This window comes from Saccharothrix sp. (genome assembly GCF_031180885.1).
Taxonomy (GTDB): domain Bacteria; phylum Actinomycetota; class Actinomycetes; order Mycobacteriales; family Pseudonocardiaceae; genus Actinosynnema.
In genome coordinates, this window is sequence record NZ_JAPSLK010000002.1 from 288,358 (window position 1) to 346,028 (window position 57,671).

The following is a 57,671-nucleotide window of genomic DNA, read 5'->3' on the forward strand; positions in this document are numbered from 1 at the left end:
AGAACGCGCCGCGCCCCACCGGGTTCGCCGGGCTGGAGGCGGAGGACGTGGCGCGGCCGGTGACCTCGACCGGGTTCGACGTGACGGTGGAGTTCACCGAGGAGGACGACGGCGCGCTGACCGGGTCCGTCGAGTACAACACCGACCTGTTCGACGCCTCGACCGTCGAGCGGCTGGCCGAGCACCTGGTGACCCTGCTCGACGACATCACCGAGAACCGTCCACTGTGGACGCTTCCGTTGCCGCGCGCGGAAGTCCGGGAGTTGGCGCGGTCCGGTGACGGCGGTCCCGCGAGCCCGTTCGTGTCGTTCAGGGGGCTGGTCGAGGCCCAGGTGGCGCGGACGCCTGACGCCCTGGCGCTGGTCGGCGAGGCGGAGTTGACCTACGCCGAGCTGAACGCGGCGGCCAACCGGTTGGCGCACCGCCTGATCGCGGCGGGCGCCGGACCGGAGCGGGTGGTGGCCGTGCGGATGCCGCGGTCGGCGGAGCTGGTCGTGGCCGAACTGGCGGTGCTCAAGGCCGGTGCGGCGTTCCTGCCCGTCGACCCGGCGTACCCGGCGGAGCGGATCGCGTTCATGCTGGACGACGCCCGGCCGTTGCTGGTGCTGGACGGACCGGTGGACGTGTCCGGGTACCCCGACCACGACCCCGGGGTCCCCGTGCGGCCGGAACACCCGGCGTACGTGATCTACACGTCCGGGTCGACCGGGCGGCCCAAGGGCGTCGTGGTCACCCACGCGGGCATCTCGACGTTCTCCGCGGCCGAGATCGCACACCTCGACGTGCGGCCGGGTGACCGGGTCCTGGAGTTCTCGTCGCCGAGCTTCGACGCCTCCGTGCTGGAGCTGTGCATGGCGCTGCCCGCCGGGGCCGCGCTGGTGGTCCCGCCGCCCGGTCCGCTGCTGGGCGAGCAGTTGGCGGACGTCATCGACGCGTTCGGGGTGACCCACGCGTTGATCCCGCCGGTCGCGCTGGCGACCGTGCCGGACCGGGCGTTGCCGTCCTTCCGGACGCTGGTGGTCGGTGGTGACGCGTGTTCGGCGGACCTGGTGCGGCGCTGGGCGCCGGGACGGCGGATGGTCAACGCCTACGGGCCGACCGAGTCGACCGTGGTCACCAGTTGGAGCGGGGCGTTGGAACCGGGTGGGGTGCCGCCGATCGGTCGGCCGCTGCCGGGGACGCGCGTTTACGTGCTGGACGCCGAAGGGCAGCAGGTGCCGATCGGGGTGCCGGGTGAGCTGTTCGTGGCCGGTGTCGGGTTGGCGCGCGGTTATCTGGACCGGCCGGGGTTGACGGCGTCGCGGTTCGTGGCCGATCCGTTCGGGCCGCCCGGGTCGCGGATGTACCGGACCGGGGACGTGGTGCGGTGGAACCGGCGGGGCGAGCTGGAGTTCGTGGGGCGGGCCGACGAGCAGGTCAAGATCCGCGGGTTCCGGGTGGAGCTGGGCGAGGTCGAGACGGCGTTGCTGCGGCATCCGGGGGTGCGCGAGGCCGTGGTGGTCGCGCGGGCGGACGGGGCCGGGCACAAGCGCCTGGTGGCCTATGTGGTGGGCTCTGTCCAGGACCTGAGGGACTTCTTGAGCGAGTCGCTGCCGGAGTACCTGGTGCCGTCGCTGTTCGTGGCGGTGGACGCGCTGCCGATGAGCCCCAACGGGAAGGTGGACCGGGCGCGGCTGCCCGAGCCGGACTTCTCGGCGGTGGCGACGGCGGAGTACGTGCCGCCGGCCGGTCCGGTCGAAGAGGCGTTGGCGGCGGTGTGGGCGGACGTGTTGGGCGTGCCAAGGGTCGGCACGGCGGACAACTTCTTCGGGCTGGGCGGCGATTCGATCCTGAGCATGCAGGTCGTGGCGCGGGCCCGGCAGGCGGGGCTGCGGTTCAGCACGCGGGACCTGTTCGCCAACCAGACCATCGCCGCGCTCGCGCCCGTGGTGACCGTCGAGGCAGTGGCCGGGGAGCAGGCGGCGGTGGTGGGTGATGTGCCGCTGACGCCGGTGCAGCACTGGTTCCTGCGCTCGGGGCGGCGCAACCCGCACCACTTCAACCAGTCCCACCTCGTGCGGCTGGACCCGGACGTGGATGTCGATCGGCTGCGGTCCGCGCTGGCCAAGTTGATGGCGCACCACGACGCGCTGCGGATGCGGTTCACGTGTGCGGATGGTGTGTGGCGGCAGGAGAACGGGCCTGTTTCGGACGTGGACGTGCTCACCGTGGTGTCCTATGCGGACGACCGCGAGGCGTTCGCGGACGCGGTGCACGCGAGCTTCGTGCTGGAGTCCGGGCCGTTGTTCAAGGCGGTGTTGTTCACCGGGGACGAGCCGGAGTTGCTGCTGGTGGCGCACCACCTGGTGGTCGACGGGGTGTCGTGGCGGATCTTGCTCGACGACCTGGAGACGGCCTACCGCGGCGGTGACCTGGGCGCGAAGACGACGTCGTTCCAGGAGTGGTCGCGGCGGCTGTGGGCGCACGTGGCCGAGGGCGGGTTCGACGCCGAGGTCGACCACTGGAGCACTCCCCTGCCGGCGGCGGAGGAGGCGCGCGGGCCGGTGGACGTGGTGACCGTCGAGCTGTCGGCGGAGGACACGGACGCCTTGCTGCGCGGCGCGCCGGTGGCCTACCGGACGCGGGTCAACGACGTGCTGCTGGCCGCGTTGGCCTGGGCGTTGGCGCGGTGGACCGGTGAGTCGAAGGTCGCCGTCGACCTGGAGGGGCACGGCCGGGAGGACCTGTTCGACGGGGTGGACCTGTCCCGCACGGTGGGGTGGTTCACGACCGTCTACCCGGTGGTGCTGGACGTGCCCGAGGGAGATTGGCGCAGCCGGGTCAAGGCGGTGCGGCGGCAGTTGCGGGCGGTGCCGGGCAACGGGATCGGGTGCGGTGCGCTGCGGCAGCACGGCCGGGTGCCGGCGAGCGGGACCCCCGCGGTGGCGTTCAACTACCTCGGGCAGTTCGACACCGGGTCGGCGGAGTCCGGCGGCCTGTACCGGGCGGTGCTGCCGTCGATCGGCCGCGACCACGACCCGTCCGACCCTTCGCACCACTTGGTCGACGTGGTCGGTGAGGCGGGTGACGGGCGGCTCGGGTTCTCCTGGTACTTCCACCCGGAGGTGCACCCCGCCGAGGAGGTCCGCGCGGTCGCGGCGGACTTCGCGGACGCCCTGCGGGCCATCGCCGAGGACTGCCGGCGATGACGACCTCGTTGGCGCGCAACCGGAACTACACCCTGCTGTGGAGCGGGCAGGCGTTGGCCGAGGTCGGGTTCTCGGCGTCGCTCATCGCCTTCCCGCTGCTGGTGCTGGCGGTCACCGGGTCGCCCGCCGCGTCCGGGCTGGTGCTGGCGGTGGACGCGGCGGCGCAGTTGCTGGCCGGGCTGCCCGCGGGTGTGCTGGTGGACCGGTGGGACCGGCGGCGGATCATGCTGGCCTGCGAGGCGGCCCAAGCCGTGGCGCTCGGGACGCTGGTGGTGGCGCTGGTCTACGGCGTGGCCTCGGTGTGGCACATGGCGTTGGTGGCCGCCGTGATGGGCGTGTGCCGGGCGCTGTTCGAGCCGGCGGAGGACTCGTGCCTGCCCCGGTTGGTGCCTGACGAGCAGTTGGCGACGGCGGTGGCGATGAACTCCGCCCGGACGTCGCTGGGGCAGATGGCGGGGACGGCGTTGGGCGGGGTGCTGTTCGCGGTGAGCCGGTGGTTGCCGTTCCTGGTGGACCTCCTGACCCACTGCGTGGCGTTCGTGACCCTGCTGTTCCTGCGGGTGCCGCCGCGCGCGCCCTTTGTCGGCGACCCGCGCTTCCTCCGGGAGATCCGGGACGGGCTGCGGTGGGTGTGGGCGCGGCGGGAGATCCGGGTCACGGCGGTGTGTGCGGTGGTGCTCAACCTGTTCTTCAGCGCCTTCTACCTGGTGGTGATCGTGCTGGCGCAGCACCGGGGGGTCTCGCCGGCGGTGATCGGGGTGATGGCGGCGATGCTGGGGGTCGGCGGTGTCGTCGGGTCGCTGCTCGCGCCGAAGCTCCACCGGGTGCTGGGGCCGTACGTGTCGATCGCCGGGGTGTTCTGGGCGGTGACCGCGTTGACGCCGGTTTCCCTGCTGGTTGCCGACGGGTACGCGCTCGGTGGGTTGTTCGCGTTGATGATGGTCCTGGCGCCGACGGCGAACACGACGATCTCGACCCACCAGCTCCTGCTGACGCCCGACGAGCTGCGCGGCCGGCTCAGCGGGGTGCTGGCGGTGGCCGTGGGGCTCGCGGGCGTGCTCGGCCCGGTGCTCGGCGGTGTGTTGACGGAATTCCTGGCGCCCACCGACGCGGTCGTCGTGTGTGCCGTCGGGATCGCTTTGGTGACCGCGTTCGTGACGGTGAGTCCCACGTTGCGGCGCTACGCAGATCAGGAGGTTGTCCCGTGAGGTCTGACATCGCCTACCAGGTGCTGGTCAACGACGAAGGCCAGTACTCGCTGTGGCCCGCGCACCAGCCGGTGCCGGCGGGGTGGGTGGCTGACGGCAAGACCGGCAGTCTCGACGAGTGCTCGGCGCACGTGGATTCGGTGTGGACCGACATGCGGCCGCGCTCCCTCCGGGAGGCCATGAACTCCTGATCGCGCACACGGACCCGGCGCGGGCTACAACGACACGTCCGCGCCGGTCCGCGCCGCTTCCACCAGCGCTTCACCCACCCGGGCGGTGCGCTCGGAGTCGGCCAGGGACACGAGCGGCGGCCGGCCCGTTCGAACGGCCTCCGCGAAGGCGGCGGCCTGGTGCTCGTAGGCGTCCGCAGGTGCCACGACCTCTTCGCGCCTGCCCTGGTCCGTCACGACCGTGATCAGGCATTCCTCGTCCGGCCCGGTCCAGGCGTTGCGCACCGAGATCGACCCGTGCGTGCCCTGCAATTCGTAGCGAGCACACGGGCCGTAATCGAAGCCGTAGTCGATCTGCGCCATGCGGCCGTCGCCGAAGTCCAAGGTCGCCACGCCGCTGGTGTCGACCTGAGCGCCGTCCTTCGAGTACAACCGGGCCGACACCCGCTCCGGCGCCTGTCCGAACGCCCACAGCGGCACGTCGAAGGCGTAGCAGCCCACGTCCCAGGTCGCCCCGCCGCCCAGTTCCGGCAGGTACCGGATGTTCCCCACCGGGTCCATCAACCCGGCGAACGACGCCCGCACCACGCGCAACTCGCCGATCACCCCGGACGCCAGCAACTCCACCACCCGCCGCTGCTGCGGGTGGAACCGGTACATGTAGGCCTCCATCACGGTCAGCCCGCCCGCCGCATCGGCAACACGCGAGACGTCGGCCGAAGAAAGCGCCAAGGGCTTCTCGCAGAGCACGTGCTTGCCCGCCGCCAAAGCCCGGAGAGTCCACGGCACGTGCTCCGAGTTGGGCAGCGCCACGTAGACCGCGTCGACGCCGTCGTCGGCCAGCAACGCCTCGAACCCGTCGTGCGCCCGCGCCCCGAACTCCGCCGCGAACCGCTCCGACGCCGCCAACCGCCCGGGCCGGGCCGCGACCGCCACCACGGCGTTGTCCGGCGTGCGGTGGACCGCCGGCGCGACCCGGGTGCTGATGAAGGCTGTCGAGCCGAGCACGCCCCACCGCAGCATGAAGTCCTCCCAGAGCCCGTGTTTGATTGCGCCGCCTCCGGCGTCGCGGCGAGGTCGCCTGGAAGTCGGCACGTCGGGCCTGGTTTCCGCCGATCGAAGAGCGTGATCGACGGAAACCAGGCCCGACCCACCGACGCGACCTCGTACCGCGCAGTACCTTAACCGATTCACCCGCCGCGGCCCGCCACCCCCGAACGGCACCCCTCGCCGAGCGGTTCGCGGGCGATCAGCGAAACTTGACCCCATGACCGCCGACGCGCCCGACGACGACAGGACCAGCTTCGCCGACCTCGGGCTGCGCCCCGAGCTGCTGCGGGCGCTCTCCGGACTCGGCTACGAGGAACCCACCCCCATCCAGCGGGAGGCCATCGCGCCCCTGGTGGAGGGTCGTGACCTGCTGGGGCAGGCCGCGACCGGCACCGGCAAGACCGCCGCGTTCGCGTTGCCCGTGCTGGAGCGCATGGGTGACGGCGGGCGCACCGACACCGAACCGTTCGCGCTGGTGCTGGTGCCGACCCGCGAGCTGGCGGTGCAGGTGTCCGAGGCGGTGCACCGGTACGGGCGGGAGCTGGGCGCCCGGGTGCTGCCGATCTACGGCGGTCAGCCGATCGGGCGGCAGTTGCGGGTGCTCGAACAGGGCGTGGACGTCGTGGTGGCCACGCCGGGGCGGGCGGTGGACCACCTCAACCGGGGCACGCTCAAGCTCGACAAGCTCCAGATCGTCGTGCTGGACGAGGCCGACGAGATGCTGGACATGGGTTTCGCCGAGGACCTGGACGCGATCCTCGCCGAAGCGCCCGAGGACCGGCAGACCGTGCTGTTCTCGGCGACCATGCCGCCGCGCATCGACCGGCTGGCCCGCCGGCACCTGACGGACCCGGTGCGGATCACCATCGGCAGGGAGCAGACCGAGCCGGGTGAGGCGCCGCGCGTGCGGCAGAGCGCCTACGTCGTGCCGCGCGCCCACAAGCCGGCCGCGCTCGGCCGGGTGCTCGACGTCGAGGCCCCCACGGCGGCGATCGTCTTCTGCCGGACCAGGGACGAGGTCGACCAGCTCACCGAGACGCTCAACGGCCGCGGCTACCGGGCCGAGTCGCTGCACGGCGGCATCAGCCAGGAGCAGCGGGACCGGGTGATGGCGCGGCTGCGCAACGGGACCGCGGACCTGCTGGTCGCCACGGACGTGGCGGCCCGCGGCCTGGACGTGGAGCAGCTCACGCACGTCGTGAACTACAACGTGCCGTCCGCGCCGGAGTCCTACGTGCACCGCATCGGCCGGGTCGGGCGCGCGGGCCGGGAGGGTGTGGCGATCACCCTGGCCGAGCCGCGTGAGCACGGCATGCTCAAGACCATCGAGCGGGTCACCAAGCAGCGCATCCAGATGGAGAAGGTGCCCACCGTCGCCGACCTGCGGGCGCGCCGGCTGGAGCTGACCCGGGCAGCGCTGCACGAGAGCCTGCTGGAGGACGACCTGGAGGGGTTCCGGGTCGTGGTGGAGACGCTGGCCGACGAGTTCGACGTGGTGGAGATCGCGTTGGCGGCGGTCAAGCTGGCCCACGAGGCCACCGGCGCGGCGGCCGACGAGGAGGAGATCCCCGAGTTCGTGCCGCGCGACCGGGACCGGCGGGGCGCGCCGCTGGGCGGTGAGCGGCGGGAACGCCGGCCGCGCCGGCCCACGGCGGGCATGACCCGCCTGTTCGTGGGCGCGGGGCGCAGCGCGGGCATCCGGCCGCAGGACATCGTGGGCGCGATCGCGGGCGAGGCGCGGCTGAACGGCCGGGAGATCGGCGCGATCGAGATCGCCGACCGGTTCTCCCTGGTCGAGGTCCCGGACAACGCGGCGCAGCAGGTGATCACGGCCCTGCGCGGGGCGACCATCAAGGGCCGCAAGGTGACCGTCCGCCGCGAACGCGACGACAACCGCTGAGGGTCTTGCCAGGACGCGTTGCGCGACCCGCGCCACCCCGACCTCGCCGCCTTCGAAGGGGGTGCCAGCGTTCGACTTCGCCCCTGACTGGATGGTCGACGCCCACGCCGAGCCGACCGCCCAGAAACGAACTCCTCACGGTGCCGGTCGAGGCGGGCGAACGCCGGTTCCGGTGACCGGGAAGTCCACCGCCCCCTCCAGGTCGACCCCCTGCCACAAAGCCCGGCGGGCCGACAGGTCCACCTCGGGACCCCAGTGGTGCACGCCGGTCCAGCCCGGGTCGCCGGTGCGGCAGAAGTCGACCCACGACGCCAGCATCCGGGCGGACAGGTCGTGCTCGGCGGGTCCGGGCGGGCCGCCGATGAGGAAGTCCGCGCCGGTCAGGTTGCCGAAGGAGAACGGGACGTCGGCGGTGTGCCAGCCGGGCGGGCGGCTGAAGCGGGCCAGGTGGGCGCGGCCGTGGGCCTCGGCGAGGCGGGTGGTGGGTTCGGCGAACACGCTGTCCCCCAGCAGTTCCACGAACGCGTCGGCGACGGTCGGGAACAGGGCGCGGTAGCCGTCGAGGACGTGCGCGGGCAGGTCGAGGTCGCGGCCGAAGCGCGCGTACTCCTCGTCGGTGCGCACCGGGGCGAGCGTGCCGACGCGTTCGAACAGCCGGTATTCGGACGTGGTGTGGCAGAACAGGGCGTCCACGTGCGGCGGCGGCACCGGGAGGCGGTCGGCGACCGGCCCGAACAGGACCGGGTCGTAGCCCGGCGGCCCGGACTTCTGCGCGGCGATCAGCGCGTCGGCGGAGGCCACCGCCGACTCGGGCGTGGTCGGGTCGATCCACTCGGCGACGCGGCGGGCGAAACCCTCGGTGTAACACCGGCCCGGGACGCTGTGCGCGATCACCCGGCGGACACGCGCCACGCCGGCCAGGAACAGGGCCGAGCCGGCGCCCGCGGACTGGCCGCCGACGGTGATGTTGTCCGGGTCGCCGCCGAACGCCGCGATCTCGTCGCGGACCCAGTCGAACGCGGCCCGCTGGTCGAGCAGGCCGCGGTTGGCGGGCCGGCCCTCGACGTGGCCGAAGCCCTCGAAGCCCACGCGGTAGTTGCAGGTCACGACCACGAGCCCGGCGCGGGCGAGCGCGGTTCCGTCGTAGTCGGGCTGCGCGGAGGAGCCGAACGTGTAGGCGCCGCCGTGCAGGTAGAGCAGGACCGGGTGGCCGTCGCCGTGCGCGGGCGTCCACACGTTGAGGGTCAGCACGTCCTCGTCACCGGGCCGCCAGACCGGCGCGCCGGGCAGTTCAACGGACTGCGGCGGGATCGGGCCGAACTCCAGGCAGTCGCCCGAGTGGTCGGCGCGGACCGGCGCGGCGAACCGGCGCGGGCCGAAGGGCGGTTCGGCGTACCGGATGCCGAGGAACGCGTCGACGGCGGTATCGACCGCCCTGCCTCGAAAACGTCCACGTGTCCTCATCGGCGTCTACTCTGCCATGGTGAGCGATCCGCTGATCGGACGAGGGGATGCCGCCGAGGCGCTGGGGCTGGTGGTGGCGGCGGCCGGGCCGTACCTCGACGCGCTCCCGCACCTCCCGGTGCGCGACGCCGCGCAGGCGCACCTGCTCAAGGACCTGGACGGGCCGCTGCCCGAGGACGGCGAGGGCGCGCCGGCGGCGGTGGCGGAGCTGCTGCGGATCGGGACGCGGGCGGCCACCCACTCGTCCGGGCCGCGGTTCTTCCACTTCGTGGTGGGCGGGTCGACGCCCGCCGCGCAGGCCGGCGACTGGGTGACCTCGCTGCTGGACCAGGCGTCCGGGCTGTGGCTGGCCTCGCCGCTGGCCGCGCGGGCCGAGACGGTGGTGCTGCGGTGGCTGCGCGAACTCGTGGGGCTGCCGGAGTCCTTCGGCGGGGTGCTGACGCCCAGCGCCACGTTCGCGAACCTGACCGGGCTGGCGTGCGCGCGGCACTGGTGGGCGGCCCGGCACGGGTCGGACGTGACCGCGGACGGGCTGGCCGGGCTGCCCCGGATGCCGGTGTTCTCCAGCGGGTACGTGCACGCCAGCGACCGGAAGGCGTTGCAGCTGCTGGGGTTGGGCCGGGACAGCGTCCGGACGCTGGTGCGCGACGACGCCGGGCGGATCGACCTCGACGCACTGGACCGTGAGCTGGCCGCGTCGGGTCCGGCGGTGGTGATCGCGAACGCAGGCGAGGTCAACGCCGGCGACTTCGACCCGGTCGACGCGATGGCCGACCTCGCCGAGAAACACGGGGCGTGGCTGCACGTGGACGGGGCGTTCGGCCTGTTCGCGGCGCTGTCGCCGGAGACCGCGCACCTCGTGAAGGGTGTGGAGCGCGCGGACTCGGTGGCGGCGGACGGGCACAAGTGGCTCAACGTGCCGTACGAGAGCGGGTTCGTGTTCGTGAAGGACCCGTCGGTGCTGGGGCGGGCGTTCGGCGGGTGGAACGCGCCGTACCTGCCGGCCCCGGACGACGAGCTGGTCAACTACAACATGCTCGGCCCGGAGTCGTCCCGGCGGGCGCGGGCGCTGCCGATCTGGGCGGCGCTGCGGGCCTACGGGCGGTCGGGGCACCGGGCGATGGTGGAGCGGCACCGGGACCTGGCCGTGCGGCTGGGGCGGATCGTCTCCGAGTCGGACGACCTGGAGCTGATGGCCCCGGTGAACCTGTTCGTCGTGTGCTTCCGGTTCCGGCCGCCCGGGGTCGCGGAGGACCGGCTGGACGAGCTGAACCGGCGGCTGGGGGCCGAGTTGATCGAGGACGGCCGGGTGTACGCGGGGACCACGGTGTACCGGGGCGTGGTGGCGCTGCGCCCGGCCATCGTGAACTGGCGGACCACGCACGAGGACGTCGACCTGCTGGTGGCGGTGGTCCGGGAGATCGGCGCCCGGCTGCTCGATCAGTAGCATCGCGGTCGTGCGCAACGCGATCACCGATGTGCCCGGCGTCCTGGTCGGACACGCCACCCGCGTCGGCGGCGGCGCGCTGACCGGGACCACGGCGGTGCTGTTCCCGGCCGGGACGGTGTCCACTGTGGACGTCCGGGGAGGCGCGCCGGCGACCCGGGACACCGCCGCCCTTGACCCCCGGTACGGCGGCCGGGCCGTGCGGTGCGTGCTGCTGACCGGCGGCAGCGCCTACGGCTTGGCGGCGGCGGACGGCGCGGCCCGCGAGGTCGGTGACTTCGTGCCGGCGGCGGCGCTGTACGACTTGGGGCGGGGTGGGGTTTTCGACACCTACCCGACGCCGGAGACGGGCGCGGAGGCCGTGCGCGCGGCCGGTGTCGAGGTGCCGCAGGGCAACGTGGGTGCCGGCACGGGTGCCATGAACGCCGCTTTGAAGGGCGGGCTGGGCACGGCGAGCGTGTCGCTGGGCGGCGGTGTCGTGGTCGGCGCGGTGGCTGCTCTGAACGCGGCCGGGTCGGGTGTGGACTTGGGAACGGGCTTGCCCTTGGGCCATGATCTGGGCTTGCCCGACGAGTTCCCGCCTGCGGGTGGGGACGACCTCTCCCGTCCGATGCCGAGTGTGGTGCAGCCGTTCAACACGGTGATCGGCGTGGTGGCGACCAACGCACGGCTGCCGGTGTACCCGCTGGCCGCCGCCGGGCAGGACGGCTTGGCCCTGGCCGTGGACCCCGCGCACGGCATGGTCGACGGCGACACCGTTTTCGCCGCGTCCACCGGCACCCACGAGGCACCGGTCGAGGAGGTCCTGGAGGCCGCTCGACACGTGTTCGCCAGGGCTCTGGTGCACGGCCTGCTGGCCGCCGAATCCGTGACCACGCCGTGGGGCCACATCACGGCTTACCGCGAGCAGTACCCGCGAACCGGCGCGGGCTACCGAAGGGGGACCGTCTGATGCACGCGATGCACTACGAGATCACACTGCCCGCCGACTACGACATGTCGATCATCCACCGCCGGGTCGCCACCAAGGGTTCGGCGCTGGACGCGTGGCCGGGTCTGGCGTGCAAGGCCTACCTGGTGCGGGAGCGGGGTGTCGACGACTCTCCGGTGAACCAGTACTCGCCGTTCTACCTGTGGCGGACCGTCGAGGGCATGAACGCGTTCCTGTGGGGACCGGGTTTCGCCGGCCTGAGCCGCGACTTCGGACGGCCCGTGGTCCAGCAGTGGACCGGGCTGGGGTTCGAGGTGGGCGACCTGGGCGTGACTCCGACGATGGCCACCAAGGAAACCTGGTCGGTCGGTCGAGACGCTGACGTGGCCGAAGTGGTCGAGCAGGCTCTGGGCGAGTTGAAGCCGGTGGAAGGGGTCCATTCCACGGCGTTGGTCGTGGACACGCGCGCATGGGAGTTCGTGCGGTTCACGTTGTGGGCCGAGGAGCCGACCCCGGACGTCGCGGGGATCCGGTACCGCGTGCACCACCTGTCCAGGCCGGAGCTGGCCGACCTGCCCACCGGCCGGCTCTGGTAGGGCTCAGGGGTGTTGGGCGAGCCAGCCGTGGTCGCCCTGGCGGGAGCGCTGCGCGAACGGGACCGCGATGTAGTTCTCCAGGCCCAGCACCCCGCCCGTCGTCCGGTCCAGTTCCCGGGCGAAGCCGACGATGCCGCGATCGGTCCGGTCCATCAGCCAGGCCAGCAGGACCACCACGACGTCGGCCAGCACCCCGACCTGGAAGGGCATGTCGTCCCGGTTGCCGGCGGTCACGGCGTGCGCGAAGTCGGTCATGCCGCGTTCGGTCAGGTCGCGGGGGCCGATTTCGATCGCGCGCTTCATCGAGTCCACGACCAGCGGCACCACGGCCGCCCACGTGGGCTGTTCGGCGGTCTCGCAGATCAGGCCGCCGCACAGGGCGGTGGTCCACAGCGCCTCGGGGTCGTTCGCGCGGACCGCGCCCACGGCCAGGTTCGGCAGCAGAGCCGCGCCCTCTGCCCACAGGCCCTTGGCGACCAGGAGTTCCACCGCGTGGCGGTAGTGCTCCAGGGCCTTGGCGTGGTCGCCCATCCGGGTCAGCACGCGACCCAGTTCGTCGTGGCAGGTGGCGATGTCGGCCGGTCTCGCTCGGCGTTCGGCCAGGGCGAGGGCGACGGTGGCGTAGTGCTGGGCGGTGTCGAGTTCGCCGAGGTCCTGGTGGCAGGCGCCCAGTTCGCGCAGCGCGGTCAGTTCGGCGGCCTCGTCGTGCTCGGCCCGGAACAGCTCGACCGCGCGCACACCGGCCTCGATCGCCGCGTCCAGGTTGCCGATGCGGCGGTGGCGGACGCACTCCTCCAGCTTGAACTCGGCCTGCTTGCGCCGGTCGTCCAGCTCCACGGCCACGTCGTGGCCCTCCACGGCGTAGCGCAGCGCCGTCTCGTGGTCCTCACCGCTCAGCTCACCCAGCACGCCGATCGCCTCCACCAGCCGCGTCCGACTGCCCCGTGCCCGGAACACGTCGTGCGCCTCCAGCGCGGCCCGCCGCGCATCCTCCGGTCTGTCCTCGCGCACCAGCAGGCGCGCCATGCGCAGCAGGACGTCCGCCCGGTCCCGGCAGGCGTCACCACGCTCCACACACTTCTCGAAGTCCGCGAGTGCCGCGTCGTATTCCCCGCGGGCCTCGTGGGCGCGGCCGGTCAGCTCGTGGCGGCGGGCGCGGCGGGGCGCGGACTCGGGTTCGGGCAGGTCCAACTCGTCCAGCGCGGCGTCGACCAGGTCGGCCAGGGCCGGGTCGCCGGTCAGGGCGAGTTCGTCCAGCAGGACGTCCACATAGGACGGCGTGTCGGTGGCCCCGCGCTGTTCGGCGGTGCGGCGCAGCGCGGTGATCTCGCGGTGCAGCACCGAGGTGAGCGGTTCGGGGCACGTGCGGGCGAAGCGGCCGAGCAGTTCGGCCTCGGCCAGCGCGGCCTCGCCGTCCGTGGTGGACCGGTCGCGCCACTCGTCCAAGCGGCCGTTGACGGTGCCCAGGTACAGGTAGCAGCGCTCGATGCCGCCGGGGGTGCCGGTGTTGACGATGGCGTTGGCGGCGGGTGCTTCCTCGGCGGTCAGGCGGTGCACGACGGTGGCGGCGAAGCTCGTGGCCAGGCCCGGCGGGACGGTCCACAGGGTGCCGATGTAGCCGCGCGCGCCGGCGCGCAGGAAGGCGCGGCCGACCTCGGGCCACGGGCGGCGCGAGTTGTTGACCACGATCGGGCGGTGGGCCAGGTGTGGGACGTCGGTGAGCGGTTCGTCGCCGAGCACGATGCCGTCATCGTCGCCGTGGGTGTTGAAGAAGACGAGTTCGACGGGCAGTTCGCCGGCGAGCGCGGCCAGGGCGGCGGGGGAGGCGTCCTCGGCGGACAGGACGAGCGGGTGGGTGAAGTGGCCGATCTCGTCGGTGTGGCCGGGTGGCGCGGCGGTGTCGAACACCAGGCTGAACGCGCCGGGTTCGCGGGCGGTGCCCTCGCCGTACAGTTCGGTCAGGACCACCAGGGTGGGGTCGGCGGCGACGTGCCCGACGGGCTTGCGGGTCCAGTTCACGTCGTCGGTGCGGACGAAGGAGTAAGGAAGACCGGTGGTGAACGCCGTCAGCCTTCGATCCCCGACCGCGTCGATCACCTCCGCCGGGACCTGCGCGGTGACGACGGCTTCGAGCGCGGCGAACGGGTCGTGCTCGCCGGTCGAGAGGTAGCGCCACAGGGCTTCGACGAACCCGATGCCCTTGACCGCGTCCCCTATCGCACGGGCGGCGGCGGTGACCCGGTCCTGCTCCTCGGCGATCACGCGGTGGACCTCGGTCAGGTCCGGGACGGGGGTGGTGATCAGGGTGGCTTCCCGGTGGTGCGCGTACTGGGCGGCGACCAGGGCGTGGGCGGTGCCGGTGTCCTCGACCAGGACGGCTTCGTCGGTGTCCGGTTCTTCCGGTTGTGGGAGGTTTTCGACCCCGTCGACAATCCGGAGCGGACGGCCGGCGCGCAGCGCCGCGTACAGCGCTTGGACTTCCGTGCCAGGTGGGGCTTCGAGCGGTTCCGCGTCACCTACCCCCAACACCCGCCACGCGTCCTCGGCAAGGTCGGGGCTCGGGACCAGCCGGACGACGTCAAGCCCGTCGACCAGATCGCCCCCTTCGCCACACAACACCACCGCACGACGAACCCCGGTCTTGTGGAGCAGTTCCCTCAGCCGTTCCTGCTCGTCGTCCTCAACCACCACCAACGGCGCGAACCCCGACAAACAGGACAACACAACCGCCGCTTCACTCACCTGGTCCGGCCGGCACACCACGGCGGTATCGGCAACCCCGTAGACAGGCGCGCTGGTGACGGTGACGTTCAACTCCGACTCCCCCGCCGGCAAGGCGACGCACACCCCGTCGTCCAGGGTCGTGCACGGCGAAGAGCCGCTGACGTGCAGGGAGACGTGGTCGGACAACGCGAACCGGACCCCGTCCGTCGTCTCGGTCCCGGGGGCGTCGACCTTGAGCCGCCACTCGGCCGGAGCGGGCAGGTCGAAGCGCTGCTTGAGCACCGTGCGGACGTGGCCGTCCCGGTGCTCGTCGACCAGGAGGTCGCGGGCGCCTGCCTCGGCGGTGAGGTGCTCGCTGACCGGCAAGGGCGGTTTGCGGTGCACGTCGAGGAGGACGGCACGCAGCAGCCCCGCCTCGAAGCGGAACCGGATTCCGTGCGGGGCACCGAGGTCCACTGGCTCACAACCCTTGCAGCGACGACTCCACCGGATAGTGGTGGCGCGCAGAAACTACGCCACCAGAGCGCTCCACCTGTACAACATCCCGCAGGTCAATGAGGTTGTTACACACCATGCCACGTGGATCACAACGCCTCCCGCCGCAGACGCCGCTTTCACCGCCCCCAGCCGGCATGATGACCATCACCACCCACCAGCCCGCGGTCACACCACCAGCCCGCGGTCACACCACCGGCGGGAGCCGCGATCAAGTGCCGGGGTGTTCGGAACGCGCGGCCGGCATCCAAGGGACTCGGCGGCGGCGGGCGGCTACCTGGAACTGGTCGCGGCCCTGGCGTTTGGCCTCGTACAGCGCCGCGTCGGCGGCGGCCAGCAGGCCCTCGATGGTGTCCTCGTCGACGAACGGCCACACCGCGATCCCGATGCTCACCGACAGCCCGCCCACGCGACCGCCCTCGGCATCGTCGGCCACCACGTGGTGCACCTGCCGCCGGATGCGTTCCGCGATCGCCTCCGCCTCCGCCGGCTCGACACCGGGCAGCAGGACCGCGAACTCCTCACCACCGAACCGGCCCACCGCGTCACCCCGCCGGACGGCCCCGCTCAACGCCACCGCGATCCGCCGCAGCACAGCGTCACCGATCTGGTGACCGTGCGTGTCGTTGATCTCCTTGAAGTGGTCCACGTCGATCATGAACAACCCGACCGTCGCCCCCGGCGGCTGCCGGCGGGTCCGGTCGAGTTCCAGCGACGCCTGGAGGTGCCAAGCCTCGGCGTTGAGCAACCCGGTCTTGGCATCCGTCCGGGCGGCGAGTTCCAACTGGTGGATGAGGACCGTGCGGTGCAGGGCGACGGCGGCCACGACCATCGGCAGGGCGAAGCCCGGCCACCACGCCACCGCCAGCGCCACGAACACGCCCATCGCGAGCTGACCGGCCTCCAGCAGGTTGTCCGACGCACTGCCCACGGCGTCGCGCACCGAACGCGGCCGGACCGTCAGCAGGATCACGATCGCCACCAGGGCCGTGTTCACCAGCCACTGCGCGGCACCCGCACCGACCAGGCCGACCAGGTCCAGCCACCCCGACGGACGCCCGGCGGCCAGGTGCTCGCGCAGGCCGGTCGCGCCCGCCACAGTGCCCGCGGCCAGCGTGGCGAGGACCATCATGGACGTGGTGAACACGTTCCGGTGCGGTGGCCGGGACGCGTCCCAGCGCCCCACCACCCACCAGCGGTGCGCGTACATGAGCACGACCAGCGCCACCGCGAGCAAGGGCGGCAGCACGAGGGCGCCGGCCAGCATCCAGATGCTGCACAGGTCGACGTGCGGCAGGTGGCTGTGGTCCCGCCGGATCCGCTCGATCCAGCGCGAGCTGTGCAGGTGCAGCGCGGCGCACCCCACCAGGACGGCGAACACCGGCCACGCACCCGCCGGGACCGGCCACGCCGTGGTCGCCGCGATGGCGACCAGCGCGAGCAGATCCACCGACAGCACGTACACCAGGGCCTGCCGTGGCAGGGACCATAGTGACCAGCGTCGATCGCCCGACGACGCTGACCGCACTCTGCCCATGGTTCCTCGCGACCGTCTAACTCGGACCGTGAACGCGTCCGAACGGACCGTCACAGTAATTGTGACCTGGGCGGATGTCAGCCGCTAGCGGGGTGACGCGACCCACAGGAGGTGATTGCGGTGCGCGACAAGATCTGGTGAGCACCCCTGGCCGCCGGGAGTTCGCGAGGGAGGTGAGGTCATGCGCGACAAGATCTGGTGAACCCCTCGTGTCCGGGTCGAGTTCCGAGGGGAGGTGCGCCGCCATGCGCGACAAGATCTGGTGACGTCCGGGCGACGGTGCGGGCGCCGCGCGTTCGGCCGCGGCCCCGCTCACCGCCGGACCACCAACCACAGGCAGGCCAGTCCGGCCCCCGCGCCGCTCACGACGAGCGCGGGAGCGAGTCCGGAAGCCTCGGCCAGGACGCCGCCGACGAGTGCGCCCAGCGGGGCCGTGCCCCAGACGGTGGTGCGGATCGCGGCGTTGACCCGGCCGTGCAGGGTGGGCGGGGTGAGCCGGTAGCGGATCGGCACCTGGAGCACGTGGTAGACCTGCACGCCCCACCACATCACGGCGATGCTCAACGGGTGCGCCACGACACCCGCGGCACCCAGCCCGGCCACGGCGATGGCGACCGGCATGGCACGTTCACCCAGTCGTGGAGCAACCAGCGCGCCCACGAGCCCGCCCGCCGCGCCGATGGCGAGCGTGAGACCGATCCGACCCGGTGACAGGCCTTCCCGCGCGAGGTGGAGCGGGAGTTGGGCCAGGAAAGCGCTTACCCAGAACATGTGGGTCGCGGTGCAGAGCGTGACCCGGCGCAACAGGCGCTGGCCGAACACAAGGCGCACCCCCGTCAGCACTCCCCCGCCGCGGTCGACGGTGTCGCGCACGCGGATGCCGGCGAGGGTGGCGGCGGAGACCAGGAAGCTGAGGGCGTCGGCGAGCAGTGCGACCGGGGCGCTGAACGTCGCGACCAGCCAGCCGGCGACGGCGGGTCCGGCGATCTGGGCGGTGGACTGGCTGGTCTCGAACGCGCCCTGGGCCCTCGTCAGGCGGTCGGGCGGGACGACGAGCGGGACGAGGGCGAGCGTCCCGATGTCCCCGAACACCGCGAACGCCCCCGCCGTGAACGCGACCGCGCACAGCAGTGGGACGGACAGGGTCCCGGTGACGTCGGCGAGCGGGACGACGGACAGGGCGGCGGCTTGGCCGAGGGCGCAGGTGACCAGGAGCGGGCGGCGGGGCAGGCGGTCGACCCAGGCGCCGGCGGGCAGGCCGAGGACCAGGTAGGGGGCGCGGGCGCAGGCGGCGAGGAGGCCCATGTCCCAGGCGGTGGCGCTCAGGGTGAGGGCGGCGACCAGGGGCAGGGCGAGCGCGGTGACCTGCGAGCCGGCGAGGGAGATCGACTGGCCGGACCAGAGCAGCAGGAACGCCCGATCACGCCGCAACGCCCGCTCGTCGTGCCCGGTGACAGGCCGCCGGTCGCTCTGCCGCGACTCACGCCGATCTCCGGCCCCCGGTGCCGACTCAGGCCGATCTCCGGCCCCCGGTTCCATTGTCCCACGAGGCACCGACAGTTTCCCTCAGTCGTCGCTGGGAAGCGCAGTCGCGGAAACCCTGGCCCAAGCCGCAGCAACGGCCACGGACGCGATCACACCGGCGACACCCGCATAGGCGATCGCAGTACCCGCAGAACCCAAAGCAGCAGCCAGCAACCCACCCCCAGCCACACCAATCCCCTGAGCCGCGACCAACCCACTCCGCGCAAAACCAAGCGCCTGCCCACGATGGGCGTCCGGCACCAACCGAACAAAAGTCGCCCCCGCAGTCACCTGATAAGCGCTGGCCACCCCACTCAGCGCCAACAACGCGACAGCCCCCACCAACCCAGGCGCCACCAAGTACCCCACCAGCGGCAACGCCGTCGCCACGGCCAACAAACCCAACAGCCGCACCCGCCGACCCGTCGGCAAGAACCGCAGCAGCACCGTCCCCAGCACCATCCCCGCCGGGTCCGCCGCCAGCAGCAGCCCCACCCCCTCGGCACCCACCCCGACCTCCGCCGAGAAGGGCGCGGCCAACCCCTCCGGCACCACCGTGAACAGCGCCAGCCACCCCAACGCCACCAGCAGCCGCAACCGCCGGTCCCGCCACACCAGCACCGCCCCCGTCCGGATGCGGAACCCGACCCGGGTCACCGCCCCCGCCGCGGGTCGCGCCCGCAACCCGAAGCGCAGCAACAACGCCGACACCGCGAAAGTCAACGCATCCGCGACGAGCGCCCCGGACGTCCCCAACCACGCCACCACCAGCCCACCACCCGCGAACCCGAGCAGCAGCCCGGCCTGGTGGGTGATCAGGTGCACAGACTGCCCCGCCTCGTACCGGTCCCCCAACACCGTCGGCAGCAACGCCCCCTGAGCCGCGGCGAACGGCGGCTCGGCCAGTTGCGCCACCACCAACAACACCGCGACCAGCGGCAACGGCACACCAGGCACAGCCATCAGGGCCAGCAGCACCGCCCGCAGCAGGTCCGCAGCGACCATCACCGCCCGCCGCGGAAACCGATCAGCCAGACCGGACAGCAGCACACCGGACACCAGCGCCGGGAGCATGGTCAACGCGTACGTCAACGCGGTCCACGCGGCCGAGCCCGTCCGCTGGAACACCAGCACCGACAGCGCCACCCGCGCCAACTGGTCGCCCACGGTCGACAGGGCCGCCGCGCACCACAGCACCCGGAACTCGGGCACCGCGAACGCCGCCCGGAAACCCGTCCCCATGCTCCTCCGATGAGTTTCCGCGTGCGGTCCCGTCATACGTCGTGCGGCGTGCGGCCCGGCACGTCACCGTACAACCCAGGAGGACGGCGATGAGCGAGGTCTCGACGATGACGGCTGACGTCGACTTCACCCACGAGGTCGAGAAGCACCGGCACGAGTTGAGGGTGCACTGCTACCGGCTGCTCGGCTCGTTCGACGAAGCCGAGGACCTGGTGCAGGAGACGTTCCTGAAGGCCTGGCGCGGCCGGGACACGTTCGAGGGGCACTCGTCGTTCCGGGCGTGGCTGTACCGGATCGCGACCAACGCGTGCCTGGACGCCATCGCGCGCCGGCCCGCGCCCGGGCCGGCCGCCGACGCGGTGGAGGTGCCGTGGATCCAGCCCTACCCGGACGCCCTGCTCGACCAGGCCGCGGGCCCGGACGCGGAGGTCGTCGCGCGGGAGACGATCGAGTTGGCGTTCCTGGTGGCGGTGCAGCACCTGCCCGCCAAGCAGCGGGCCGTGCTGGTGCTGCGGGACGTGCTGGGCTGGCCCGCGAGCGAGACGGCGGCGCTGCTGGAAGACACCGTGCCCGCGGTGAACAGCGCCCTGCAACGCGCCCGCGTGACGCTGCGCAAGCATTTGCCCGAGCGGCGCGCGGAGTGGAGCGCCGAGGCGTCGGCGCTGGAGAAGGCGGCGCTGCGGCGGTTCGTGGAGGCCACCGAGAACTGCGACATGGCGGAGTTGGCGGCAGTGCTGCGCGAGGACGCCGTGTGGTCGATGCCGCCGCAGCCCGAGCTGTACATCGGCCGGGACACGCTCATCGGGCAGTGGGCGCCGTTCATGGTCGGCCCGGAGGCGTTCGGCGAGTGGCGCGCCGTGCCGACGTGGGCGAACCGGCAGCCGGCGGTCGCCGGCTACGCCAAGCGCGCCGGTTCGGGCGTCTTCGAGCCGGTGGCGCTGGACGTGCTGCGGGTCGAGGACGGCGTGGTCGCCGAGGTGACCACCTTCCCGTCGTCGGTCTTCCCGTGGTTCGGCCTGCCCGCCACCCTCTGATGTTCCGCACGCGGGTGGTCACGGTCTCCGGGACCCGCCCGTACGACCCGGACGAGTGGCGCGGGGCGCTGGTCGTCGTCAGCGCGGGGGTGGTGGAGCTGGAAGGGCTCGGCGGCACGCGGCGCGCGTTCGGGGCGGGCGCGGTGCTGGTGCTCGACGGGGTCGGCCTGCGGGCCCTGCACCAGCGGGGACCGGAGCCCGCGGTGCTGGTCGCGGTCGTGCGGGCGGATACCGTCACCCCGTGCTGAGGATCGAGATCGACGGCGGGACGCCGACCACCGACCAGTTGGCGGTCGGCCTGCTCGCCAACTACGGCCACTTCACCGCGATGCAGGTCCGGGACCAGCGGGTCCAGGGCCTGGACCTGCACCTGCGGCGACTCGACGCCCAGCACCGCGAGCTGTACGGGACGGGCTTGGCGGGCGACCGGGTCCGGGCGCTGATCGCGAAGGCGCTCGGCGACGTGCGCGACGCCGCCGTGCGGGTCATCGCGTTCGGCCCGGACTCCCCCAAGCTCATGGTCGTCGTCCGCCCGCCCGTCCCGCGCCCGGACCGCCCGCAACGCCTGGTGTCGGTGGACTACCAGCGCCCGCTGCCGCACGTGAAGCACATCGGCGGCTTCGGCCAACTCCTGCACGGCAACCGGGCCCGGGCCGCCGGCTACGACGACGCGCTGCTGACCACGCCGGACGGTGTCGTGATCGAGGGCGCGATCGCCAACATCGCCTTCTTCGACCACGAGGGCGGGATCGTGTGGCCGGAGGCGAACTGGCTGCACGGCGTGTCGATGCAACTGCTGGAGCAGCACCTGCCGTACCGACGAGCCGTGGTGCGCAAGGCGGACTTGACGTCGTACCGGGGCGCGTTCCTGAGCAACTCCATCGGCGTGACCCCGGTGTCCGGCATCGACGACGTCGACTACAAGATCGACGAACCCGCCATGACCCGCGTCCGCGCCGCCCTGGAGGCAGTGCCCTGGGACGCCGTGGATGAGTAGAAGCCCGGATGCCCACCCGCTCGGCGACACGAGAGGGTGACGCCGTGATCGACTTACGCACCGAGCGCACCTGGCCACCCCTGACCGTCCAGATCGTCGGCGTGTGGCTGGCCGCCCTGGTCGGTTTCATCGGCACCGGCTGGCTGGCCCTGCTCGGCTTCTTCCTCAAGAGCCCCGGCCTAGTCGGCGTGTCCCTGGTGGGTCCCCTGCTGATGTTCTTCCTGGTGGGCAGCCTCTCCCAACCGGCCGGCCTGCTGACCGGCCGCCTGCTGCCCCGAGTGGGCTGGGCCGTGCTGGTGACCCTGTTCGGCACCCTGGGCGCGGTGTTCTACATGTCGGTCCTGGAGGCCAGTGAACCCGCCGATCCCGGCCCGTGGCCGGCCGCGCTCGGTGTCGGCGTGCCGTTCGCGCTGGTCACGGCCATGCTGGTGCGGCCCCTGGTGATCCGGCTGGTGGCGATGGGCCTGACGGCGGCGCTGGTGGCCCTGGGCATCTGGCTCCCGACGACCCTCCCCCACGACGACGCGCCGTCCCGGCTAGCCCACGCGAACCTGCCCGGCGACGTCCTCTTGATGGCCACGCCGGACGCCTACGAGTTCCCCACGCTCAGCCGCCCCGATGGCGAAGTGGTCCTGGAGTACCGCCCCACCGGCAAGGCCCAACCGCTGTCGTACTGGCCGAAGCTGATCACCCGTAAGGTGTCGCCGGACCAGCCCGCGGACGTCCGGGAGGACGGCCTGGTCTACCGAAAGTGGGCGGACAACCACCTCTACCTGCGACGCGAACACGGCGTCGAGATCGTGGCCATGGTCCCGGACGACATCCCGAAGGACGCGGTCCGGGCGTTCGTCCTCTCCGCCCGACCCGCGACCGACGCCGAGATCATGCGCCTGCTCCCCCAGGCGCCCGACCGCCGCAACCGGGACGTCCTCGAACGGTTCACCCGAACCATCGCCAGACTCGGCGGCTAGCCCGCCTACACAGCCGGCGGCCGGTCCTCGTAAGGCGTGGACAGCACCACGGTGGTCCTGGTCGACACGTTGGCCACCTCGCGGATCTGCCGGAGCAGCTCCTCCAGCGCCGTCGGCGAGGCCACCCGGACGCGGAGGACGTACGAGGCGTCGCCCGCGACCGAGTAGCACGCCTCGATCTGCGGCAGGTGTTCCAGCCGCTTCGGGTAGTCGTCCGGAGCCGCCGGGTCGATGGGCGTGAGCGAGATGAACGCGGTGAGCGGCAGCCCGATCTCGTCGCCGTCGAGGCGGGCCGCGTAGCCGCGCACGACACCGCGCTGCTCCAGCCGGCGCACCCGCTGGTGCACCGCCGACACGCTCAAGCCCACGCGTTCGGCCAGGTCGGTGAAGCTGCACCGGCCGTCGGCCGCCAGTTCACGCAGGATCGCCCGGTCTATCGGCTCCAGGTTGGTCACGCCGGCAGCACCACCAGTTCATGCGGTCGGTTGTTCACGCTCTCCACGCCGTCCTCGGTGACGACCACGATGTCCTCGATCCGCGCGCCCCACCGGCCCGGCAGGTAGATGCCCGGCTCGACGCTGAACGCCATGCCCGGCTCCAGCGGCAGGTCGTTGCCGCCCACGATGTAGGGCTCCTCGTGCACGTCCATGCCGATGCCGTGGCCGGTCCGGTGCACGAAGAACTCGCCGAAGCCCGCGTCGGCGATGATCCGGCGCGCCGCCGCGTCCACCTGCTCGCACGTCACGCCCGGCCGCACCGCCTCCACCGCCGCCTTCTGCGCCGCCTGGAGCACCGCGTAGGTCTCCCACACGTCGGCGTCGCGCGGCTCGCCCAGGACGTAGTTGCGGGTCGAGTCGGAGCAGTAGCCCTCGGCGATCGGGCCGCCGATGTCCACCACGACCACGTCACCGGCCTCGATCACCCGGTCGGACAGGCTGTGGTGCGGCGACGCGCCGTTCGGGCCCGACCCCACGATGACGAAGTCCGCCTGCACGTGCCCCTCGGCCACGATCGCCGCGGCGATGTCGGCGCCCACCTCGGCCTCAGTACGCCCGACCCGCAGCCACTCGCCCATCCGGGCGTGCACGCGGTCGATCGCCGCACCCGCCGTGCGCAACGCCGCCACCTCACTCGCGTCCTTGCGCATCCGCAGCTCGCGCAGCACCGGGCCGGCCAGCACCTGCTCGCCGCCGATCGCGTCGCGCAGGCCCAGCGCGTGCAGGGCGGGCATCATGTCCGACACCGCGACCCGGGTGCCCTTCAGCGCGCCGCGGACCAGCGCGTACGGGTCCTCGCCGTCGACCCACGTCACCACGTCGACCCCGAGCCGGTCGGTCGGGATGCCCGCGTAGCCCGGCTGCTCCAGCTTCGGCACGACCAGCACCGGCGTGCCGCCCACCGGCAGCACCAGGCAGGTGAGCCGCTCGAACGACGAGCCGCCCGCGCCGATCAGGTAGCGCAGGTCCGAACCGGGGGAGATCAGCAGGGCGTCCACGCCGGCGACGGACGCCGCGGTGGCGGCCTTGTCCAGTCGCGCGCGGAGGGCGTCCACGTCAATGGGTCCAACATGGGTCGACATGCTTGCGCAGCCTAGTCCCGAACCGCCCGGGGCACGCCGGCCAGGCTGATCGAACTCGTTTGTCGGTGGCTTCTGGCATGCTGACCGCCGTGTCCAGCCGACTGGTCCTCTTGGACTCCGCCAGCCTCTACTTCCGGGCGTTCTACGCGCTGCCCGAGTCGATGACCGCGCCCGACGGCACACCGGTCAACGCGGTGCGCGGGTTCATCGACACCATCACCAAGGTGATCACGGACCGGGCCGCGACCCGGCTGGTGGCGTGCCTGGACGCCGACTGGCGCCCGGAGTTCCGGGTGGCCGCCCTGCCCTCCTACAAGGCGCACCGGGTGCTGGAGGGCGGCGTGGCCGGCGAGGAGGACGTGCCGGACACGCTCACCCCGCAGGTCCCGATCATCCTCGACGTGCTGGACGCGGTGGGCATCGCGACCGCCGAGGCGGTGGGCTACGAGGCCGACGACGTCATCGGCACGCTCGCCGCGCGCGAGACGACCGACCCGGTGGAGGTCATCACCGGCGACCGGGACCTGTTCCAGGTGGTGCGCGACGAGCCGGTCCCGGTGCGCGTGCTCTACCTGGGCCGCGGCTGGGCCAAGGCCGAACTGCTCGGGCCGGTGGAGCTGGCCGCCAAGTACGGGCTGCCGGAGACCGACGCGGGCCCCGCCTACGCGGGCATGGCCGTGCTGCGCGGCGACCCGTCCGACGGGCTGCCCGGCGTGGCGGGCATCGGCGAGAAGACGGCGGCGAAGCTGGTCAAGGAGTTCGGGACGCTGCAGGCGGTGCTCGACGCCGTCCACGACCCGCGCGACCGCAAGCTCACCACCCGCGCCCGCACCGCCCTGCTGGCCGCCCAGGACTACCTGGCCGTCGCGCCCACCGTGGTCAACGTGGCCACCGACGCCAAGGTCCTCCAGGACCGCCCGGACGTCGTGCCCGCCGCCCCCGCCGACCCGGACCGCGTCGAGGAGCTGTCCCGGCGTTGGGGCCTGGGCAGCTCCCTGCCCAGGCTCCTCAACGCGTTGGAACGCCGCCGGGCCTAAAGCGCGAGGCCGTGTTGGCCTGTCGCGGTGTGTTTCCGCCGATCGAAAACCGTGATCGTCGGAAACACGCCGCGATGGGTCGACTCCCCTGGCGGCCGAGCCGCCGCGACGCAGTCGCGGCAATCAGAAGAACGTTCCGGACCAGGGCGCTTCGTCCACCGCGAACAACTTGTCCGCGCGCCGGACCGCTTCCGGGGAGCCACCCGCGAAGCGGCCGGTCATGGCGAGCGCCGAGAACGACACGTCACCGAGGTAGGCCGCGCCCAGCACCTCGACGTCCAGCTCGAAGTCCGGCGCGTCGTCGGTCCGCGAAGCACCCGAAGAGGTGATCCGGTAGGCGCCCTCGTTCTCCGGCAGGAACCGGTCCCGCACGCCGATCACCACCGGCTCCGCCGCGCCGTAGGTCCGCGCCGACAGCGCCTTCTCCACGTCGACCAGCCGCAGCCACGTCTCGTCCGCTACATCCTCCACGAACACCGCGCGCCGGTCTGTCATCAGCCACTCCAGCGGCTCGTCCAGCGGCCGGCCGAACGCGAACACCTCGCCCACCAGGTCCACCCGCAGCGTGAACCCCCACAGGTCCGCCCACGCCCGCGCGTTGCCCGCCCAGAAGTCCATGACCTCCAGCACGGTCGGCTTCTCCACGCCCCGGTCCCACGAGCCGCGCTCCACCTTGTAGGCGATGTACCCGTCGTCGCCGTCCTCGCCCGAGCACACCGCGAACCGAAGGCGGTCCTTGTCCTCGGAGTGCGCCACCCTGACGTCCCACCAGCCCGGCCACCGCGCGATCGTGCCCGGCCGGCCCGGCGACAGGCGCTCGAACAGCTCCTTCGCCAGCGGCAGCGCCTCGTCCACCGGCACCAGCCGCACCCGACCCACGATCGGCACGCGCGGCGCGGCCTCGCGCTTGCGGATGCGCACCTCGCGGTAGCGGGTCGCGACCCCGTAACCGAACCGCTCGTAGATCGCCCCCTCCGAGGGCCGCAGCGTCGCCGCCACGTCCCCGCCCTCGCGCAACGCCTTCAACTGCGCCCGCTGCATCGCGGTCAACACCCCGCGCCGCGTCCAGTCCGCCCGAACCCCGACCCGCGACACCGCCGCCATCGGCACCACCGCGCCACCGGGCACCGCCAACGCCGACGGGAACGACTGCGTCCCACCCACCAACTCGTCCCCCGCGTACGCGCCGATGGTCCGCCCGGGCTCGTAGGAACCCTTGGCGACCTCCCACTTGTCGTCGGGCGCGGGTGCGTGGTGCAGGGCGCTCCGGAACACGGTGTGGGCGGCGCGGTACTCGGCTTCGTCGGTGAGAACGCGGACGTCGATGTCGGTCACGCGCCGATCGTGCCTGCCGGAACTGGGAACCGCCATCGACTTTCGCCACACCCCGCGAGGCCGCGTCGGCTCATCGCGCCGCGTTTCCCACCGATCGGAAAAGCTGATCGGTGGGAAACGCGGCGCGATGAGCCGACTTTCAGGTTGCCTCGCCGCCGCGACGGAGTCGCGGTAATCAAACTCAGCCGGTGGGCTGGCCGACCTCGTACTCGCCGTCTGCGGTCTTCACCGTGATCTTCACGTCCTTGTCCTTGCCGCCGATCTTCACCTTGCAGGTGAACGTGCGATTCGGCTCGACCGGGTTCTCCCCGGTGCAGGTCGCGCTCTCCACGTCGGAGATCTTGTAGTCGTCCTTGAGGATCTGCACGATCCCGTCCTGCACGGCCGTGTTGTCGAAGATCTTCTTCTTGAACCAGCCGGGCGTCACGAAACCGAGGACGAGCACCGCGCCGATGACGAGGACCGCCACGGCGACGATCACCCACATCACCGCGCTGGACTTCTTCGCCGGCGGCGTGCCGTACCCGGGCTGGCCGTACGGGTTCTGCTGCTGCCCGTACTGACCGAACTGGCCCGGCTGCTGGCCCCACTGCTGCTGTTGCTGCGACGGGTCCGGCTGCCCGTAGGGGTTCTGCTGCTGGGTCGGGTCGTAACCGCCGGGGTACTGCTGCGTGTACTGCTGCTGCTGCGGCGGCTGCTGCCCCCACTGCGGCTGCTGCTGCGACGGGTCCGGCTGCCCGTAACCGGGCTGCTGAGCGGGGAAACCACCCGACGGCGTGCCGGGGTACCCGCCGCCACCGTAGGGCTGCTGGCCCCACTGCTGCTGCGGGTCGTTCCCTCCGGACGGTCCGTACGGACTGGTCATGCTCGGCCTCCGACGGTCGGTAGAGGAAAAACGGTGTTCATGCCTTGCGGGCGCGATCAAACCACAGAGGTGCCGGGCACACCCAGCCACCCCGCGAACCTTTCTCAGACCGTGGCCATCGCCACCACCCCGCGGCGCAACGCGTCCACCGCCCGTTTGGCCGTACCGCCCACCGGGTCGTCGGTCCCGACCACGTCCCGGATCTGGTCCAGGAAGTCGATCACCTGCCGGCACCAGCGCACGAAATCGCCCGCGCCCAGCTCGGTGCCCGACGCTTCGGCCGAGCTGAGCACCTTCTCCAGCGACTCGCCGCGCGCCCACCGGTACACCGGCCACGCGAACCCCGGGTCGGGCTGGCGCGTGCGGTCGAGCTTGTGCCGGCGCTCGTCGTCCTCCAGCTCCGCCCACAGCCGCGCGGTCGCGGTCAGCGCGTCGGTCACCGCGCCCGGTGGCAGCCTGGTCTCCAGCGGACCGTCCCGGCGCGCCTCGTAGACCAGCGCCGACACCACGGCCGCCAGCTCGGGCGCCTCCAGGTCCCGCCACACGCCGTGCCGCAGGCACTCCGCGGCCAGCAGGTCGGACTCGCTGTACAGGCGGGTCAACCGCTTGCCGTGCGCGGTGACCTCCTCGCCCGGGCCGGACTCCTCGGCGTGCAGGTAGCCGCGCTCGCGCAGCAGGCCCCGGATGCGGTCGAACTGCCGGGCCAGCGAGTGCGTGGTGGCCGCGACCTTGCGCTCCAGCTGCTCGGTCTCGGCCAGCAGCCGGTGGTACCGCTCGCCCCACCGGGCGTGGTCCTCGCGCTTCTCGCAGCCGTGGCACGGGTGCGCCCGCAGCGCCCGCCGCAGCGTCGCCAGCTCGGCGTCGTCGTCGGCCGTGGACCGCTTCTTGCGGAACGACGGCGGCACGATCCCGGTGTTGCGCAACGTCGAGGCAAGGTCGCGGCGCGAGCGCGGCGACCGGGTGTCGACCTGCTTGGGCAGCCGGATCCGGCCCAGCACCTCCACCGGCGACGGGAAGTCCGCCGCCGACAGCCGACCCGCCCACCGGTCCTCGGTCAGCACCAGCGGACGCGCCTCCCCCAGCGGCTCCAACCCCGGGTCGATCACCACCGCGAGCCCGGACCGCCGGCCCGACGGCACCGCGATCACGTCGCCCTTGCGCAGCCGCTCCAGCGACGCCGCCGCCTCCGCCCGCCGCGCGGACGTGTTCTGCCGCGCCAGCGCCTTCTCCCGCTCCGCCACCCGCCGCCGCAGCGACGCGTACTCGGTGAAGTCGCCCAGGTGGCAGCTCATCGCCTCGGCGTAGCCGGACAGCGCCTCCCGGTTGCGCTCGATGCGCCGCGCCAGCCCCACCACCGACCGGTCGGCCTGGAACTGCGCGAACGACTGCTCCAGGATCTCCCGGGCCGACGCCGCGCCCAGCTGGTGCACGAGGTTGACCGCCATGTTGTAGCCGGGGCGGAACGACGAGCGCAGCGGGTAGGTCCGGGTGGACGCCAGCCCCGCCACCGCCTTCGGGTCCACACCCGGCTGCCACACCACCACGGCGTGGCCCTCGACGTCGATGCCGCGCCGCCCGGCCCGGCCGGTGAGCTGCGTGTACTCCCCGGGCGTCAGGTCGACGTGCGCCTCGCCGTTGTACTTGACCAGCTTCTCCAGCACGACCGTGCGGGCCGGCATGTTGATGCCCAGCGCCAGCGTCTCGGTCGCGAACACGACCTTCACCAGGCCCCGGACGAACAGCTCCTCCACGGTCTCCTTGAACGCCGGCAGCAGGCCCGCGTGGTGGCTGGCGATGCCCCGCTCCAGGGCCTCCCGCCACTCCCAGTAGCCCAGCACCATCAGGTCGCCCTGCGGCAGGTCCTTGGTCTTGTCCTCGATGACCTCGCGGATCTCCTCGATCTCCGCGTCGGTGTTGAGCCGCAACCCCGCCCGCACGCACTGCGCCACGGCCGCGTCGCAGCCCGCCCGGCTGAACACGAAGTCGATCGCGGGCAGCAGCCCCGCGCCGTCCAGCCGCTGCACGATGTCCACCCGCGACGGCGGCTTGAACCCCGAGGACCGCGGCGGCCGACCGCCCTTGTCCTTGCCGTTGCGGCCCCGGCTCCACGGCACGTGGAAGCGCGCCAGGTCCTCGGTGTGGCGCAGCAGCTGCGGGTTGATCCGGGCGTGCCCGTCCGGGCCCTCCCCGGCGAACAGGTCCATCATCCGGCCGCCGGCCAGCATGTGCTGCCACAGCGGCACCGGCCGGTGCTCGTCCACCACCACGGTCGTGTCACCGCGCACCTCGACCAGCCACTCGCCGAACTCCTCGGCGTTGCTGACCGTCGCCGACAGGCTCACCAGCCGCACCGACTCCGGCAGGTGCAGGATGACCTCCTCCCACACCGGGCCGCGGAACCGGTCGGCCAGGTAGTGCACCTCGTCCATCACGACGTACGCGAGGCTCTCCAGCGTCGAGGACCCGGAGTAGAGCATGTTCCGCAGCACCTCGGTGGTCATCACGACCACGGGCGCGCCGCCGTTGACCGACGTGTCACCGGTCAGCAGGCCGACGTTCTTCGCGCCGTAGCGGGCCACCAGGTCGGCGTACTTCTGGTTCGACAACGCCTTGATCGGCGTCGTGTAGAAGCACTTGCGCCCCTCGGACAGGGCCAGGTGCACGGCGAACTCGCCGACGACCGTCTTGCCCGCGCCGGTGGGCGCGCACACCAGCACGCCGTGCCCGTCCTCCAGCGCCTCGCAGGCACGCTGCTGGAACGGGTCGAGTTCGAACGAGAGGACCGAGAGGAAGTCGGTCAGCTTGGGCCGGGAGGACCGCTTGCGGAAGTCCGCGTAGGCGTCGGCCGGAGACCGCGAGGAGCGTGACACCCTTCAAGGCTGTCACATGGCACCGACAAAAGCTGCGTTCTTTGCCGCCGCCGCGCCCCCGGCCTACCGGCTGACCACCGTCAACGCCGCTGACCTGCACTGGACCTCCAACGGGAGGCCGTGCACCCGCTCGCCGTCCGCGTACCCGACCCACCCCGGCCCGGCCAGCCGCACCGACTTGGCCCGGAACGTCCGCACCGCCGGGTGGTCGACGTGCCGGCCGGTGCGCAAGGTCGGCAGCATCCGCAACAAGGTCCGACGCGGGGCGGCGCTGACCACCGTCACGTCGAGCGACCCGTCCGCCGGGTCCGCGTCCGGGCACACCGGGATGCCGCCGCCGTAGCTGGTCGTGTTGCCGATCGCGACCAGCAGCGCGTCCAGCTCCAGCGTCGCGTCCTCGGTCTCCACCACCAGCGGTTCGGGCCGCAGGGCCGCCAGTTCGGCCAGGATCGCCAGGTCGTACCGGCGCGGACCGGCGGGCCAGCGCATGGCGTTGGCGCGTTCGTTCACCGCCGAGTCGAAGCCCGCGCACAGCACGGTCGCGAACCACGTCCCGTTCCCCACCTGGCCCAGGTCGAGAGACCGCCTGGCGTCATCGCACAGAGCGCCGACCACGTCGTCCACCGACGACGTCCCCAGCGCCGTGGCCAGGTCGTTCCCGGTGCCGGCCGGCACCACGGCCAACGCGGTCGAGGTGCCGGCGCACGCCTGCACGCCCAGGTGCGCCCCGCCGTCCCCGCCCAGCACGACGAGCACGTCCACGCCGTCGTCCACCGCCCGCCTGGCCAGCGCCAGCGTGCCTTCCGCCGAGGAAGCCACGTGCAGGTCCAGCGCGTCCACGGCGGTGCGCAGACGTGCCGCGACCGTGCCGGCCATGCGGGCGGCACGGCCCTTGCCCGAAGCCGGGCAGACCAGGAGGGCGGCGCGGGTCATGTGGCGTCGTCGTAGCGGACGCGGTGCGGTTCCTTGGGCGCCACCGACTCCGAGGATCCCTCCGACCCGTCGACCGCCGACGGCGTGTAGTCGAACGGTGACGCCTCGTCGTCGGCGAGGTCGTCCCAGCCCTCCGCCTTGCGCTTGCGCGCCGCCCGCTTGTCGTGCACGCGGGCGATCTGGATGGCCAGTTCGAACAGCAGCGTCAACGCCACCGCCAGCGCGATCATCGAGACCGGGTCGGTGCCCGGGGTCGCGATCGCGGCGAAGATGAACAGGCCGAAGGTGATGCCCCGCCGCCAGCGCCGGAGCTTGTCGTAGGTCAGCACGCCGACCTGGTTGAGCATCACCACGATCAGCGGCAGCTCGAAGCTCACGCCGAAGATCAGCAGCAGCGCCAGGACGAAGTCGATGTAGTCCCCGCCGGACAGCGCCGTGAGGAACTGGTTGTCACCGAAGCCGACCAGCACCGACAGGCCCTGCGGCACCACGTAGAACGCCAGCACCGCGCCCAGCACGAACAGCACCGAGGCGCTGAACACGAACACCAGCGCGAACTTGCGCTCCTTGGCGTACAGGCCCGGCGCGATGAACCGCCACACCTGGTACAGCCACAGCGGAGCCGTGATCGCCATGCCCGCCGCCGCGCCGACCTTCAACTGGATCATGAAGGCCTCGAACGGCTTGGTCTGCAACAACTGGCAGTTGCCGTCCTGGCTGAACCGGTCGGTCACCGGGATGCCGCAGTACGGCGCGATGACCACCTGGCCGAGGCTGGGCAGCCCGAAGATGTTCCAGCCCCACCAGAAGAAGCCGAAGATCGCGCCCAGCGCGATGAACAGCAGTGCCAAGCCGAGGCGGTGGCGGAGGTCGTAGAGGTGGTCCTTCAACGACATCGTGCCGTCGGGGTTGGCCCGACGGCTCCTCAGCTTGCGGCGCTCCCGGAACTGCGACCACCGGGACGGACTTGCCCCCACCGTGCGGACCGTCCTTCTGGCTAGTTCTGCTTGTTCTGGAGGTTCTGCGGACTCTGCTCGATCGGCTGCGCGACCTGCGGCTGCTGCTGCGCCGGCTGGGCGACCTGCTGCGGCTGGGCCACCGGTTGCGCGACCTGCTGCGGCTGCGCGGGCGGCAGCTGCTGCGGCGCGGCCTGCTGCGGGGCCTGGGTGTTCTGCTGCTGGTCGTCGTCCTCGCGCAGGCCCTTGGTCTCGGCCTTGAGGATCTTGGCCGAACGGCCCAGCGAGCGCGCCATGTCGGGCAGCTTCTTCGCCCCGAACAGCAGAATGATCACCACGGCGATGATGATCAGCTCAGTAGCTCCGAGGTTACCCACGGTGGTCCTCCTGTCTGCCCCGGTCCGTCGATGGTACGCGGGGGTTGCCCTGACGGGCCCGGTCCGGACGCCGTTCGGCGAAGGCCACCCCGAGCGCGGCGAAGCGCGCCCGCAGCAGACCGACGCCGTCGCCGACCCTGTCGCCCACCAGAGTGCTTGCGGCGCGGAAGCGGCGCAAGGATCCGACCACCTTGGTCACGAGAACGATCAGAACGACCATTCCGACCAGGATCAACACCAGGCTCGGCAAGTACGGCACGACACCACCGTATAGGGCTCAGGTTGCCGGGAGGTGATCCGCCCGGCGCAAGGCGGCATCGGCCTGTCGGGCGACCTCCTCGACCAGGTCGGCGGGCTGCTCGACGTGCACCTCTCCGCCCAGGCCCAGCAGCAGGCGGACCATCCAGGCGGTGTCGGCGTAGCGCATGAGCACCCGCGCGCGACCTTCCTCCAGCTCGGTCAGGCCGTCCACGGGGTAGTACTCGGCGACCCACCGGGCGTCGGGTTCTAGCACCAGCACGGCGGTGCGCTGCGACGGGTCCGGGCGGAACAAGCCCTCCGAGGTGTCGGTGGGCGTGGCGTGCGGCGGGGGCGCGGCGGGCTCGTCGAGGACCTGGACGCCGTCGATGCGGTCCAGCCGGAACAGCCGGACGTCGTCGGCGAGCCGGCACCAGGCCTCCAGGTAGCTGCGGCCCTCGACCAGCAGCATCCGCATCGGGTCCACGACCCGGTCGGTGACCTCGTCCCGTGACGGGGTGTAGTAGTGCAGGCGCAGCGCGCGACCGCGCCGGACGCCGTCGGACACCGCGTCGCGCACGACGGCCGTCTCCGGCGCTTCCCGCATGGCGAGACCGACCGCGACACCGGCGGGCTGCGCCTGGCCCACGGCGGCCTCGATCTTGGCCACCGCCCGCTGCACGGCGTCCTTGTCGACCACGCCGGGCGTCTCGGCCAGCGCGCGCAGCGCCACCAGCAGCGCGGTGGCCTCGGCGGCGGTCAGCCGCAGCGGGCGGCTCATGCCCGCGTCGAAGGTGACGGTGACCGTGTCGCCCTCGAAGGACAGGTCGATCAGGTCGCCGGGCCCGTAGCCGGGCAGGCCGCACATCCACAGCAGTTCGAGGTCCTTGCGCAGTTGGCGCGGGGTGACCTCGAAGTCGGCGGCGGCCTCCTCGATCGGGATGCCGGGCCGGGCGAGCAGGTAGGGCACGAGGGCCAGCAGCCGGGGCAGCCGGTCGGCGGAGGCGTTCACGCCCGGACCCCCGCACCGCGCAGCGCGCCCACGAGCTTCTCCCGCACCGTCTTGGCCAGCACTTCGGGCTCCAGCACCACGACGTCCGCGCCGAACCCGGCGATCCAGGCCGCCGCCGAGTCGGGGAACCTCAGGTCGATCTCCAGCACGTCCCCGGCCACGCCGTCCAACTCCCGCTCCCCCACGACCCGCGCGCGCCTGCGCACGCCCTGCGCCCGGTCCCGCGCCACCCACAGCTTCGCGGTGGCCACGGCCTGGGTCGACGGCTCGCTGCGCTTGACGAAGCTGAGCAGGTCGACGTCGTCGGGCCGGTCCACCACACCGGGCTTGCCCACGGTCCGCACGTCCCCGACGATCCGGGACAGCCGGAAGCAGCGCGGCGCGCGCCGGTCGCGGTCGTGGCCGACCAGGTACCAGCGGCCCCGCCACGCGACCACGCCCCACGGCTCGACCGTGCGGGTGCGCACCTCGACCGGGGTGAGCTTGCGGTAGTCGAACTCCACCACCCGGCCCTCCTGCACGGCGGCCAGCAGCGGCGGGAACGCGGGTTCGGTGGTGCGCACCTTCGGCTCGACGGCGGTGTGCACCTCGTGGTCGACGTCCACCCCGGCCGCGCGCAGCTTGATCAGCGCGCCGTGCGCGGCGCCGGTGAGCTGCGGGGAGTCCCACAGCCGGGCGGCCAGCGCGACCGCCGCCGCCTCGTCCGGCTCCAGGTCGACGTCGCCCAGCTCGTAGTCGCGGCGGGCGATCCGGTATCCGTCGGTGTTGTCGAACTCGGCGCTGCGCCCGATCTCCAGGGGCACGCCCAGGTCCCGCAGCTCGGTCTTGTCGCGTTCGAACATGCGGAAGAACGCCTCGTCCGTCGCGGCGTCGGAATAGCCGGGGACGATGGCGCGGATGCGCTCGGCGGTCAGGTACTGCCGGGTGGAGAGCAGACACAGCACCAGGTTGACGAGCCGTTCGGCACGTGCGATGGCCACCGGTGAACCCTAACCCCGTCCGAACACCTGGTGACGCACCTCCCCACCCGAAGTCGACTGAATGGTCCATTCAGCCGCTTGTGCGGGCGCTCGCCGCGACACGCCTCACCCGGCGAAGAACGCCCGCAGCTCGGCCGCCAGATCCTCCGGGACGTCCTCGGCGAGGTGGTGCCCGGACTTCAAGCCCCGCCCACGCGGGTCCGGCGTCCAGTCCCGCCACACCGCCAGCACGTCGCCGTACAACTCGGGCAGGTCGTCGTCCTCGGCCCACAGCACCAGCACCGGGCACCCGATCCGCCGCCCGGCGACCAGGTCGGCGTCGTCGTGCGCGCGGTCGATGCCCAGACCCGCCCGGTAGTCCTCGACCATGCAGTGGACGGTCGCCGGGTCGTGCATGGCGCGCAGGGTGTCGTCGTCCACGGGCCGTTCGCGGGTCCGGTACCAGGCGTCGGGGTCGACGTTGATCACCCGTTCCGGCACCTCGGGCTGGGCCAGGAAGAACCAGTGCCACCAGCTCCGCGCGAACTCCGGTCCGCAGCGTGCCAGCGCCGAGCCGATCGGCACGACGTCCAGCGCGGCCAGGTGGGTGACCCGGTCTGGGTGGTCCAGCGCGAGCCGGGTGGCGACGTAGCCGCCCCGGTCGTGCCCCACCACGGCGAACCGCTCGTGCCCCAGCTCGCGCATCAGCACGGCCATGTCCCCAGCCATCGCCCGTTTCGAGTACGGCTCGTGGTCGGGCGTGGTGGGCGGCTTGGACGAACGGCCGTAGCCGCGCAGGTCCGGGCACACCACGGTGTGGTGCTCGGCCAGCAGCGGGGCGACGTGCCGCCACGTGGTGTGCGTGCGCGGGTGGCCGTGCAGCAGCAGGACGGGCGGGCCGGAGCCGCCGTGCCGCACCCGCAGCTCCGCCCCGCCCGTGTCGACCGTCGTCAGCGTGAAGTCCGGGAACACAACCGGTCCCCTACCCCGCGCGCCGGTCGATCAACCCCTCACAGCCCGATCGCGGCCAGGCCGGCCTTGGCGAACTTCTCGTCCAGGTCGCCGCTGGGCGCGCCGCCCACGCCGATGCCCGCGACGACCGCGCCCTCGGCCCGCACCGGCACACCGCCGGCCAGGAACAACGTCCCCGGCATGTCGCGCAGGGTCGCGCCCGCCCCGGTCACCCGGCCGGCCAGCTCGGAGGTCGGCGCGCCGAAGGACGCCGAGGTGTACGCCTTGCGCTTGGCCGACTCCTCGGTCTGCGGACCCGCGCCGTCGCCGTGCAGCAGCACCACCAGGTCGCCGCCCCGGTCCACGACCGCGACCGTCACCCGGTGGCCCTCGGCCTCGGCCGCGTCCAGGGTCGCCCGCGCCGCCTGCACGGCCGCGTCGATCGTCATGGCCTTGGTGGACCGCACGACCTCGACCCCGCCCTTGCCCGCCTGCCGCTGACCCTGGCCGTGGCTCTGGGCGCCCTGCTCGGCGATCGCGTACCCGCCCGCGCCGGCGATGCTCAGCGCCACCAGCACGGCCACCGTCGTCTTCCGCATGTCTCGTCTCCCTCGCTCCAAGTCGGCATCCACAACCCTCCCCGCCGACCGGGCTCATGACCTGGTGGTTCCGGTTGAACCGCGGTTCAACCCATCGGTTGACCCGGAATCCGGCGCGCCGGCCTACCGTCGGCGGCGTGTGGCTGCACCGGGCGATGCACGCGGGGTTCTACGTGCTGTTGGCGGCGTCGGCGGCGCGGTACGTCGCGTACCACGGCGTCGACCTCCTCGTGCTGGGCGTCGCCGTGCTGCTGGGCGTGGCCTACCCGGCCGGGGTGCGGTGGACGCGCGGGCTGGCCGTGGTGCTCGCGACCTGGCTGGCGCTGGTGTGGCTGGCCCCGAGCTTCGGGTGGTGCGCGATCCCGCTGTTCTTCCAGTGCCTGCGGCAACTACGGCCCCGGCTGGCCGTGCCGATCGCCGGGGTGCTGACCGCGGCGGTGGTGTTGGCGCAGGTCAGGCTGGCCGACGTGGTGGACCCGAGCCTGGTGCTGGGTCCGGTGGGGGTCGCGGTGATCACGGCCGCGGTGTTCTTCGACCGCCGCCGGCTCATCCACGAGGCCGGGGTGCTCCAGGAACGGCAGCGGCTGGCGCGGGAGATCCACGACACCCTCGCCCAGGGCCTGTCCAGCATCAACCTCCTGCTGGAGCTGGGGGACACGCGGCGCGCGGCGGAGGTGGCGCGGGAGAACCTGGCCGAGGCGCGCCGGTTCGTCCGGGACCTCTCGCCGTTGCAGGGCCGGTCGCTGGAGGACGCGCTGCGCGGGCTGTGCGACCGGGTCGAGGTGCACGGCGAGGCGTACCCGCTGACCGTGCAGACCGAGGTGGCGTTGCTGCGGGTGGCGCAGGGCGCGCTGGCCAACGTCCGGGAGCACGCGGACGCCTCGACCGTGGTGGTGACCCTGTCCTACCTGGACGACGCGGTGGCGCTGGACGTCCGCGACGACGGCCGCGGGTTCGACCCGGCCGCGATCAGCCCGCGCGAGGGCCGCGGCTACGGCCTGACCTCGATCCGCGGGCGGATCGCCGAGCTGGGCGGCACCCTGTCCGTGGAGAGCGCGCCGGGCGAGGGCACGGCGCTGGCGGTGACGGTGCCGACGGGGTCGCGATGAGGTTGCGGGTGCTGGTGGTGGACGACCACCCGGTGGTCCGGTTCGGGCTGGCCGGGCTGCTGCAACGCGACTTCGAGGTGGTCGCCGAGGCCGCGACCGGCGAGGACGCGGTCCGCCACGCCGCCACCCTCACCCCGGACGTGGTGCTGATGGACCTCCAACTCGGGGCGGGCGTCGACGGCGTCGAGGCCACCAAGCGCATCCGCGCGCTGCCCGACCCGCCCGAGGTGGTCGTGCTGACCACGTACGACTCCGACGCCGACGTGGTCCGCGCGGTCGAGGCGGGCGCCACCGGCTACCTGCTCAAGGACGCCCCGCCGGACGAACTGGCCGACGCGGTCCGCCGGGCCGCGAAGGGCCAGACCGTGCTGTCGCCCGACATCGCCCGCCGGCTGATGCGCACGGTCCGCGACCCGGTGCCGGCGTTGAGCAAGCGCGAGGTGGAGATCCTGGACCACCTGGCGCGCGGCCTGTCCAACCGGGAGATCGCGAAGGCGCTGTTCATCAGCGAGGCCACGGTGAAGACCCACCTGGTCCGGATCTTCGACAAGCTGGGCGTGGAGACCAGGACGGCGGCCGTGACGACCGCCGTCGAGCGCAAGCTGATCCGCCTCCGATGAGCGCTCACTCGCCCGTGAGCATCCCCTCGGGCAGGCCGGGCACGTCGGGCTGGAGCCAGATCGGCCGCCAGTCCGGCAGCTCCACGTAGCGCCGCAGCTCGGCCACGCCGGACAGCCAGCCCATCCACGCCCCGTACGGCGTGCGGCCGTCGACGAACCCGCTCTGCACGAACGTCAGCGTGGTCCGGCCCCCGGACTCGGCCAGCTCCCACGTGCTGACGATGTCGTCGCCCCAGTCGATGCTCATCCGCTCGTTCTCGGCCAGGTCGAGCACCTTGCCCGGCTCGGGGTTGTTCTCGAAGCCGCCCATGGCGACCCGGCCACCCACCCACGGCTCGATGTCGATCTTCGCCCCGAACCACCGCGAGTACTCCTCCGCGTCCACCAGCGCCCGGTAGACGGCTTCTTTGCCGGCTGCGATGTCGACCGCGGCACGCATGTCGGTGGTGGTGAAGTCCGCCTTGGGGGTCAGTTCGCGACCTTCGAGGTGTTCGGCGAGGTTGGCCAGGTTCAGCGCCCAGTACGTGTAGAGCCAGCCCAGCACGCCCGTCTCCCGCACCGCGTCCGGCCAGCCCGGGAAGTGGCTCTGGGACACGGTCACCACGGTGCCGGTGTCATCGGCGGCCAGCGAGAACTCGACGGTGGTGTCCTCCCCGCCGACGTGCCAGGTGAAGCGCAGCGACTTGTCGTCCACGTGCTCCAGGGTCTGGCTCGGCGCGTCCCCTTCGGGCGTGAACCGCCCCCAGAACGCGTACCGGTTCGGCAGGTCCACCTCGGCGTGCTCGGCGAGCCACACGCGCAGTTCGTCGGCGGAGGTCAGGGCCCGGTGCACCCGCTCGACCGGGACGTCGACACGGGCGCGCAGGGTGACGGTCTCACTCATCTTCGGTCTCCTCGGCATGGGTCGGGTAGCAGGCCACGGCCAGCCGGAAGGCGTCGCCCTCCGCGCCGCCGTAGCGGCTGAACAGGTCTTTCAAGGTCTCCTGGAGTTCGGCGAAGAACTCCCGCCGCTGCTCGGGCCGCACCCGGATCTCCCCGGACACGCCCAGCGACGGCAGCTCGGGCCGGGTGCGGTCGAGCGCGGCGATGTCGGCCTGCACCTGTTCGGCGAGGTCCACGAGGTACCCCAGGCTCAACTCGTCCCGGGCCCGCCGCATCCCGAGCCGCCCGACCAGCGCCGGCGACAGCCAGTAGGCGCGGGCGGCGGCCTGGTAGAGCCCTTCGTGGACCCCGCGCACCTTCCGCTCCGACACCTGCGTCACCAGCCCGGCCTCGACCAGCCGCTTGACGTGGTAGTGGACCCGCTGCGGCGTCTGGTCGAGGACGGCGGCCACCTCGGTGCACGACTTCGGCTCGGCCAACAGCCGCAACACCTCGACCCGCTGCGGCTTGAGCAGCGCCTCGGCCTGCTCGATCTCTTCCAGGTACAGGACGTCTCTCATCGCAAAAACAACTTTGAACGTTCAGCAGATTTTTGTCAATACCCGACCGACGAGCCTCCGACCTCGCCGCCACCGCTCCACGAGCCGACTTGCCAGCGCCTCACGAGGGGAACTGTCGGTGCCTCGTGAGACGATCGAGACGGGGGCCAGAGGCCACGCCCAATCCGCTTAACCCCTGGTCAGCACCCCCACGCGGCCCTTCTCACCGGCCGCCCAGCACACGCCCGCGCAGTCCACCGTGTCGAAGCTCCCGTCGTCGAACTTCCGCCAGGACCGCCCGCCGTCCCGGCTGACGTCACTCCCAGTAGGCCCCACCGCGATCACCGTCGACCCCCGCCACGCCAGCCCCGACCGGTACCCCACCGGCCCGCGCACCGCCGTCCAGGAGAGCCCCTCGTCCCGACTGGCCGCCAGGTTCACCACCGCCCCGGTCGGATCCGCGTAGTCCCCGCCGATCGCCAGCCCGTGCCGCGGGTCCCGGAACGCCACCGCGAACACCCCCGCCGACGGCGAGCTCAGCAACGGCGTGTCGGCCACCGTCCACCGCCACCCGCCGTCCGACGAGTGCAGCACCCGCGCCGTGGCCCCGCCCCCGGTCGCGATCCACGCGTCCCGACCGCCCGAGGTCGCCACGCACTGCCCGCTCGCCGCGAACCCGGCCTCGCCCGCCAGCGCGGGCGGGAAGTTCGACGCGGGCACCTGAGACCACGTCCGACCCCCGTCGAACGTCCGCAACACCCGGAACTCCCCGTCCACCGGGTCGCTCATCGCCAACCCGCGCCACCGGTCGAAGAACGCCACGCAGTCGTAGAACGCCGCCGGGTCCGTGTTCCGGAAGGTCTCGGTCCACGACGCGCCACCGTCCGCCGTCCGGTAGATCCGCGACGACTCCCCCGGCCCGATCGACAGCACCACCGCGTGCCGCGCGTCGAACGCCTGGATGTCCCGGAACTGCAGGTCAGCGGTCCCGGGAGGCCCCACCGACGCCCAGGTAGCGCCACCGTCCACGGTCCGCAGCACGGTCCCCGCGCTGCCACTGACCCACGCCACCCGGGGCGACACCGCCGACAGGCCGCGCAACCGCGCGTCCACCCCGGTCGGCCGCGACTCCCACCCGGACGAGGACGCGCCGGCCGGGGTGGCCACCAGCAGCGACGCCGCCACGGCGGCGACAAGCAGAAGGCTCTTCATGGGCTGTGAGCCTCACGAAGAGCCTTCCGGGTCCGCTAGGGCTAGAGGGAGGAGATCAGCCGCTCCACCCGCTCGTCCACCGCGCGGAACGGGTCCTTGCACAGCACGGTCCGCTGCGCCTGGTCGTTGAGCTTCAGGTGCACCCAGTCCACGGTGAAGTCGCGGCCCGCGGCCTGCGCGGCGGCGATGAAGTCACCGCGCAGCTTGGCCCGCGTGGTCTGCGGCGGGGTGTCCTTGGCGGCCTCGATCTCGCCGTCGTCGGTCACCCGGTCCACCTGGCCCTTGCGCTGGAGCAGGTCGAAGATGCCCCGGCCGCGCCGGATGTCGTGGTAGGCGAGGTCGAGCTGGGCGATGCGCGGGTTGGACAGGTCCATGTCGTGCTTGGCCTGGTAGCGCTCCATCAGGCGGTACTTGATGGCCCAGTCGATCTCGCGGTCGATCTTGGACAGGTCCTCGGCCTCGACCGCGTCCAGCGTGCGGCCCCACAGCTCCAGCACGCGCTCGGCCATCGGGTCCGGCGCCCGCTTGGCCACGTGCTCGACGGCCCGCTCGTAGTACTCGCGCTGGATGTCCAGCGCCGAGGCCTCCTTGCCGCCCGCCAGGCGCACCGTGCGCCGCCCGGTCAGGTCGTGGCTGATCTCGCGGATCGCGCGGATCGGGTTGTCCAGGCTGAAGTCGCGGAACTGGACGCCCTGCTCGATCATCTCCAGCACGAGGTTCGCGCTGCCCACCTTGAGCAGCGTGGTCACCTCGGACATGTTCGAGTCGCCGACGATCACGTGCAGGCGGCGGTACCGCTCGGCATCGGCGTGCGGCTCGTCGCGGGTGTTGATGATCGGTCGGGACCGGGTCGTGGCACTGGACACCCCCTCCCAGATGTGCTCGGCGCGCTGGGACAGGCAGTACACGGCGCCGCGCGGGGTCTGGAGCACCTTGCCCGCGCCGCAGATGAGCTGCCTGGTCACCAGGAACGGCAGCAGCACGTCGGCGATCCGCGAGAACTCCCCGGCCCTTGCGACCAGGTAGTTCTCGTGGCAGCCGTAGGAGTTGCCGGCCGAGTCGGTGTTGTTCTTGAACAGGAAGATGTCGCCCCCGATGCCCTCGTCGGCGAGCCTGCGCTCGGCGTCGACGAGCAGGTCCTCGAGGATTCGTTCGCCGGCCTTGTCGTGCGTCACCAGTTGGGCGAGGTCGTCGCACTCCGCGGTCGCGTACTCGGGGTGCGAACCCACGTCCAGGTAGAGCCGAGAGCCGTTGCGCAGGAACACGTTCGAGGAACGGCCCCACGAGACGACCCGGCGGAACAGATACCGCGCGACCTCATCCGGGGACAGCCTGCGCTGCCCGTGGAAGGTGCAGGTCACCCCGAACTCAGTCTCAATGCCGAAGATCCGCCGCTGCATCCCTCAACAGTAGGCGCATTCAGCCGTTTCCTCAGTGATCCAATCGGGCGGCGCGCGGTTTCCGCCGATAACGTTCTTGTGTGCTCCGACGAGTGAACCGCCTGGACGAGGCCCTGATGAGGCACAGCGGGCGGCTGCCCGCGACCCCCCTCGATCGGGGGATGAAAAAACTCTCCAGGGCGGCCAACCACAGCGTCCTGTGGCTTTGTGTGGCCGGCTTGCTCGCGCTGCGCAAGGGCCGGCCGCGGCGGTCCGGACTGCGCGGCGTGGCGTCGATCGCGGGGGCGAGCTTCAGCGCGAGCCTGGTCGCCAAACGCCTGTTCCCGCGTCGCCGGCCGGCCGCGGAACTGCTGCCGGTGCACCGGCGGCTGACCAAGCGGCCCACGTCGTCGTCGTTCCCGTCCGGGCACGCGGCGTCGGCGGCGGCGTTCACCACGGCGGTCGCCATGGAGTCGCCCGCGCTGGGGGCCGTGGTCGGGCCGCTCGCGGCGGCGGTGGCGTACTCGCGGGTCCACACGGGTGTCCACTGGCCGTCCGACGTGGCCGCCGGCGCCCTGATCGGGACCGGCGCGGCCCTGCTGACCAGGCGCTGGTGGCCGATCGGGCAAACGGAGGCAGCGTCGGCGCGCGAGCACCAGGACCTGGAGCCGCTGGTCGACGGCGAGGGCCTGGTCGTGGTGGTGAACCCGGCGTCGGGCTTCGGCCCCGACCCGTCCCCGGCGATCGCCGAGCGGTGGCCCAAGGCGCGGATCGTCGAGGTGGACGAGCTGGACTCGGTGGTGCCGGACTACGGTCCGCGCGCGCTGGGCGTGGCGGGCGGGGACGGGACGGTGGCCGCGGTGGCGTCCGTGGCGGCGGCCCACCACCTGCCGCTGGTGCTGGTGCCGGCCGGGACGCTCAACCACTTCGCCCGCGACGTGGGCGTGACCGGCCTGGACGACTCGGTCCGCGCGGTGGCGGCCGGTGACGGGGTGCTGGTCGACCTGGCGGCGGTGACCGTGGACGGCGAGGGTCCGCGCTGGTTCGTCAACACGGCGTCGCTGGGCGGCTACCCCGACATGGTCCGGCTGCGCGACAAGCTCCAGGACCGCTGGGGCAAGTGGCCGGCGGCGGCGATCGCGCTGTTCAAGGTGCTGCGGACGTCCCGGCCGCTGCGCGTGGAGCTGAACGGCGAGCGGCACCTGGTGTGGATGCTGTTCGTCGGCAACGGCCCGTACCGGCCGAAGGGCTTCGCGCCGACCATGCGCCCGGCGCTGGACCGGGGCTTGATGGACGTGCGCTACATCCGGGCGGACACCCGTTTCTCCCGGGCGCGGTTCTTCATCGGCGCGCTGCTGGGCTCGCTCAACAGCAGCCGCACGTACCGGCACCTGGAGACGCGGTGGCTGGACGTGCGAGTACTGGACGGTTCGGTCGCGATCGCCACGGACGGCGAGGTCGGCCCCACCGGCTCGACCTTCCAGTTCCGCGCCCGCCCGGCGGCTCTGGCCATCTACCGGCCGTAGGGGATATCGTTTGACTCAGTCAACGTTTCTGTTGAGGGAGTCAAACGATGACGGTCGCGGACGTCCGGGCGTTCAACCGCTTCTACACCGGCGTGATCGGCATCCTGGACAACGCCTACCTGGACTCGCCGTACTCGCTGACCGAGGTCCGGGTGCTGTTCGAGCTGTCCGCCGGCACCGCGGAGACCGCCGCGCTGCGCACCGGCCTGGGCCTGGACGCGGGCTACCTGAGCCGCATCCTGACCCGCTTCGACCGCGAGGGCCTGATCACCCGCTCCCCCTCCCCCGACGACGCCCGCCGCCAGGTCGTGGGCCTGACCGACGCGGGCCGGGCCGTGCTGACCGACCTCGACGCCCGCTCGAACGCCGAGATCGGCGCGCTGCTCGACCGCGTCCCGCCCGCCGACCACGCGGCCCTGGTCGGCGCGATGCGGCGCATCCAGCGCCTGCTCACCGGGGCCGAGCGCGCCTACCTGCTGCGCCCGCTCAAGCCCGGCGACCTGGGCTGGGTCGTGCACCGGCACGGCGTCCGCTACGCCGAGGAGCACGGCTACGACTGGACGTTCGAGGCGCTGGTCGCCCGGGTCGTCGCGGACTACGTCGAGCACCACGACCCGCGGCGCGAGGCGGCCTGGATCGCCGAGGTGGACGGCGAGCCGGCCGGGTCGATCTTCTGCGTGCGGGCGTCGGAGGACACCGCCCAACTGCGCCTGCTGCTGGTCGAACCGCAGGCCCGGGGCCTGGGCATCGGCAAGCGCCTGGTCGAGGAGTGCGTCCGCTTCGCCCGCCGGGCGGGGTACCGGCGGATCGTGCTGGAGACGGTGTCCGACGTGGAGGTCGCGCGCGGCATCTACAAGCGCGCGGGGTTCACGCCGATCGCCGAGAAGCCGGTCCGCAAGTGGGGCGGTGACGTGGTCGAGGAGACCTGGGCGCTCGAACTGTGATGCGCGCCAATTCGACATGGTCGAACGGGTTGGCGCTACAGTGATCCCGTGCCCGGTCCGATCCAGTCCATCGAACGGGCAGCCGCGGTGCTGCGGCTGCTCGCCAGTGGCGCGCGTCGGATGGGGGTCGGCGAACTCGCCCGTGCCCTTGAGCTGCCCAAACCCACCGTGCACGGCATCCTGCGCACGCTGCAGCTGGTCGGTTTCGTCGAACAGAGCCCCGACACCGGCAAGTACCAGCTCGGCGCGGCCCTGTTCCACATCGGCTCCAGCTACCTCGACGGCAACGAGCTGCGCACCCGCGCGCTGAACTGGTCGGACTCGCTGGCCGCCCGCAGCATGGAGAGCGTCCGCATCGGCACGCTGCACGAGGCCCAGGTGCTGGTCGTGCACCACGTCTTCCGCCCGGACAACTCCCGGCAGGTCCTCGAAGTCGGCGCCCTGCTGCCCGCGCACGCCTGCGCGATGGGCAAGGTGCTGCTCGCCAACGACCCGGTGGGTCACGTGGACGACGAGCCGCTGAAGGCGTTCACCAACGCCACGATCACCGACCTCGACCGGCTCAGCGATGCGTTGGAGCAGGTCAGGCAGCGTGGTTGGGCGTCTGACGTCGAAGAGCTGGTCGAGGGCGAGGTGTCGCTCGCGGCGCCCATCCGCGACCGGCGGACGGTGACCGTCGGCGCCATAGGGATCTCCGGCCCGATCGAGCGGCTGTGCGACGCCGACCGGCAGCCGCGCACCGAGCTGGTCTCCTACGTCCGTGAGGCCGCGCGGTCGATCTCGCGCGAGCTCGGCGCCATCCCCTGGTAAACCGGTCGTTTCCGGAGGGTTGACATCTTGTGAGCGTCGGCACAGGATTCACGCGCACCGTACGACATTGTCGAACGGCATTCAGGCCAGAGAGGGCGCGCGGATGACCAACCAGTCGATCTTCATCGGGGAGTTCCTGGGCACCGCCCTGCTGTTGCTCCTGGGCAACGGCGTGGTGGCGGGTGTGGTGTTGGCGAAGTCGAAGTCCACCGGGGCGGGCTGGGTGGTGATCACCTTCGGCTGGGGCTTCGCCGTGCTGGCGGCGGCCTACGCGACCGCGCCCCTGTCCGGCGCGCACTTGAACCCGGCCGTGACGCTGGGCCTCGCGATCCACTCGGGCGACTGGGCCACCGTGCCGCTCTACCTGGTCGCCCAGTTCCTCGGCGCGTTCGTCGGCGCCGTCCTGTGCTACCTGGCCTACCTGGGCCAGTTCCGCGCCAACGAGGGCGAGGTGCTCGGGATCTTCTCCACCGGCCCCGAGATCCGCAACACCGCGCAGAACCTGCTCACCGAGATCATCGCGACGTTCGTGCTGGTCTTCGTCATCCTGGCCACCGGCCAGACCAAGGGCCTGTCCACCTCGGGCACCGGCGTGCTGATCGTCGCGCTGCTCGTCGTCGGCATCGGCATGTCCCTCGGCGGCCCCACCGGGTACGCCATCAACCCCGCGCGCGACCTCGGTCCCCGCATCGCGCACGCCGTCCTGCCGATCCCCGGAAAGGGTGGATCGGACTGGGGATACGCCTGGATCCCCGTCGTTGGTCCGCTGATCGGTGGAGCATTTGCCGGTCTGGTCGACATCGCCGTCTTCTGAGGAGCAACCGTTGAGCACTTACATCGCCGCAATCGACCAGGGCACCACGTCCTCCCGCTGCATCGTCTTCGACCACGGCGGCGGCATCGTCTCCGTGGCGCAGAAGGAGCACCGGCAGATCTTCCCCAAGCCCGGCTGGGTCGAGCACGACGCCGAGGAGATCTGGGCCAACGTGCTCGACGTGGTCCACGGCGCGCTCCAGAAGGCCTCGCTGACCGTCCACGACCTCGCCGCGGTCGGCATCACCAACCAGCGCGAGACCACCGTCGTGTGGGACAAGGCGACCGGCGTGCCGGTGCACAACGCGATCGTCTGGCAGGACACCCGCACCGACCAGCTGGTCAAGGAACTCGGCGAGCAGAACCAGTTCCGCGACAAGTGCGGCCTGCCGCTGGCCACCTACTTCTCCGGCCCGAAGGTCCGCTGGCTGCTCGACCACGTCGAGGGCCTGCGTGAGCGCGCCGAGAAGGGCGAGGTGCTGTTCGGCACCATCGACACCTGGCTGATCTGGAAGCTCACCGGCCGGCACGTCACCGACGTCACCAACGCCAGCCGCACCATGCTGATGAACCTCGAAACGCTCGACTGGGACGACGAGCTGGTCGACGCGATCGGCGTGCCGCGCGCGATGCTGCCCGAGATCCGCTCCTCCGCCGAGGTCTACGGCCACGCGACCGGCACCCTGGAGGGCGTCCCGGTCGCGTCGGCGCTGGGCGACCAGCAGGCGGCGCTGTTCGGTCAGACCTGCTACTCGCCCGGCGAGGGCAAGTGCACCTACGGCACCGGCAGCTTCCTGCTGGTCAACACCGGTGACAAGCCGATCCTGTCGCAGAACGGCCTGCTCACCACGGTCGGCTACAAGATCGGCGACCAGCCCGCGTCCTACGCGCTGGAGGGCGCGATCGCGGTGACCGGCGCGCTGGTGCAGTGGTTCCGCGACAAGATGGGCCTGATCTCCAGCGCCCCCGAGATCGAGACGCTGGCCCGGTCGGTCGAGGACAACGGCGGCGCGTACTTCGTGCCCGCGTTCTCCGGCCTGTTCGCGCCGCACTGGCGGTCCGACGCGCGCGGCGTCATCGCCGGTCTGACCGGGTACATCGACAAGGGCCACATCGCGCGCGCCGTGCTGGAGGCCACCGCGTGGCAGACCCGCGAGGTCGTGGACGCGATGAACGCCGACTCCGGCGTGGAGCTGACGACGCTGAAGGTCGATGGCGGCATGACCGCCAACAACCTGCTGATGGGTTTCCTGGCCGACGTCCTGGACGTGCCCGTGGTGCGCCCGATCATCGCCGAGACCACCTGCCTGGGCGCCGCTTACGCGGCGGGTCTGGCGGTCGGCTACTGGTCGGACACCGAGTCGCTGCGGGAGAACTGGCACAAGGCCGCCGAGTGGCTGCCGAGCATGGACGCGAAGACCAGGGACAAGGGATACCGCAAGTGGAAGAAGGCGGTCGAGCGGACCGTCGGCTGGATTGACGAGGACGACAACGATGAGTGAGCAACGGGCCAGGGCACGCGAGGCGCTGGGACACGGCGCCTTCGACCTGGTCGTGATCGGTGGTGGTGCCCTGGGCATCGCCACGACGTGGGCGGCGGCCCGGTCGGGCCTGCGGGTGGCGCTGGTGGAGGCGGGTGACTTCGCCGGCGCCACCTCCAGCGCCTCGTCCAAGCTCGTGCACGGCGGGTTGCGCTACCTGGCGATGGGGCCGAGCGCGGTGCCGATGGTGCGCGAGAACCACGCCGAGCGCAGGGCTCTGGGCGACCGGCTCGCGCCGCACCTGGTCCGGCCGCTGCCGTTCCTGGTGCCGGTGTACCGGGGCGGGCCGCACTCGCGGCCCGTCCTGGGCGCGGGTGTCATGTTGTACTCGGCCCTGTCCGGCTTCGGCGACGGCATGGGCAAGGTCCTGTCGGCAAGGCGTGCCCAGGAGTACATCCCCCAGATCCGGACTGCCGGTCTGCGCGGCGCGGCCCTGTACTACGACCACCAGATGAACGACAGCCGCGTCGCCATCACCGCCGCCCGCGCGGCAGCCGAGGCCGGTGCGGTTCTGCTGAACCACGTCGAGGTGGTGGGCCTCCGCAAACGCGGCTCCCTGGTCTCCGGCGTAGAACTCCGCGACCGCCTCGACGGCTCGTCCTTCGGCGTGGACGCCACGGTCGTCGTCAACGCCACCGGCCCGTGGCTGGACAAGCTGCGCCGCATGGAGGACCCGTCGGCCGCGCCCAGCATCCGCCTGTCCAAGGGCGCGCACCTGGTGCTGAAGACGGACAGCCCGTGGCGGGCGGCGATGACCATCCCGGTGGACGACGTGCGCGTGTCGTTCGCGATCCCCTGGGAAGGCCAACTCCTCCTGGGCACCACCGACGAGGCGTACGAGGGCGACCCGGCCGACGTGTCGTGCTCCGAGAAGGACATCACCCAGATCCTGAACGAGGCCTCGACCGGCATCACGTCCGATGCCCTGGACCGCTCGAAGCTGGCGTACACCTTCGCCGGCCTGCGGGTGCTCCCCGGTGGTGCGGGCGACACCAGCCACGCCAAACGCGAAACGGTGATCACCGCCGGCCGGGGCGGCATGATCAGCGTGGCGGGCGGCAAGTGGACCACGTTCCGCCGCATCGGCGGTTCGGTCCTGGCCCGCGTGGGCGAGGCCCTGGGCCGCGACCTGTCCCACGCCTTCGACGGCGTCCCGTCGGCCCTCCCCGGCGCCGCCCTCCCCGACCGCGTGGGTGCGGTGTTGGAGCGCGAACTCCCCACCCTCCCGGACGACGTGGTCAAGCACCTGGCCACCCACTACGGCACGGTCAGCCACGAGGTCCTGGCCCTGGCCCTGGAGGACCCCACCCTCCTGGACCGCGTCCACCCGGACGGCCCGGACATCTGGGCCCAGGTGGCGCACGCACAGCGCTACGAGTGGGCCACCGAGGTCGACGACGTCCTCCGCCGCCGGACCACGGTCGTGGTCAGGGGCCTGGACACGCCGTCGGTACGGGAACGCACCGGCAAACTCCTGTCCCAGGCCACCGCCTGACAAACGACCCACATACGGGAGGTCCGGCTGCGGCGCCGGACCTCCCGTCCCGTTTCCACGCCACACTCACCAGCGCCACCCACGCCCCGCCACGCCGCCGCCCGCCCCGCCACGGCACCACCCGCGTCGCCCCGCGTTCCCGCCACCTCACCGCACGCCTGCCACGCCCCAACCGCGCCGCGCCCAACCACGCCACGCGCCAGCCACGCCGCGCCCAACCACGCCACGCGCCAGCCACGCCCCAACCGCGCCACGCCCAACCACGCCGCGCGCCAGCCACGCCCCAACCGCGCCACGCCCAACCACGCCGCGCGTCTGCCGTGCCTCCACGCCCGCCGCAGCCGCCACCAGTCCTCAGCCGCTGGCCGGCCCCAGCGCTCGCACCCGTCGCAGCCGCCTGACCTCCCCCCGGTCCGGCCGATCTCCGATGCCTCCGCCGCGCCGCGCACCTCGTACCTTGCGACGCGCGAGCCCACCGAAACGCTGTTACAGAACACTCACTCCTTCGAGTGAAACCTCCGCCAGCCGAACCGCCACCCCACGCAACGGCGACGGCCCCCGAAGTGAGCGGGGGCCGTCGCCGGGTTGTGCGGAGGGCTGAACCTCTACTTCTCGTCGCCGTTCGGCGGCAGTTGCACCTCGGTCACCGGTTTCTTCTTGCCCCCGCCCTTGGCCGGCGCGGCCGGGGCGTCGGACGGGAGCAGAGGTGTCAGGGCGGCGCCCTTGATGCGGCGGAAGGCGCGGCGGGGGCGGTTGCGTTCGAGGACGGCCACCTCCAGCTTCGGCTGGTCCAGCAGTTCGGGCTTGCCGTTGCCGGTGCTGGTGCTGCCCGTGCTCAGCGCCTTCACCGCGACCTGCACGGCCTCCGCCAGCGGCAGGTTCTCCGCGTACGCGTCCTTCAGGGCGTTGGCCGTCGCCTCGGCCTGCCCGCCCATCACGACGTACTGCGGCTCCTCCACGATCGACCCGTCGTAAGTGAGCCGGTAGAGGGTGTCCTCGTCAGGGTCCGTCCCGACCTCGGCCACGCAGATCTCCACCTCCAGCGGCTTGATCTGCTCGCTGAACACCGAGCCGAGCGTCTGCGCGTACACGTTCGCCAGCGACCTGCCGGTCACGTCGCGCGGGTCGTTCTGGTAGCCGCGGATGTCGGCGAAGCGGATGCCCGCCTGGCGCAGGTTCTCGAACTCGCTGTACCGGCCCACGGCCGCGAAACCGATGCGGTCGTAGATCTCCGAGACCTTGTGGAGGGTCGACGACGGGTTCTCCGCCACGAACAGGACGCCGTCGGCGTAGCGCAGCACGACCACGCTGCGGCCACGGGCGATGCCTTTCCGGGCGTACTCCGAGCGGTCCCGGAGGATCTGCTCGGGTGAGGCGTACAACGGCAGGGTCACTGCTGCGGCTCCTACGAGATCGGCGGATGGGGAGAGGAGTTGCTCAGCCGGTGGGGCTGGAGCGGCGGCCCTCGACGACTGCCTCGGCGTGGGTGGCCGTCTCCGCCTCGGAGAGCTGCACGGCGCCGTCGGCACCCGTGATCGTCACGACCACCGGGTAGATCTTCCGGATCACGTCCGGCCCGCCGGTGCCCGAGTCGTCGTCGGCCGCGTCGTAGAGCGACTCGACCGCGGTGCGCACGGCCGCTTCCGCGTCGGCGTCCGGGTCGTAGAGCTTCTTCAACGCCGACTTGGCGAACACCGAGCCCGAGCCCACCGCCGCGTAGCCCTGCGTCTCCTCGTACCGGCCGCCGGTCACGTCGTAGGACACGATCCGGCCGGCGCGGTCCGGGTCGGCCGCGTCGGTGTCGAAGCCCGCGAACAGCGGCACGACCGCCAGGCCCGCCAGCGCCGCGTCGAGGTTGCCCTTGATCATCGCGGACAGCCGGTTGGCCTTGCCGTCCAGCGACAGCGAGACGCCCTCGATCTTCTCGTAGTGCCGCAGCTCGACCGCGAACAGCCGGACGATCTCGACCGCGATGCCCGCCGTGCCCGCGATGCCCACCGCCGAGTAGTCGTCGGTGACGAAGACCTTCTTCATGTCGCGCTGGGCGATCACGTTGCCCATCGTGGCGCGCCGGTCGCCCGCGATCACCACGCCGCCCTTGAACGTCAGCGCCACGATCGTGGTGCCGTGCGGCGCCTGCACGACCGAGCCCTCGGGGTAGTGCCGCGCGGACGGCAGCAGTTCGGGGGCTTGGGCGCGCAGGAAGTCGGTGAACGACGACGACCCCGGCCGGAGGTAGGCCGGGGGCAGCGACGCGGCCGGGTAGTGCCCGGTCGAGCTGTGGTCCATAGGTGCGTTTTTCTCCTAGATCCGCAGTTGGCTGCTACTCGCCGCCCTTTTGCACGTACGCGCGGACGAAGTCCTCGGCGTTCTCCTCCAGCACGTCGTCGATCTCGTCGAGGATGGCGTCCACGTCCTCGCCGAGCTTCTCGCGGCGTTCCTGGCCGGCCGCCGCCGCGCCGTCGGCGCCGTCGTCACCGTCGCCGCCGCCCTGCTTCTGGACCTGTTCCTGGGCCATGTCGACCTCCCCGTTTCAGCGGTCCTTGCGGTCAACATTACCCACCAGGTCTGACATTTGGTGCCTGCCACTCGGGTTTGTCGATCAACCGCGAGTGAGCGCCTCCACGAGCTGCTCGGCCGTGTCCGAAGCCTCCAACAACGCTCCGACGTGCGCTTTTGTGCCTCGCAGGGGTTCCAGGGTGGGGATCCGGACGAGTGATTCGCGCCCTAGGTCGAAGATCACCGAATCCCAGGACGCGGCCGCCACCGAGGTGGGGTAGCGCTCCAGGCACCGGCCGCGGAAGTACGCGCGGGTGTCCTCCGGCGGCGCGAGCACGGCCGCGCGCACCTCCTCCTCGCTGACCAGGCGTTTCATCGAGCCGCGCGCGACCAGCCGGTTGTACAGGCCCTTGTCCAGCCGGACGTCGGAGTACTGCAGGTCCACCAGGTGCAGCCGGGGCGAGCCCCAGGCCAGGCCGTCACGCGCCCGGTAGCCCTCCAGCAGGCGCAGCTTGGCGGGCCAGTCGAGCCGGTCGGCGCACTCGGCGGGGTCGCGGGCCAGCGCGTCGAGCACCTCACCCCACACCCGCAGCACGTCGCGGTCGCCGGTGCCCTCCTTCTCCACGAACTCCGAGGCGCGCTCGAAGTAGGCGTACTGGAGGTCCAAACCGGTGAACTTGCGCCCGCCGGCCAGCTCCACCCGTGTCTTCAGCGTGGGGTCGTGGCTGATCTGGTGCACGGCCCGCACCGGGTCCTGCAGGCGCAGGTCGTCGAACCGGCGGCCGGCCTCGATCATGTCCAGCACCAGCGCGGTGGTGCCGACCTTGAGGTAGGTGGAGTACTCGGCCAGGTTCGCGTCGCCGATGATGACGTGCAGCCGCCGGTACTTGTCCGCGTCGGCGTGCGGCTCGTCGCGGGTGTTGATGATGCCGCGCTTGAGCGTGGTCTCCAGGCCGACCTCGACCTCGATGTAGTCCGAGCGCTGGGACAGCTGGAAGCCCGCCTCCTCGCCGGACGGGCCGATGCCGACCCGCCCGGAGCCCACCACGACCTGGCGGGACACGAAGAACGGCGTGAGCCCCGCGATCACCGCGGTGAACGGGGTGCTGCGCTGCATCAGGTAGTTCTCGTGGGTGCCGTAGCTGGCGCCCTTGCCGTCCACGTTGTTCTTGTACAGCTGGAGCCGCGGCTGGCCGGGGACGGTGGCGGCGCGCATGGCCGCCTCCTCCATGACCCGCTCCCCCGCCTTGTCCCAGATCACCGCGTCGCGCGCGTTGGTGACCTCGGGCGCGGAGTACTCCGGGTGGGCGTGGTCGACGTAGAGCCGCGCGCCGTTGGTGAGGATGACGTTGGCGGCCCCGAGGTCCTCCACGTCGCTGTCGCCGGGGTGGCCGCCGGGCGCGCCGAGGTCGAAACCGCGCGCGTCGCGCAGCGGCGACTCCACCTCGTAGTCCCAACGCGCCCGGCGGGCCCGCGGTATGTCGGCGGCCGCCGCGTAGGCCAGCACCACCTGTGTCGAGGTGAGGACCGGGTTGGCGGTCGCGTCACCCGGCACCGCGATGCCGTACTCGACTTCGGTTCCCATGATCCGCCGCATACCCCGCAGCCTACGACGTGCCACCGACATTCCGTGTGTGCCCGCGTCGCGATTCACCCTGCGGCCAGACCCGCCGCGGGCCGGATGCGCGCCGCCCCGCGGGCCGGTCCGAACGCCGCGAGCACGGCCAGCACGACCACGCCAGCACCGCCCACCAGCAGCGGGACCAGCGAGGCGGTGGGCCAGGCGAACACCCCGAACGCCAGCAGCGTCAGCTCCGCGTACACCACCCCGAAGACACCGCCGCCGAGCACTCCGACCAGCGCCAACAGCACCGCCTCGGCCATCACGCCGCCCTGCAGGCCGCCCTTGGTCACGCCCAGCGCGCGCCGCAGCGCCATCTCCTTGCGCCGCTCCTGCACCGAGATCGTCAGCGCGGTGCCGATGCCGGTCACGGCGACCGCCACCGACAGCCCCAGCAGCACCATCAGCATCAGGATCCCCAGGTCGAGGTAGCGCTGATTCTGTGCATTCGCTTCGGCCTTGGTCTGCACGAGCACGGTCGGCGCGTCCTTCAGACCGGCCCGCACGGCGTTCTGGAACGCGGCCGGGTCGGTGCCGGGCCGCAGGTTGATCAGGACGCGTGAGGCGGGCGCGAGCGTGGTGTCGGCGATGACCGCATCGACGTGGCCGATCAGCGTGCCGGGCACGGTGCCGACGAACGTGGCCGTGCGCGCGCCGCCGGGCAGGCCGTGGAGGGTGACCGGCTGGCCCTTCACGGCGCCGAGTTCCCGCGCGGTGTACTCGTCCAGCAGCACCGTGCCAGGGCGGAAGTCATCGGCCCGACCGGCCAGGAACGTCTTCATCCGCTCCGGGTCGACCCCCGCGACCGTGGTCGGGAACCGCTCGCCCTCCCCGTCCACCTGGCTCCCGCGAGCGGTGTGCAGGACGACGCTGCCCGCCACCTCCGGCCGGTCCACCGCCGCCGCGGCACGCGCGTCCAGGGTCCGCCCGCCGGAGTCCACGACGACCGCGTCCGGCCGGGGCTCGTTGCTGAACTCGTCCTCCAGCCGCTGCGCGGAGCCGACCGTGACGGCGAAGTAGGTGACCATCGCGGCGGCCAGCAGCAACGGCATCGCCACCGACGCCGACCGCTGCGGCACCCGCCGCACCTCGGCCGCCGCGAGCTTCCACTGCGCCCCGCCGAACCGGCTCGCCACCGATCCGAAGATCCGGCCCAGACCCGGCACGACGACCGGTCCGAGCACGCCGAACAGCCCCGCGACCGCCGCGATGCCGGAGAACAGAATCAGGAAGACCGCCGCCATCGACCCCTGGGCCAGCACGCCCAGCACCGCCATCACCGCCGCCGCCCCGACCAGGACCACGCCGAACACCCGACGCCGACGCACCACGGCCCGGTCCGGCGTCTGCCCCTCGGACGTGCGCAGCGCGGCCAGCGGCGAGATCCGCGCGGCGGCCAGCGACGGCCGGACCGCGGCGAACGCGCTGAGCACGGCCGCGACCGACACGCCCAGCACCAACCGGCCCGCGGTCGGCAGCAGCGGCGGGCTCAACTCCACCGCCCCCAGCAGCGCGGACAGGCCCGTGGCGTCGAACAGCCGCGCCAGCAGCCACGCCACCGTGCCGCCCAGCACCGCGCCCACCAAGCCCGCCACGGCCCCGGTCAGCAGCGCTTCCAGCAGGTTCGCCCACACCAGCGGCCCCCGGTGGGCGCCCAGGCAGCGCAGCAACGCGGTGTGCCGCTGCCGCTGCGCGTACACCGCGCGGAACGTCGCCGACGCCACGAACACCGAGGTCGCCAGCGCCAGGATGCTGAACGGCAGGAACACCACGGCCAGGTCGTCGTTGAGCGGTTCGGCGCGCACCGAGGCCGCCGTGTCGACCCGGTAGCCCTCGCCCAGGGCCTGCGCGATGGCCGCCCGGTCACCCCCGATGACGTGCAGCGACAGGAAGTCCGGCGTGCCACCGAGCCGAGCCGCCAGGCCCTCGCCGACCACGATCCGGGGTTCCTCGCCGGTCGCGCCGCGCTTGGTGATGCCCCGGACCACCACGTCGATCGCCTTGCCCGAGGCGTCGGCCATCCGCACCGACGCGCCCGGCCGCAATCCCCACTGGTAGGCGGTCACCCGGTCGATCGCGATCTCGCCGTCGCGGGCGGGGGAGCGGCCGTCCAGGATCGGCACCCGGCGCAGCCCGTCCCGGTCCACCTCGATGTCGGCACGGGTGCGCCGCTCGCTCGCCCGGCCGTCCTGGAGCAGGTCGGTCTCGACCATGCGGGTGGGCACCACCTGCCGCACCCCGGGCACCGCCGCGACCTTGTCCGCCACCGCCTGGTCGAGCGTCGCGTCCGCGTGGGGCACCGTCCGGACCACCAGGTCGACATCGGGCGGCACCACCGGCGAACCGTCGTTGACCGCCCGGTTCATGGCGTCGCTGAGCATCAAAGACGCCAACAGACACGCGACACCTACGACCAGTGCGATACCGGGCAACACGGCACGGCCCGGCCGAGCGCGGAACTCGGCAACCGCGAGCCGCAGCGATGTAGGCACAACTCCCCCTCAAACGTCGAAGTAGTGACGCTGAAGGTATGAACGGTGCGCGTCGGCGGGCGTCGGTCCCGGGTAGCACCCTGCGGTACGACCTGGGGAGGATCTTGGCGTGGAACGCGTGCTGGTGGTGGACGAGAACGGTGAACCGGTCGGGTCGGCGACCCGCGAGCGCATGCGCGAAGAGGGCCTGTGGCACGCCTGCGCGGCGATCGTCGTGCGGTCGCTGGACGGGGAACGGCTGTTCGTGCACCGCCGCACCGACACCAAGGACGTCTACCCCGGCCTGTACGACCCGACGTGCGGCGGCGTGGTCGCGGCGGACGAGACGCCCGACGAGTGCGCGGTCCGCGAGCTGGCCGAGGAACTGGGCGTCCACGAGAATCCGGAGTTCTGCTTCAAGACGCCCTTCGTGGACGGAACCATCCGCTACATCGCCCACGTTTACGAGGTGCGCAGCGACGGCCCGTTCACCCTCCAGCCCGAGGAAGTGGCGTGGGGCGGGTGGATGGACCTCGCGGACGTGCGGGCGAAGGCCGACGACCCCGAGTGGCCGGTGGTACCGGACGGTCGGGCACTGCTCCTGGGGTGGTTCTCGTGCTGGGCATGATCTTCGCGATGTCGATCCCCGGCCTCGCCGTGCTGCTGGTGGCGCTGGCGACCGGCGAACGCGTGTGGCGGTCGGTGCGCCGCAAGCGGGGTCACCCGGTGGTGTCGCGGGCCGCGTTCGACGAGTTCACCCAGATCATGCACGGCAGCAAGCGCATCGAACTCGACGAGCGGCAGACCGAGCTGATGAAGCGCGCCGACGAGGAGGACGGCGCGCCCCCGCGCGGCCCGATCGACCTCGACTCCGGCGCGGTGCGGCTCACTCCCAGGCCAGCGACGCCCGAGTAGCCCAGTACCGCTCGGCGGGCTCGGCGAGGTCCGCCAGCTCCTCCGGGTCCAGGTCGACCTCCGCGGCCCGCAGGTTGGCGTGGAGCTGGTCCACGCTCGCCGCGCCGGAGAGCACCACGTCCACCCACGGCTGGGCGCGCACGGCGGCCAGGGCGATCGCGTCCGGGCCCACGTCGTGCTTGGCGGCCAGCTCCCGGACGGCGGCCGGCGGGTCCACGGCGAGCCGCCCGTTGGCCATGCCCTCCTTGACGAACACCTCCGCGCCCGACTCGTGCGCCCACGCCAGCGCCGGCCCCACCGAGGACTCCAGCACGTTCCATGTCGACTGCACGGCCTCGAACAGCCGCCGCCCCTCCACCTCCAGCTCCAGCGCACGGCGCACGGTGACCGCCTGCGTCGGCCCGGAGGTCGAAAAACCCAGGCGCACGCCCGAATCGCGCAGCCGTCCCAAGGCGGCCAGCAGCTCGGGGTTGCCGTACAACGGGCTGTCGTCAGTCAGCGAGTGCACCTTGTACAGGCCGACGTGCGAGCCCAGCAGCGCCTCCGTCTCGGCCCACTGGCGGGTGAACCGCTCCAGCGAGTGCTCCTTGACCTCGTGGACGTCCGCGTCCCGCCGCCACCCGGCGACGTACTCGTAGCCCCACTTGCTGGACACCCGCACGTCCCGGTGCCCCCGGTCGGCCAGCCACTGCGCCAGGAACTCCTCGGCGCGACCGTAGGAGCGGGCCGCGTCGACCCGCCGCACGCCCGCCGCGTAGGCCGCGTCGAGCACCGCGTGGCACGCCGCGCGCATCGCGTCGACGTCCCGTTCGGCGGGTAGGGCGTGGTCGCGGCCGAGGTTGATGTAGGCGGGACGTCCGAGGGCGGCGAGGCCGAGCGCGAAGTCGGGCACGTCCCACACCGTAACCGGCGGCCCGCGCGGGCCGCCGGTCACGTGCGTGTCAGCCGGCCGGGAAGTTGTCGGCGGTGCGGATGCGATCGCGGACCCACACCCCGGCCGGCTTCAGCTTGCCGGTCCCCGCGAACGAGATCCCCGCAGCACGCACGGCATCCAGTGGTACGCGCAATGCGTCAAGTCCCAGTCGCTCGACGCGTGCCCCTGAGTTG

General features: G+C 72.3%; 52 protein-coding genes (2 of these 52 only partly in view). 22 read left to right on the forward strand and 30 right to left on the reverse strand.

Features of this window, described 5'->3' with window-relative positions:
- The 3 genes in view from RIN75_RS05445 to RIN75_RS05455 are tightly spaced (each overlapping or abutting the next) and all read left to right on the forward strand, a layout consistent with a single transcriptional unit that may run on beyond the window.
- A protein-coding gene (locus RIN75_RS05445; protein ID WP_309110657.1) for a non-ribosomal peptide synthase/polyketide synthase crosses the window boundary here: on the forward strand, positions 1–3,188 show its end. Its footprint begins 15,433 nt before the window's first position; only the last 3,188 of its 18,621 coding nucleotides appear in the window; its start codon lies beyond the left edge, outside the window; the stop codon is at positions 3,186–3,188.
- Positions 3,185–4,396 carry an MFS transporter gene (locus tag RIN75_RS05450; protein ID WP_309110658.1) on the forward strand — a complete coding sequence of 404 codons (1,212 nt, stop codon included), beginning with the start codon at positions 3,185–3,187 and terminating at the stop codon, positions 4,394–4,396. The genes RIN75_RS05445 and RIN75_RS05450 overlap by 4 nt, the downstream gene beginning before the upstream one ends.
- Positions 4,393–4,587: an MbtH family NRPS accessory protein gene (locus RIN75_RS05455; RefSeq protein ID WP_309110659.1), complete on the forward strand. Its 195-nt coding sequence runs from the start codon at positions 4,393–4,395 to the stop codon at positions 4,585–4,587. The genes RIN75_RS05450 and RIN75_RS05455 overlap by 4 nt, the downstream gene beginning before the upstream one ends.
- A gap of 24 nt (positions 4,588–4,611) precedes the next feature.
- On the opposite strand, the gene RIN75_RS05460 is transcribed toward RIN75_RS05455, so the two are convergent.
- A complete protein-coding gene (locus RIN75_RS05460; protein ID WP_309110660.1) occupies positions 4,612–5,589 on the reverse strand; it encodes a Gfo/Idh/MocA family oxidoreductase in 978 nt (325 codons plus the stop codon).
- A gap of 244 nt (positions 5,590–5,833) precedes the next feature.
- On the opposite strand from RIN75_RS05460, the gene RIN75_RS05465 reads away from it, so the two are divergent.
- Positions 5,834–7,516, forward strand: a complete 1,683-nt coding sequence (locus RIN75_RS05465; protein WP_309110661.1) for a DEAD/DEAH box helicase — start codon at positions 5,834–5,836, stop codon at positions 7,514–7,516.
- 135 nt (positions 7,517–7,651) lie between these two features.
- Here the strand turns inward: RIN75_RS05465 and RIN75_RS05470 are convergent, their stop codons facing one another.
- Positions 7,652–8,980 carry a carboxylesterase family protein gene (locus RIN75_RS05470; protein WP_309110662.1) on the reverse strand — a complete coding sequence of 443 codons (1,329 nt, stop codon included), beginning with the start codon at positions 8,978–8,980 and terminating at the stop codon, positions 7,652–7,654.
- Positions 8,981–8,999: 19 nt separating this feature from the next.
- Here RIN75_RS05470 and RIN75_RS05475 point away from each other — a divergent pair, with 19 nt between their 5' ends.
- The 3 genes from RIN75_RS05475 to RIN75_RS05485 are packed head-to-tail and all read left to right on the forward strand — an operon-like array spanning position 9,000 to position 11,954.
- Positions 9,000–10,427: a pyridoxal-dependent decarboxylase gene (locus RIN75_RS05475; RefSeq protein WP_309110663.1), complete on the forward strand. Its 1,428-nt coding sequence runs from the start codon at positions 9,000–9,002 to the stop codon at positions 10,425–10,427.
- Between the two features lie 10 nt (positions 10,428–10,437).
- Positions 10,438–11,379 (forward strand): P1 family peptidase, encoded by a 942-nt coding sequence (locus RIN75_RS05480; RefSeq protein WP_309110664.1) that lies wholly within the window; start codon positions 10,438–10,440, stop codon positions 11,377–11,379.
- The gene (locus tag RIN75_RS05485; RefSeq protein ID WP_309110665.1) at positions 11,379–11,954 is read left to right on the forward strand and encodes a DUF4865 family protein; all 576 of its coding nucleotides are present in this window, start codon (positions 11,379–11,381) and stop codon (positions 11,952–11,954) included. The genes RIN75_RS05480 and RIN75_RS05485 overlap by 1 nt, the downstream gene beginning before the upstream one ends.
- Before the next feature lie 3 nt (positions 11,955–11,957).
- On the opposite strand, the gene RIN75_RS05490 is transcribed toward RIN75_RS05485, so the two are convergent.
- The 4 genes from RIN75_RS05490 to RIN75_RS05505 form a co-directional block, all read right to left on the reverse strand.
- Positions 11,958–15,134 carry a tetratricopeptide repeat protein gene (locus RIN75_RS05490; RefSeq protein ID WP_309110666.1) on the reverse strand — a complete coding sequence of 1,059 codons (3,177 nt, stop codon included), beginning with the start codon at positions 15,132–15,134 and terminating at the stop codon, positions 11,958–11,960.
- Between the two features lie 250 nt (positions 15,135–15,384).
- Positions 15,385–16,638: a GGDEF domain-containing protein gene (locus RIN75_RS05495; protein WP_309110667.1), complete on the reverse strand. Its 1,254-nt coding sequence runs from the start codon at positions 16,636–16,638 to the stop codon at positions 15,385–15,387.
- Positions 16,639–17,022: 384 nt separating this feature from the next.
- Complete coding sequence (locus RIN75_RS05500) at positions 17,023–18,141, reverse strand: MFS transporter (RefSeq protein ID WP_309110668.1); 1,119 nt, start codon at positions 18,139–18,141, stop codon at positions 17,023–17,025.
- A 135-nt stretch (positions 18,142–18,276) separates the two neighbouring features.
- Positions 18,277–19,476 carry an MFS transporter gene (locus RIN75_RS05505; protein WP_309110669.1) on the reverse strand — a complete coding sequence of 400 codons (1,200 nt, stop codon included), beginning with the start codon at positions 19,474–19,476 and terminating at the stop codon, positions 18,277–18,279.
- A gap of 41 nt (positions 19,477–19,517) precedes the next feature.
- Here RIN75_RS05505 and RIN75_RS05510 point away from each other — a divergent pair, with 41 nt between their 5' ends.
- Genes RIN75_RS05510 through RIN75_RS05525 form a run of 4 tightly spaced genes read left to right on the forward strand, consistent with a single transcriptional unit; the run spans position 19,518 to position 22,478 of the window.
- Entirely contained in the window at positions 19,518–20,510 is a 993-nt protein-coding gene (locus RIN75_RS05510) for an RNA polymerase subunit sigma-70 (protein WP_309110670.1), read from the forward strand.
- Entirely contained in the window at positions 20,510–20,758 is a 249-nt protein-coding gene (locus tag RIN75_RS05515; protein WP_309110671.1) for a hypothetical protein, read from the forward strand. The genes RIN75_RS05510 and RIN75_RS05515 overlap by 1 nt, the downstream gene beginning before the upstream one ends.
- Entirely contained in the window at positions 20,752–21,507 is a 756-nt protein-coding gene (locus RIN75_RS05520; RefSeq protein WP_309110672.1) for an aminotransferase class IV, read from the forward strand. The genes RIN75_RS05515 and RIN75_RS05520 overlap by 7 nt, the downstream gene beginning before the upstream one ends.
- Before the next feature lie 44 nt (positions 21,508–21,551).
- Entirely contained in the window at positions 21,552–22,478 is a 927-nt protein-coding gene (locus RIN75_RS05525) for a hypothetical protein (protein WP_309110673.1), read from the forward strand.
- Positions 22,479–22,483: 5 nt separating this feature from the next.
- On the opposite strand, the gene RIN75_RS05530 is transcribed toward RIN75_RS05525, so the two are convergent.
- Together RIN75_RS05530 and RIN75_RS05535 are read right to left on the reverse strand one after the other, a co-directional pair.
- Entirely contained in the window at positions 22,484–22,933 is a 450-nt protein-coding gene (locus RIN75_RS05530; RefSeq protein ID WP_309110674.1) for an Lrp/AsnC family transcriptional regulator, read from the reverse strand.
- Positions 22,930–24,057 (reverse strand): Xaa-Pro peptidase family protein, encoded by a 1,128-nt coding sequence (locus RIN75_RS05535; RefSeq protein WP_309110675.1) that lies wholly within the window; start codon positions 24,055–24,057, stop codon positions 22,930–22,932. The genes RIN75_RS05530 and RIN75_RS05535 overlap by 4 nt, the downstream gene beginning before the upstream one ends.
- A gap of 77 nt (positions 24,058–24,134) precedes the next feature.
- Here RIN75_RS05535 and RIN75_RS05540 point away from each other — a divergent pair, with 77 nt between their 5' ends.
- A complete protein-coding gene (locus RIN75_RS05540) occupies positions 24,135–25,094 on the forward strand; it encodes a 5'-3' exonuclease H3TH domain-containing protein (protein ID WP_375295910.1) in 960 nt (319 codons plus the stop codon).
- A gap of 123 nt (positions 25,095–25,217) precedes the next feature.
- Here the strand turns inward: RIN75_RS05540 and RIN75_RS05545 are convergent, their stop codons facing one another.
- From RIN75_RS05545 to RIN75_RS05595, 11 genes are all read right to left on the reverse strand, one after another.
- Positions 25,218–26,429, reverse strand: a complete 1,212-nt coding sequence (locus tag RIN75_RS05545; protein WP_309110677.1) for a GNAT family N-acetyltransferase — start codon at positions 26,427–26,429, stop codon at positions 25,218–25,220.
- A 181-nt stretch (positions 26,430–26,610) separates the two neighbouring features.
- Positions 26,611–27,294, reverse strand: coding sequence for a DUF4333 domain-containing protein (locus RIN75_RS05550; protein WP_309110678.1), 684 nt, complete (start codon positions 27,292–27,294; stop codon positions 26,611–26,613).
- Between the two features lie 104 nt (positions 27,295–27,398).
- Positions 27,399–30,164, reverse strand: coding sequence for a DEAD/DEAH box helicase (locus RIN75_RS05555; protein WP_309110679.1), 2,766 nt, complete (start codon positions 30,162–30,164; stop codon positions 27,399–27,401).
- Positions 30,165–30,227: 63 nt separating this feature from the next.
- A complete protein-coding gene (locus RIN75_RS05560) occupies positions 30,228–31,097 on the reverse strand; it encodes a diacylglycerol kinase family protein (protein ID WP_309110680.1) in 870 nt (289 codons plus the stop codon).
- Complete coding sequence (gene tatC / locus RIN75_RS05565) at positions 31,094–32,074, reverse strand: twin-arginine translocase subunit TatC (protein ID WP_375295911.1); 981 nt, start codon at positions 32,072–32,074, stop codon at positions 31,094–31,096. Before tatC ends, RIN75_RS05560 begins: the two co-directional genes overlap by 4 nt.
- Before the next feature lie 20 nt (positions 32,075–32,094).
- Positions 32,095–32,430, reverse strand: a complete 336-nt coding sequence (gene tatA, locus RIN75_RS05570) for a Sec-independent protein translocase subunit TatA (protein WP_309110681.1) — start codon at positions 32,428–32,430, stop codon at positions 32,095–32,097.
- Complete coding sequence (locus RIN75_RS05575) at positions 32,423–32,689, reverse strand: bacteriophage holin (RefSeq protein WP_309110682.1); 267 nt, start codon at positions 32,687–32,689, stop codon at positions 32,423–32,425. The genes tatA and RIN75_RS05575 overlap by 8 nt, the downstream gene beginning before the upstream one ends.
- Positions 32,690–32,707: 18 nt before the next feature.
- Positions 32,708–33,679 carry a YafY family protein gene (locus RIN75_RS05580; protein ID WP_309110683.1) on the reverse strand — a complete coding sequence of 324 codons (972 nt, stop codon included), beginning with the start codon at positions 33,677–33,679 and terminating at the stop codon, positions 32,708–32,710.
- Entirely contained in the window at positions 33,676–34,659 is a 984-nt protein-coding gene (locus RIN75_RS05585; protein WP_309110684.1) for a WYL domain-containing protein, read from the reverse strand. Before RIN75_RS05585 ends, RIN75_RS05580 begins: the two co-directional genes overlap by 4 nt.
- 105 nt (positions 34,660–34,764) lie before the next feature.
- The gene (locus RIN75_RS05590; RefSeq protein WP_309110685.1) at positions 34,765–35,610 is read right to left on the reverse strand and encodes an alpha/beta hydrolase; all 846 of its coding nucleotides are present in this window, start codon (positions 35,608–35,610) and stop codon (positions 34,765–34,767) included.
- Between the two features lie 38 nt (positions 35,611–35,648).
- The gene (locus RIN75_RS05595) at positions 35,649–36,188 is read right to left on the reverse strand and encodes a heme-binding protein (RefSeq protein WP_309110686.1); all 540 of its coding nucleotides are present in this window, start codon (positions 36,186–36,188) and stop codon (positions 35,649–35,651) included.
- Positions 36,189–36,325: 137 nt separating this feature from the next.
- On the opposite strand from RIN75_RS05595, the gene RIN75_RS05600 reads away from it, so the two are divergent.
- On the forward strand, positions 36,326–37,297 hold the full coding sequence (locus RIN75_RS05600; RefSeq protein WP_309110687.1) for a sensor histidine kinase: 972 nt from the start codon (positions 36,326–36,328) through the stop codon (positions 37,295–37,297).
- Positions 37,294–37,917 carry a response regulator transcription factor gene (locus RIN75_RS05605; protein WP_309110688.1) on the forward strand — a complete coding sequence of 208 codons (624 nt, stop codon included), beginning with the start codon at positions 37,294–37,296 and terminating at the stop codon, positions 37,915–37,917. The genes RIN75_RS05600 and RIN75_RS05605 overlap by 4 nt, the downstream gene beginning before the upstream one ends.
- Before the next feature lie 4 nt (positions 37,918–37,921).
- Here the strand turns inward: RIN75_RS05605 and RIN75_RS05610 are convergent, their stop codons facing one another.
- From RIN75_RS05610 to pafA, 4 genes are all read right to left on the reverse strand, one after another.
- Positions 37,922–38,800 (reverse strand): SRPBCC domain-containing protein, encoded by an 879-nt coding sequence (locus RIN75_RS05610; RefSeq protein WP_309110689.1) that lies wholly within the window; start codon positions 38,798–38,800, stop codon positions 37,922–37,924.
- Positions 38,793–39,359: a helix-turn-helix domain-containing protein gene (locus RIN75_RS05615; RefSeq protein WP_309110690.1), complete on the reverse strand. Its 567-nt coding sequence runs from the start codon at positions 39,357–39,359 to the stop codon at positions 38,793–38,795. Before RIN75_RS05615 ends, RIN75_RS05610 begins: the two co-directional genes overlap by 8 nt.
- 168 nt (positions 39,360–39,527) lie before the next feature.
- The gene (locus RIN75_RS05620) at positions 39,528–40,550 is read right to left on the reverse strand and encodes an oxidoreductase (RefSeq protein ID WP_309110691.1); all 1,023 of its coding nucleotides are present in this window, start codon (positions 40,548–40,550) and stop codon (positions 39,528–39,530) included.
- A 41-nt stretch (positions 40,551–40,591) separates the two neighbouring features.
- On the reverse strand, positions 40,592–41,950 hold the full coding sequence (gene pafA, locus RIN75_RS05625; RefSeq protein ID WP_121219152.1) for a Pup--protein ligase: 1,359 nt from the start codon (positions 41,948–41,950) through the stop codon (positions 40,592–40,594).
- Positions 41,951–42,030: 80 nt separating this feature from the next.
- Here pafA and RIN75_RS05630 point away from each other — a divergent pair, with 80 nt between their 5' ends.
- The 6 genes from RIN75_RS05630 to RIN75_RS05655 all read left to right on the forward strand — a co-directional run bounded on the left by RIN75_RS05630 (position 42,031) and on the right by RIN75_RS05655 (position 49,058).
- Positions 42,031–43,455: a bifunctional phosphatase PAP2/diacylglycerol kinase family protein gene (locus RIN75_RS05630; protein ID WP_375295912.1), complete on the forward strand. Its 1,425-nt coding sequence runs from the start codon at positions 42,031–42,033 to the stop codon at positions 43,453–43,455.
- Positions 43,456–43,502: 47 nt separating this feature from the next.
- On the forward strand, positions 43,503–44,399 hold the full coding sequence (locus RIN75_RS05635) for a helix-turn-helix domain-containing GNAT family N-acetyltransferase (RefSeq protein ID WP_309110692.1): 897 nt from the start codon (positions 43,503–43,505) through the stop codon (positions 44,397–44,399).
- A 48-nt stretch (positions 44,400–44,447) separates the two neighbouring features.
- The gene (locus RIN75_RS05640; RefSeq protein WP_309110693.1) at positions 44,448–45,209 is read left to right on the forward strand and encodes an IclR family transcriptional regulator; all 762 of its coding nucleotides are present in this window, start codon (positions 44,448–44,450) and stop codon (positions 45,207–45,209) included.
- A gap of 103 nt (positions 45,210–45,312) precedes the next feature.
- Positions 45,313–46,023 carry an MIP/aquaporin family protein gene (locus RIN75_RS05645; RefSeq protein ID WP_309110694.1) on the forward strand — a complete coding sequence of 237 codons (711 nt, stop codon included), beginning with the start codon at positions 45,313–45,315 and terminating at the stop codon, positions 46,021–46,023.
- Positions 46,024–46,033: 10 nt separating this feature from the next.
- Positions 46,034–47,524, forward strand: a complete 1,491-nt coding sequence (gene glpK, locus RIN75_RS05650; protein ID WP_309110695.1) for a glycerol kinase GlpK — start codon at positions 46,034–46,036, stop codon at positions 47,522–47,524.
- On the forward strand, positions 47,517–49,058 hold the full coding sequence (locus tag RIN75_RS05655) for a glycerol-3-phosphate dehydrogenase/oxidase (RefSeq protein ID WP_309110696.1): 1,542 nt from the start codon (positions 47,517–47,519) through the stop codon (positions 49,056–49,058). The genes glpK and RIN75_RS05655 overlap by 8 nt, the downstream gene beginning before the upstream one ends.
- Before the next feature lie 605 nt (positions 49,059–49,663).
- Here RIN75_RS05655 and prcA read toward each other — a convergent pair.
- The 5 genes from prcA to RIN75_RS05680 all read right to left on the reverse strand — a co-directional run bounded on the left by prcA (position 49,664) and on the right by RIN75_RS05680 (position 55,571).
- Positions 49,664–50,452 (reverse strand): proteasome subunit alpha, encoded by a 789-nt coding sequence (gene prcA, locus RIN75_RS05660; protein ID WP_309110697.1) that lies wholly within the window; start codon positions 50,450–50,452, stop codon positions 49,664–49,666.
- 43 nt (positions 50,453–50,495) lie between these two features.
- Positions 50,496–51,347, reverse strand: coding sequence for a proteasome subunit beta (gene prcB, locus RIN75_RS05665; RefSeq protein WP_309110698.1), 852 nt, complete (start codon positions 51,345–51,347; stop codon positions 50,496–50,498).
- Positions 51,348–51,381: 34 nt separating this feature from the next.
- Complete coding sequence (locus RIN75_RS05670; protein WP_121219177.1) at positions 51,382–51,576, reverse strand: ubiquitin-like protein Pup; 195 nt, start codon at positions 51,574–51,576, stop codon at positions 51,382–51,384.
- A gap of 84 nt (positions 51,577–51,660) precedes the next feature.
- A complete protein-coding gene (gene dop / locus RIN75_RS05675; RefSeq protein ID WP_309110699.1) occupies positions 51,661–53,154 on the reverse strand; it encodes a depupylase/deamidase Dop in 1,494 nt (497 codons plus the stop codon).
- 53 nt (positions 53,155–53,207) lie between these two features.
- A complete protein-coding gene (locus RIN75_RS05680; RefSeq protein ID WP_309110700.1) occupies positions 53,208–55,571 on the reverse strand; it encodes an FtsX-like permease family protein in 2,364 nt (787 codons plus the stop codon).
- A gap of 208 nt (positions 55,572–55,779) precedes the next feature.
- Between RIN75_RS05680 and RIN75_RS05685 the strand changes: the two genes are divergently transcribed.
- Together RIN75_RS05685 and RIN75_RS05690 are read left to right on the forward strand one after the other, a co-directional pair.
- Entirely contained in the window at positions 55,780–56,277 is a 498-nt protein-coding gene (locus tag RIN75_RS05685; RefSeq protein ID WP_309110701.1) for an NUDIX domain-containing protein, read from the forward strand.
- The gene (locus RIN75_RS05690) at positions 56,274–56,564 is read left to right on the forward strand and encodes a DUF6191 domain-containing protein (RefSeq protein ID WP_309110826.1); all 291 of its coding nucleotides are present in this window, start codon (positions 56,274–56,276) and stop codon (positions 56,562–56,564) included. The genes RIN75_RS05685 and RIN75_RS05690 overlap by 4 nt, the downstream gene beginning before the upstream one ends.
- Here RIN75_RS05690 and RIN75_RS05695 read toward each other — a convergent pair.
- Positions 56,536–57,456: an aldo/keto reductase gene (locus tag RIN75_RS05695; RefSeq protein ID WP_309110702.1), complete on the reverse strand. Its 921-nt coding sequence runs from the start codon at positions 57,454–57,456 to the stop codon at positions 56,536–56,538. The two genes, RIN75_RS05690 and RIN75_RS05695, sit on opposite strands and share 29 nt — an antisense overlap.
- A gap of 179 nt (positions 57,457–57,635) precedes the next feature.
- A protein-coding gene (locus tag RIN75_RS05700) for a hypothetical protein (RefSeq protein WP_309110703.1) crosses the window boundary here: on the reverse strand, positions 57,636–57,671 show its 3' end. The gene runs 189 nt beyond the window's last position; 36 of the gene's 225 nt are visible here — the last part of the coding sequence; its start codon lies beyond the right edge, outside the window — the gene reads right to left on this strand; its stop codon occupies positions 57,636–57,638.

Excerpts from the sequence above, each read along its gene's own strand:
- RIN75_RS05450 (WP_309110658.1), top strand. The coding sequence starts at position 3,185 with ATGACGACCTCGTTGGCGCGCAACCGGAACTACACCCTGCTGTGGAGC.
- RIN75_RS05460 (WP_309110660.1), bottom strand. The coding sequence starts at position 5,589 with ATGCTGCGGTGGGGCGTGCTCGGCTCGACAGCCTTCATCAGCACCCGG.
- RIN75_RS05465 (WP_309110661.1), top strand. The coding sequence starts at position 5,834 with ATGACCGCCGACGCGCCCGACGACGACAGGACCAGCTTCGCCGACCTC.
- RIN75_RS05470 (WP_309110662.1), bottom strand. The coding sequence starts at position 8,980 with ATGAGGACACGTGGACGTTTTCGAGGCAGGGCGGTCGATACCGCCGTC.
- RIN75_RS05485 (WP_309110665.1), top strand. The coding sequence starts at position 11,379 with ATGCACGCGATGCACTACGAGATCACACTGCCCGCCGACTACGACATG.
- RIN75_RS05505 (WP_309110669.1), bottom strand. The coding sequence starts at position 19,476 with ATGGGGACGGGTTTCCGGGCGGCGTTCGCGGTGCCCGAGTTCCGGGTG.
- RIN75_RS05515 (WP_309110671.1), top strand. The coding sequence starts at position 20,510 with ATGTTCCGCACGCGGGTGGTCACGGTCTCCGGGACCCGCCCGTACGAC.
- RIN75_RS05535 (WP_309110675.1), bottom strand. The coding sequence starts at position 24,057 with ATGTCGACCCATGTTGGACCCATTGACGTGGACGCCCTCCGCGCGCGA.
- RIN75_RS05540 (WP_375295910.1), top strand. The coding sequence starts at position 24,135 with ATGCTGACCGCCGTGTCCAGCCGACTGGTCCTCTTGGACTCCGCCAGC.
- RIN75_RS05550 (WP_309110678.1), bottom strand. The coding sequence starts at position 27,294 with ATGACCAGTCCGTACGGACCGTCCGGAGGGAACGACCCGCAGCAGCAG.
- RIN75_RS05560 (WP_309110680.1), bottom strand. The coding sequence starts at position 31,097 with ATGACCCGCGCCGCCCTCCTGGTCTGCCCGGCTTCGGGCAAGGGCCGT.
- RIN75_RS05595 (WP_309110686.1), bottom strand. The coding sequence starts at position 36,188 with ATGCGGAAGACGACGGTGGCCGTGCTGGTGGCGCTGAGCATCGCCGGC.
- RIN75_RS05605 (WP_309110688.1), top strand. The coding sequence starts at position 37,294 with ATGAGGTTGCGGGTGCTGGTGGTGGACGACCACCCGGTGGTCCGGTTC.
- RIN75_RS05610 (WP_309110689.1), bottom strand. The coding sequence starts at position 38,800 with ATGAGTGAGACCGTCACCCTGCGCGCCCGTGTCGACGTCCCGGTCGAG.
- RIN75_RS05615 (WP_309110690.1), bottom strand. The coding sequence starts at position 39,359 with ATGAGAGACGTCCTGTACCTGGAAGAGATCGAGCAGGCCGAGGCGCTG.
- RIN75_RS05620 (WP_309110691.1), bottom strand. The coding sequence starts at position 40,550 with ATGAAGAGCCTTCTGCTTGTCGCCGCCGTGGCGGCGTCGCTGCTGGTG.
- pafA (WP_121219152.1), bottom strand. The coding sequence starts at position 41,950 with ATGCAGCGGCGGATCTTCGGCATTGAGACTGAGTTCGGGGTGACCTGC.
- RIN75_RS05635 (WP_309110692.1), top strand. The coding sequence starts at position 43,503 with ATGACGGTCGCGGACGTCCGGGCGTTCAACCGCTTCTACACCGGCGTG.
- RIN75_RS05645 (WP_309110694.1), top strand. The coding sequence starts at position 45,313 with ATGACCAACCAGTCGATCTTCATCGGGGAGTTCCTGGGCACCGCCCTG.
- RIN75_RS05655 (WP_309110696.1), top strand. The coding sequence starts at position 47,517 with ATGAGTGAGCAACGGGCCAGGGCACGCGAGGCGCTGGGACACGGCGCC.
- prcB (WP_309110698.1), bottom strand. The coding sequence starts at position 51,347 with ATGGACCACAGCTCGACCGGGCACTACCCGGCCGCGTCGCTGCCCCCG.
- RIN75_RS05670 (WP_121219177.1), bottom strand. The coding sequence starts at position 51,576 with ATGGCCCAGGAACAGGTCCAGAAGCAGGGCGGCGGCGACGGTGACGAC.
- dop (WP_309110699.1), bottom strand. The coding sequence starts at position 53,154 with ATGCGGCGGATCATGGGAACCGAAGTCGAGTACGGCATCGCGGTGCCG.
- RIN75_RS05690 (WP_309110826.1), top strand. The coding sequence starts at position 56,274 with ATGATCTTCGCGATGTCGATCCCCGGCCTCGCCGTGCTGCTGGTGGCG.